Source organism: Escherichia sp. MOD1-EC6842 (assembly GCF_002965705.1).
GTDB lineage: Bacteria > Pseudomonadota > Gammaproteobacteria > Enterobacterales > Enterobacteriaceae > Escherichia > Escherichia ruysiae.
Window position 1 is genome coordinate 1 of record NZ_PTRF01000016.1, and the last position, 57671, is coordinate 57671.

At 51.2% G+C, this 57671-nt stretch carries 54 protein-coding genes and 1 pseudogene (1 of these 55 running past the window's edge); 21 read left to right on the forward strand and 34 right to left on the reverse strand.

Features of this window, described 5'->3' with window-relative positions; genetic code table 11:
• Positions 1-189 precede the first annotated feature (189 nt).
• The 4 genes from A7Z29_RS17370 to A7Z29_RS17385 all read left to right on the forward strand — a co-directional run bounded on the left by A7Z29_RS17370 (position 190) and on the right by A7Z29_RS17385 (position 5141).
• Positions 190-780 (forward strand): fimbrial protein, encoded by a 591-nt coding sequence (locus A7Z29_RS17370; protein ID WP_000644765.1) that lies wholly within the window; start codon positions 190-192, stop codon positions 778-780.
• A gap of 57 nt (positions 781-837) precedes the next feature.
• Positions 838-1542 carry a fimbrial biogenesis chaperone gene (locus A7Z29_RS17375; RefSeq protein ID WP_000760903.1) on the forward strand — a complete coding sequence of 235 codons (705 nt, stop codon included), beginning with the start codon at positions 838-840 and terminating at the stop codon, positions 1540-1542.
• 61 nt (positions 1543-1603) lie between these two features.
• The gene (locus tag A7Z29_RS17380) at positions 1604-4090 is read left to right on the forward strand and encodes a fimbria/pilus outer membrane usher protein (protein WP_001086635.1); all 2487 of its coding nucleotides are present in this window, start codon (positions 1604-1606) and stop codon (positions 4088-4090) included.
• A gap of 4 nt (positions 4091-4094) precedes the next feature.
• Entirely contained in the window at positions 4095-5141 is a 1047-nt protein-coding gene (locus A7Z29_RS17385; RefSeq protein ID WP_128568110.1) for a fimbrial protein, read from the forward strand.
• Positions 5142-5194: 53 nt separating this feature from the next.
• Here the strand turns inward: A7Z29_RS17385 and A7Z29_RS17390 are convergent, their stop codons facing one another.
• The 3 genes from A7Z29_RS17390 to A7Z29_RS17400 form a co-directional block, all read right to left on the reverse strand.
• Positions 5195-6400, reverse strand: a complete 1206-nt coding sequence (locus A7Z29_RS17390; protein ID WP_105290546.1) for a nicotinamide mononucleotide deamidase-related protein YfaY — start codon at positions 6398-6400, stop codon at positions 5195-5197.
• Positions 6401-6499: 99 nt separating this feature from the next.
• Positions 6500-7042, reverse strand: coding sequence for a YfaZ family outer membrane protein (locus A7Z29_RS17395; protein ID WP_000712688.1), 543 nt, complete (start codon positions 7040-7042; stop codon positions 6500-6502).
• Positions 7043-7068: 26 nt separating this feature from the next.
• Positions 7069-7275 carry a hypothetical protein gene (locus A7Z29_RS17400; RefSeq protein ID WP_105290547.1) on the reverse strand — a complete coding sequence of 69 codons (207 nt, stop codon included), beginning with the start codon at positions 7273-7275 and terminating at the stop codon, positions 7069-7071.
• 44 nt (positions 7276-7319) lie between these two features.
• Here A7Z29_RS17400 and nudI point away from each other — a divergent pair, with 44 nt between their 5' ends.
• Positions 7320-7745, forward strand: coding sequence for a nucleoside triphosphatase NudI (gene nudI, locus A7Z29_RS17405; protein WP_001249882.1), 426 nt, complete (start codon positions 7320-7322; stop codon positions 7743-7745).
• 38 nt (positions 7746-7783) lie between these two features.
• Here nudI and ais read toward each other — a convergent pair whose 3' ends face one another.
• Positions 7784-8386 carry a lipopolysaccharide core heptose(II)-phosphate phosphatase Ais gene (gene ais, locus A7Z29_RS17410; protein ID WP_032225759.1) on the reverse strand — a complete coding sequence of 201 codons (603 nt, stop codon included), beginning with the start codon at positions 8384-8386 and terminating at the stop codon, positions 7784-7786.
• A gap of 316 nt (positions 8387-8702) precedes the next feature.
• Here ais and arnB point away from each other — a divergent pair, with 316 nt between their 5' ends.
• The 7 genes from arnB to arnF are packed head-to-tail and all read left to right on the forward strand — an operon-like array spanning position 8703 to position 16053.
• Complete coding sequence (arnB, locus tag A7Z29_RS17415) at positions 8703-9842, forward strand: UDP-4-amino-4-deoxy-L-arabinose aminotransferase (RefSeq protein WP_105290573.1); 1140 nt, start codon at positions 8703-8705, stop codon at positions 9840-9842.
• A 3-nt stretch (positions 9843-9845) separates the two neighbouring features.
• A complete protein-coding gene (gene arnC / locus A7Z29_RS17420) occupies positions 9846-10814 on the forward strand; it encodes an undecaprenyl-phosphate 4-deoxy-4-formamido-L-arabinose transferase (RefSeq protein ID WP_000461630.1) in 969 nt (322 codons plus the stop codon).
• Positions 10814-12790: a bifunctional UDP-4-amino-4-deoxy-L-arabinose formyltransferase/UDP-glucuronic acid oxidase ArnA gene (arnA, locus tag A7Z29_RS17425; RefSeq protein ID WP_105290548.1), complete on the forward strand. Its 1977-nt coding sequence runs from the start codon at positions 10814-10816 to the stop codon at positions 12788-12790. The genes arnC and arnA overlap by 1 nt, the downstream gene beginning before the upstream one ends.
• Before the next feature lie 2 nt (positions 12791-12792).
• Positions 12793-13686 carry a 4-deoxy-4-formamido-L-arabinose-phosphoundecaprenol deformylase gene (arnD, locus tag A7Z29_RS17430; RefSeq protein ID WP_105280567.1) on the forward strand — a complete coding sequence of 298 codons (894 nt, stop codon included), beginning with the start codon at positions 12793-12795 and terminating at the stop codon, positions 13684-13686.
• A complete protein-coding gene (arnT, locus tag A7Z29_RS17435; RefSeq protein ID WP_105290549.1) occupies positions 13683-15335 on the forward strand; it encodes a lipid IV(A) 4-amino-4-deoxy-L-arabinosyltransferase in 1653 nt (550 codons plus the stop codon). The genes arnD and arnT overlap by 4 nt, the downstream gene beginning before the upstream one ends.
• Positions 15332-15667, forward strand: coding sequence for a 4-amino-4-deoxy-L-arabinose-phosphoundecaprenol flippase subunit ArnE (arnE, locus tag A7Z29_RS17440; RefSeq protein WP_000638041.1), 336 nt, complete (start codon positions 15332-15334; stop codon positions 15665-15667). The genes arnT and arnE overlap by 4 nt, the downstream gene beginning before the upstream one ends.
• Positions 15667-16053, forward strand: a complete 387-nt coding sequence (gene arnF, locus A7Z29_RS17445) for a 4-amino-4-deoxy-L-arabinose-phosphoundecaprenol flippase subunit ArnF (protein WP_105290550.1) — start codon at positions 15667-15669, stop codon at positions 16051-16053. The genes arnE and arnF overlap by 1 nt, the downstream gene beginning before the upstream one ends.
• On the opposite strand, the gene pmrD is transcribed toward arnF, so the two are convergent.
• The 9 genes from pmrD to A7Z29_RS17490 form a co-directional block, all read right to left on the reverse strand.
• Positions 16047-16313, reverse strand: coding sequence for a signal transduction protein PmrD (gene pmrD, locus A7Z29_RS17450; RefSeq protein ID WP_105290551.1), 267 nt, complete (start codon positions 16311-16313; stop codon positions 16047-16049). The genes arnF and pmrD overlap by 7 nt on opposite strands.
• 109 nt (positions 16314-16422) lie before the next feature.
• The gene (menE, locus tag A7Z29_RS17455) at positions 16423-17778 is read right to left on the reverse strand and encodes an o-succinylbenzoate--CoA ligase (protein WP_000577537.1); all 1356 of its coding nucleotides are present in this window, start codon (positions 17776-17778) and stop codon (positions 16423-16425) included.
• Entirely contained in the window at positions 17775-18737 is a 963-nt protein-coding gene (menC, locus tag A7Z29_RS17460) for an o-succinylbenzoate synthase (protein ID WP_001255575.1), read from the reverse strand. The genes menE and menC overlap by 4 nt, the downstream gene beginning before the upstream one ends.
• Entirely contained in the window at positions 18737-19594 is an 858-nt protein-coding gene (gene menB, locus A7Z29_RS17465) for a 1,4-dihydroxy-2-naphthoyl-CoA synthase (RefSeq protein WP_000640000.1), read from the reverse strand. Before menB ends, menC begins: the two co-directional genes overlap by 1 nt.
• A 14-nt stretch (positions 19595-19608) precedes the next feature.
• Positions 19609-20367: a 2-succinyl-6-hydroxy-2,4-cyclohexadiene-1-carboxylate synthase gene (gene menH / locus A7Z29_RS17470; RefSeq protein WP_032225771.1), complete on the reverse strand. Its 759-nt coding sequence runs from the start codon at positions 20365-20367 to the stop codon at positions 19609-19611.
• A complete protein-coding gene (menD, locus tag A7Z29_RS17475; protein ID WP_105290552.1) occupies positions 20364-22034 on the reverse strand; it encodes a 2-succinyl-5-enolpyruvyl-6-hydroxy-3-cyclohexene-1-carboxylic-acid synthase in 1671 nt (556 codons plus the stop codon). The genes menH and menD overlap by 4 nt, the downstream gene beginning before the upstream one ends.
• Before the next feature lie 88 nt (positions 22035-22122).
• Positions 22123-23418 (reverse strand): isochorismate synthase MenF, encoded by a 1296-nt coding sequence (menF, locus tag A7Z29_RS17480; RefSeq protein WP_105290553.1) that lies wholly within the window; start codon positions 23416-23418, stop codon positions 22123-22125.
• Positions 23419-23496: 78 nt separating this feature from the next.
• A complete protein-coding gene (elaB, locus tag A7Z29_RS17485) occupies positions 23497-23802 on the reverse strand; it encodes a stress response protein ElaB (protein ID WP_000070617.1) in 306 nt (101 codons plus the stop codon).
• A 54-nt stretch (positions 23803-23856) separates the two neighbouring features.
• Positions 23857-24318: a GNAT family N-acetyltransferase gene (locus A7Z29_RS17490; protein ID WP_000568146.1), complete on the reverse strand. Its 462-nt coding sequence runs from the start codon at positions 24316-24318 to the stop codon at positions 23857-23859.
• 64 nt (positions 24319-24382) lie between these two features.
• Between A7Z29_RS17490 and rbn the strand changes: the two genes are divergently transcribed.
• The 3 genes and pseudogenes from rbn to A7Z29_RS17505 all read left to right on the forward strand — a co-directional run bounded on the left by rbn (position 24383) and on the right by A7Z29_RS17505 (position 26251).
• Positions 24383-25300, forward strand: coding sequence for a ribonuclease BN (gene rbn / locus A7Z29_RS17495; protein ID WP_105290554.1), 918 nt, complete (start codon positions 24383-24385; stop codon positions 25298-25300).
• Positions 25301-25445: 145 nt separating this feature from the next.
• Positions 25446-25646 (forward strand): annotated as a pseudogene (locus A7Z29_RS17500) (M28 family peptidase); the annotation flags it as partial.
• Positions 25647-25747: 101 nt separating this feature from the next.
• Positions 25748-26251: a YfbM family protein gene (locus tag A7Z29_RS17505; protein ID WP_105290555.1), complete on the forward strand. Its 504-nt coding sequence runs from the start codon at positions 25748-25750 to the stop codon at positions 26249-26251.
• A gap of 68 nt (positions 26252-26319) precedes the next feature.
• Here A7Z29_RS17505 and nuoN read toward each other — a convergent pair whose 3' ends face one another.
• From nuoN to lrhA, 14 genes are all read right to left on the reverse strand, one after another.
• On the reverse strand, positions 26320-27777 hold the full coding sequence (nuoN, locus tag A7Z29_RS17510; protein WP_000156703.1) for an NADH-quinone oxidoreductase subunit NuoN: 1458 nt from the start codon (positions 27775-27777) through the stop codon (positions 26320-26322).
• Between the two features lie 6 nt (positions 27778-27783).
• On the reverse strand, positions 27784-29313 hold the full coding sequence (gene nuoM / locus A7Z29_RS17515) for an NADH-quinone oxidoreductase subunit M (protein WP_000926452.1): 1530 nt from the start codon (positions 29311-29313) through the stop codon (positions 27784-27786).
• Positions 29314-29543: 230 nt separating this feature from the next.
• A complete protein-coding gene (nuoL, locus tag A7Z29_RS17520) occupies positions 29544-31385 on the reverse strand; it encodes an NADH-quinone oxidoreductase subunit L (protein ID WP_001056602.1) in 1842 nt (613 codons plus the stop codon).
• Complete coding sequence (gene nuoK, locus A7Z29_RS17525; protein ID WP_000612644.1) at positions 31382-31684, reverse strand: NADH-quinone oxidoreductase subunit NuoK; 303 nt, start codon at positions 31682-31684, stop codon at positions 31382-31384. The genes nuoL and nuoK overlap by 4 nt, the downstream gene beginning before the upstream one ends.
• Positions 31681-32235, reverse strand: coding sequence for an NADH-quinone oxidoreductase subunit J (gene nuoJ, locus A7Z29_RS17530; RefSeq protein ID WP_000393511.1), 555 nt, complete (start codon positions 32233-32235; stop codon positions 31681-31683). Before nuoJ ends, nuoK begins: the two co-directional genes overlap by 4 nt.
• Positions 32236-32246: 11 nt before the next feature.
• Entirely contained in the window at positions 32247-32789 is a 543-nt protein-coding gene (gene nuoI / locus A7Z29_RS17535) for an NADH-quinone oxidoreductase subunit NuoI (RefSeq protein ID WP_000172749.1), read from the reverse strand.
• A 14-nt stretch (positions 32790-32803) separates the two neighbouring features.
• Positions 32804-33781: an NADH-quinone oxidoreductase subunit NuoH gene (gene nuoH, locus A7Z29_RS17540; RefSeq protein WP_000118685.1), complete on the reverse strand. Its 978-nt coding sequence runs from the start codon at positions 33779-33781 to the stop codon at positions 32804-32806.
• Positions 33778-36504 (reverse strand): NADH-quinone oxidoreductase subunit NuoG, encoded by a 2727-nt coding sequence (gene nuoG / locus A7Z29_RS17545; RefSeq protein ID WP_105290574.1) that lies wholly within the window; start codon positions 36502-36504, stop codon positions 33778-33780. The genes nuoH and nuoG overlap by 4 nt, the downstream gene beginning before the upstream one ends.
• Before the next feature lie 156 nt (positions 36505-36660).
• Positions 36661-37998 (reverse strand): NADH-quinone oxidoreductase subunit NuoF, encoded by a 1338-nt coding sequence (gene nuoF / locus A7Z29_RS17550; RefSeq protein ID WP_000789511.1) that lies wholly within the window; start codon positions 37996-37998, stop codon positions 36661-36663.
• Positions 37995-38495, reverse strand: a complete 501-nt coding sequence (gene nuoE, locus A7Z29_RS17555; protein ID WP_000545042.1) for an NADH-quinone oxidoreductase subunit NuoE — start codon at positions 38493-38495, stop codon at positions 37995-37997. Before nuoE ends, nuoF begins: the two co-directional genes overlap by 4 nt.
• A 2-nt stretch (positions 38496-38497) precedes the next feature.
• A complete protein-coding gene (nuoC, locus tag A7Z29_RS17560; RefSeq protein WP_000247878.1) occupies positions 38498-40300 on the reverse strand; it encodes an NADH-quinone oxidoreductase subunit C/D in 1803 nt (600 codons plus the stop codon).
• An 89-nt stretch (positions 40301-40389) separates the two neighbouring features.
• Positions 40390-41052 carry an NADH-quinone oxidoreductase subunit NuoB gene (gene nuoB, locus A7Z29_RS17565; protein ID WP_000386733.1) on the reverse strand — a complete coding sequence of 221 codons (663 nt, stop codon included), beginning with the start codon at positions 41050-41052 and terminating at the stop codon, positions 40390-40392.
• Between the two features lie 15 nt (positions 41053-41067).
• Positions 41068-41511: an NADH-quinone oxidoreductase subunit NuoA gene (gene nuoA / locus A7Z29_RS17570; RefSeq protein ID WP_000062994.1), complete on the reverse strand. Its 444-nt coding sequence runs from the start codon at positions 41509-41511 to the stop codon at positions 41068-41070.
• Positions 41512-42139: 628 nt separating this feature from the next.
• Entirely contained in the window at positions 42140-43078 is a 939-nt protein-coding gene (gene lrhA, locus A7Z29_RS17575) for a transcriptional regulator LrhA (RefSeq protein ID WP_000622296.1), read from the reverse strand.
• A gap of 920 nt (positions 43079-43998) precedes the next feature.
• On the opposite strand from lrhA, the gene alaA reads away from it, so the two are divergent.
• Entirely contained in the window at positions 43999-45216 is a 1218-nt protein-coding gene (gene alaA / locus A7Z29_RS17585) for an alanine transaminase AlaA (protein WP_000074519.1), read from the forward strand.
• An 83-nt stretch (positions 45217-45299) separates the two neighbouring features.
• On the forward strand, positions 45300-45899 hold the full coding sequence (yfbR, locus tag A7Z29_RS17590) for a 5'-deoxynucleotidase (protein ID WP_000813872.1): 600 nt from the start codon (positions 45300-45302) through the stop codon (positions 45897-45899).
• An 86-nt stretch (positions 45900-45985) separates the two neighbouring features.
• Here yfbR and A7Z29_RS17595 read toward each other — a convergent pair whose 3' ends face one another.
• The 4 genes from A7Z29_RS17595 to yfbV all read right to left on the reverse strand — a co-directional run bounded on the left by A7Z29_RS17595 (position 45986) and on the right by yfbV (position 49599).
• Positions 45986-47818, reverse strand: coding sequence for an SLC13 family permease (locus A7Z29_RS17595; protein ID WP_001012872.1), 1833 nt, complete (start codon positions 47816-47818; stop codon positions 45986-45988).
• A gap of 86 nt (positions 47819-47904) precedes the next feature.
• Positions 47905-48555, reverse strand: a complete 651-nt coding sequence (hxpA, locus tag A7Z29_RS17600) for a hexitol phosphatase HxpA (RefSeq protein ID WP_105290556.1) — start codon at positions 48553-48555, stop codon at positions 47905-47907.
• Positions 48556-48565: 10 nt separating this feature from the next.
• The gene (locus A7Z29_RS17605) at positions 48566-49060 is read right to left on the reverse strand and encodes a YfbU family protein (protein ID WP_000426118.1); all 495 of its coding nucleotides are present in this window, start codon (positions 49058-49060) and stop codon (positions 48566-48568) included.
• A gap of 83 nt (positions 49061-49143) precedes the next feature.
• On the reverse strand, positions 49144-49599 hold the full coding sequence (yfbV, locus tag A7Z29_RS17610; RefSeq protein ID WP_000106624.1) for a terminus macrodomain insulation protein YfbV: 456 nt from the start codon (positions 49597-49599) through the stop codon (positions 49144-49146).
• 337 nt (positions 49600-49936) lie between these two features.
• Between yfbV and ackA the strand changes: the two genes are divergently transcribed.
• From ackA to yfcC, 3 genes are all read left to right on the forward strand, one after another.
• Complete coding sequence (gene ackA / locus A7Z29_RS17615; RefSeq protein WP_000095696.1) at positions 49937-51139, forward strand: acetate kinase; 1203 nt, start codon at positions 49937-49939, stop codon at positions 51137-51139.
• A gap of 74 nt (positions 51140-51213) precedes the next feature.
• Positions 51214-53358 (forward strand): phosphate acetyltransferase, encoded by a 2145-nt coding sequence (gene pta, locus A7Z29_RS17620; protein WP_016158687.1) that lies wholly within the window; start codon positions 51214-51216, stop codon positions 53356-53358.
• Positions 53359-53547: 189 nt separating this feature from the next.
• Entirely contained in the window at positions 53548-55068 is a 1521-nt protein-coding gene (gene yfcC, locus A7Z29_RS17625; protein ID WP_001274494.1) for a putative basic amino acid antiporter YfcC, read from the forward strand.
• Between the two features lie 31 nt (positions 55069-55099).
• Here yfcC and yfcD read toward each other — a convergent pair whose 3' ends face one another.
• From yfcD to yfcF, 3 genes are read right to left on the reverse strand one after another with little or no spacing between them, the layout of a single operon-like run.
• Complete coding sequence (yfcD, locus tag A7Z29_RS17630; RefSeq protein WP_000437935.1) at positions 55100-55642, reverse strand: NUDIX hydrolase YfcD; 543 nt, start codon at positions 55640-55642, stop codon at positions 55100-55102.
• 57 nt (positions 55643-55699) lie between these two features.
• The gene (gene yfcE / locus A7Z29_RS17635; protein WP_010346680.1) at positions 55700-56251 is read right to left on the reverse strand and encodes a phosphodiesterase; all 552 of its coding nucleotides are present in this window, start codon (positions 56249-56251) and stop codon (positions 55700-55702) included.
• 55 nt (positions 56252-56306) lie between these two features.
• Positions 56307-56951, reverse strand: coding sequence for a glutathione transferase (yfcF, locus tag A7Z29_RS17640; RefSeq protein ID WP_000042423.1), 645 nt, complete (start codon positions 56949-56951; stop codon positions 56307-56309).
• A 134-nt stretch (positions 56952-57085) separates the two neighbouring features.
• Here yfcF and yfcG point away from each other — a divergent pair, with 134 nt between their 5' ends.
• On the forward strand, positions 57086-57671 hold the 5' portion of the coding sequence (yfcG, locus tag A7Z29_RS17645; RefSeq protein WP_085460972.1) for a GSH-dependent disulfide bond oxidoreductase. Its footprint extends 62 nt past the window's final position; the window shows 586 of its 648 coding nt (coding positions 1-586); the start codon lies at positions 57086-57088; its stop codon lies off the right edge, out of view.

Sequence of the window (57671 nt, forward strand, 5' to 3'; positions counted from 1 at the left end):
AACATCAAAGAATAATAATATACGATTATTAAAAATTAAACATATTCACCAGCATTATATGTTTAGAATTACTTTGATAATTCCCGCAAAAAAATTTGTTTATAAATATTTATTTGCGTATATAATCCCGCCTGTTTAATATATTAAAAATATAATATTATTCCATTCATCAATATAAAAGGAACTTAAGTGAAAGCAAAAATTCTCATTCCATCGTTATCTGTTCTCCTGATGGGTATATCGGCTTTAAGTTATGCGGACACTCCCGCCGGTAAAGTTCATTTCAATGGGCTAATTACTGCATCAACTTGTGACTTAGAGCAAGGTACAGGCAAGGGACAGAATGACCAGACCGTAACGCTTCAGACAGTGGACGTTGCTGATTTTGGCGCTGCTGTAGGTAATGAAGCAGCAAACTCTGCAACAGATTTTAATATTAATCTTACCGGTTGTACGACACAATTAGGTAGCATCAACCTTGAATTTAGCGGTAATACCACCGATGCCACCGATAATACAGCCCTGGCAATTGACACCGGTGCAGATAAAGCAACAGGCGTAGGGATTCGTATTTATCGTGAAGGTGCTTCTTCACCGATTAATTTTGCTACTGATCGTACCGATGCAGAAAGCTCTGCGGTAACACTTTCATCCATTAGCCCAACCAATGGTGATGGCAAGCATAGCTTTAATTATAAAGCGGTTTATGTCAGAACAGCAGATACAATTACTGAAGGTCAGGGTAACGCGACTGCGGATTATCGTATCGCTTACTATTAATGATATATTTCAAAGGGGTGAAATTACTACACCCCTTAATTACTAAAGTAAAAATGCATGAAAAAATACTCTTTATTACTGATTGTATTATTTGCCAACATTGCTTACGGGGGAGTGGTTATTCGGGGAACAAGAATTATTTACCCGTCCACGGCGCGGGAAATCCCTGTAGAAGTGACGAATCAAGATAAAGAGCGTTCATACCTTGTTCAGGCCTGGATGAGTGACTTTGCCAATGATGCAAATAAGAAAACGCCATTTGTACTCACTCCGCCGTTAGTTAAACTGGAAGCTCAGAAAAACACGCTTTTCCGCTTAATCTATACCGGTACGCAAAAATTGCCGGAGGATCGTGAATCCATTTTTTGGCTAAATGTAAAATCCATTCCTGGGATGTCAGAAGAGTCTTCACAGGTGCCGAATCAACTGCAATTTGCCGTTCAGAGCCAGCTCAAAGTTTTTTATCGTCCGCTGGGGCTTGCTGATGATGCCAATACCGCCTATAGCAAAATCGCTTTCCGGATACAAGGCAACAGGCTAATCGCCAAAAACCCAACACCTTACTTTGTCACCTTCCGCACTCTGGCAGTGAATGGTAAGCCCGTATCGTATAAAGGAAACGGCGTTGTGAAAATGATGCTCAATCCATTTGGCGAGCAAACATATACTCTGACCGCATCCTCTTCTGAAAACAATAGTGTTGAATGGTCAGCAATAAATGATTACGGCGGTACGACAAATACCATAAAGACCCGGTTATAAGCGCAATAGATTGTTCAGGAAAACGACAGGAATTATCTCGTACAAGGAAAGTAATAATAACATGAACTCCTTACATCTATTTTGTTTGCATGTTGTTGTAACAATAGTGCCATTGACACTGTTACAAAACAGTTACGCCCGCGAGGTGTTTAATTACAAACTTTTAGAGTCAGGGGCTTCAGAAAGCGAACTGGAAGCCATTAAAAATTTTGACAAAAATGATGGCCTGGTGCCCGGTAAATATCGGGTCGATGTTTTTATGAATAATCAACGCATTACACGTAAAGATATTGATTTTGTCGTTGATGATAAAGCGAACAAACTCTTACCTGTGTTAAGCAAAAAAGAGTATATCGCTATGGGGGTTGCCAATAGCCCCTCCGCGTCATTTGCCACGCTGGCAGATGACGATATCGTGACGAATTTAGAAAATTATATTCCCTTTTCATCAGTGCGCTTTGAGCAGAGTTCGCTGCGCCTGTATCTGTCAGTTCCACAACTGGCGATGAACAATGCCGCAAACGGGTATATTGATCCGGTTTTATGGGATAATGGATTGCCTGCGTTGTTTACAAATTACTATTTTAGCGGCTCACATAATTGGCAAGATGGTCGTTCAGATAATAGTTCATACCTTAATCTGAATAATGGTATTAATCTTGGCCCCTGGCGTTTAAGAAATAACATTAATTACAACGATGGCACCTGGCAAAATATTGATACCTATATCTGGCGAAATATCCCTGCGTTAACCAGCAAACTCATTCTTGGCGATACCTGGACAGATTCAGCCGTTTTCGATAGTTTCCAGTTTCGCGGGGTAAAACTGGAAAGTAATGAAAATATGCTTCCTTACAGCATGAGAGGTTTTGCCCCCGTTATTCGCGGCGTTGCCAAAAGCAATGCGCAAGTGACGATTCGACAAAATAATTATATTATTTACCAAAGTACGGTATCCCCAGGTCCTTTCGAATTACATGATGTCTCTCCTGTTTCTTCTGGTGGGGATATGGAAGTCACGGTAAAAGAATCTGATGGTAGCGAACAAAAATATATTCAGGCATCAGCTTCAATTCCTGTCATGCGCCGAGAAGGAGCCATGTCTTATAGTTTATCTGGCGGAGAATATCGCTCATCTGATAACTCCCATGATAAACCCGGCTTTGCTCAGGCGACGCTGATTTACGGTTTACCTGCAGGCATTACCCTCTATGGTGGCACAATTTTTGCCAGTGATTATCGTTCTGGCGCATTAGGCGCAGGTGTCGATTTACAACACTTTGGCTCGCTTTCAGCAGACATTACTCGTTCATATAGCCAGACGGTTGATGACAGTTCACAACAAGGACAATCTTACCGATTGCTTTACTCGAAAAATTTCTCCAGCACTGAAACGAATATCACGCTTGCTGGCTACCGTTATTCCACAGAGAATTTCTATACCTTTAGCGAAGCACAAAATAATAAAGAGTATGATGAGGACGACGCGTTTTCATACCGTAACAACTATAACCGCCATCGTCGGTTACAACTTACCATTAATCAGGCGATCCCCTCGTTTGGTCAGTTCAATATTTCGGGCTATCAACAAGATTATTGGGGACTCGGGGGTAAAGAGCGCAGCCTCAGCGTAGGGTATAGTCATAGTTGGGAAAATGTGAGTTTTAGCCTAAGTTATTTACTGACACGAATGCCAGACAATAATAAGAACGATCAACAACTCTCACTTTCTGTCAGCGTTCCACTAGGAAAATGGTTACCTGGTGCGCATGTTAATTACAATAACACCAGCAGTAATAGCGGTCACACTTTAAACAGTGTGGCGCTTAACGGTACTGCGCTGGAAGATAATAATCTCAGTTATAGTCTGCAACAAAGTCATGGCGATCAAGGTTATGGTGGCAATACGTCACTCAGTTATCGCTCCAGTAAAGGCGTAATTGGCGCAGGCTGGAACTATGGTCAGGATCAACGGCAATTAAATTACAATATGCAGGGCGCAATTGTTCTGCATCCGTATGGATTAACCCTTGCTCAGTCTTTAGGTGAATCATCGATTCTGGTGCGCGCCCCTGATGCCAGTGGGCTGGGCATTAACAGAGGAACGTCGGTTTATACCGACTGGCGAGGATACTCCATCATCCCTTACGCATCAGCATTTCAGCGCAACCGTATCGCCATCAATACGCAAACCTTGCCGTCAAATGTTGAAATACCGGAACCGGTACAAGAAGTTATTCCTACGGAAGGCGCATTAGTCGTAGCCAATTTTTCAACGCGATATGGTCAGAAATTACTTTTAACCTTAATGCATAAAGACAAATTTGTTCCCTTTGGAGCCGTAGTCACTGCTAAAGATGAGCAAATTTCAACCCTCGTTGGGCGAAACGGTGAAACGTATTTATCCGGCGCACAAGCTAATCAAAAATGGCAAGTCAAGTGGGGAAAATCGGCCACTGAAAGTTGCCAGGTTCGTATATTACCAGAACTACTTCAGACACCGCAAAACATGACTAATCTTATTATTGCCACCGCAGCGTGTGATTAACATCATGAAGATAAAAATCATCAGTACTTATAAAGTTACAAGTCGTGAAGCGTTATTGCTGCTGGTTATTTTGATAGCAGCCTTTGTTCCTTCTCTTAGTTTCGCTAAAACATGTAGCTACACCAGTGGTGGACCGGCATTAGTTTCATTTTCTGATATTTCGATCAATTCTGAATACAATAAAAACACAGCGCCAGGAACCATAATTTTTGATCGAAGTTACCATTCCAGTCACTCAGGACAGATCACATGCTCAGATAATTATCCTGATTACAGTGAAGGGTTTGCCACTTCTCCTTCAACTTTAGTCGGCAGTGATATCTGTTTATTCAATGTGCCTTTGACTAATGGAAAAAATTCTGGCGTCGGCATTAAAATATTTTACGATTTAAAGAATAATAATACCACCCCAAACAATTACTGCATGGAATACCCTAAACGCACCAGCACTGCAAATAAAAACAACTTTTCCGTTGAGGGTAATTTCCGCATACAATTAAAAGTCATCGGGGAATTACAGGGTGGTGAAATTGATTTATCTCGTTTTAGTAATGCTGGCATTTGGTGGAATAATATTGAGGCATTTTCTCTCGAATTTAGCAACACCATTATTAATCTTCACTCATTGAGCTGCGACCTGAACACGCCTGATGTTCCAGTTTCATTATCACCCGCCGCAGGAATTAATTCCGACACCACCTTCAAAGGGATTAACTCCACTTCGGCGCTGGTAGATTTTAATATCGGACTAACGTGTGATCCGGGAACCAATGTCGCCATACGTTTTGAAGGCGATACGGTAAGTGGAAGTAATAATTCAATCCTGAAGCTAACTCAACAGAATAATTCTGCCTCTGGGGTTGGCGTACAGATCTTAGATAAGAATAAAAATATTATCCCCCTTAATCAACCTGATTACGTTTTACAGTTAAGTAATATTCAGCAATCAGCCACGTCGTTGAATTTTAGTGCGCGATATATTCAGACAGAAAGTAATGTAACGCCAGGAAAAGCGGATGCGGATGCGACATTTTATCTTTCGTTTCCGTAATGAACAGCAATAAACCCGCGAACAGGTGCCGGAAGCATCCGGCACCTGGACTATTATTGCGGCGACAGTCTCAGCGACTCAACAACCTCAATCCAGCCATGCTCACTGGCGATGTTCTGCCCGTTCAGCCAGCGGCGCAGCATATTCAGTGCCATCATTGCGCACACTTCCTGACGGATAGCCAGGCTGTAGCGCGTAGTGCTGAAACGCACACGCAGAGCGAAAGTGCCGTCTGGTGTGGCTAGCGCAAAGTTGAGATGCTCGTTCTCGAAACCAGAAACAGCCAGTGCCAGCCCGGCAAAATGGTTGGCCCGCCGTTCTGTAATCCAGTGTGCAGTTTGCGCCAGAGTTTCTTCCTGTGAAGGAACCACTTCACATGCCAGTAATGGCGCACCTGCGCGCGCGAGTTGCAAAGCCAATAAACCACCGGTGAATTGCTCACTCAACGTCAGGCTGAACTGGCGACTTTGCAGTTCGCGACTGATTTGTGCAGGCAGTCCTTCTGTGCCTTCGAAAATCATGCTCTGCCCGGCGACGCGTTTAACGTCCAGCCACAGTTTTTCCATCGCCTGTTGCTCGCTTGCCGGTCCAGTGAGTTTCAATTCAATAATCGGCATGGAAGAGCGATAGCCCATCGTCACACCTGGCGGTAGTTGCAACGCATCCAGGCTTTGCGCCAGATCGCTTTCCGAACGACCAAAAGTTGTCAGCCGCAGACAAACCGGCGGCTGCGGCAAAGAAAAACGCTCGCGCAGGCGCGGCAGGATTTCATGCTCCACCATCACCTTAAACTCCGACGGTACGCCGGGGGTAAAGAATATCAGGCAACGGTGAAGCTGTACGGCAAAACCACAAGCGGTGCCTACCGGGTTATTGATAAATTCAGCACTGGCAGGCAGCTCCGCTTGTTTGCGATTACTCGGCGCCATTACGCGACCACGTTCGCGGAAATAGCGTTCCATCTCATTGAGCCAGGCTTCATGAAGAACCAGGCTTTCACCTTTGGCTGTCGCTGCGGCGAGTGCGCTTAAATCATCACTGGTCGGCCCCAGTCCGCCATTGACGATCAGCACATCGGCGTGCTGACTACGTTCGCGCAGAATGGTCACTAAATCATCAAGGTTATCGCCCACCGTATTGCGGCGAGATAATGGCAATCCCTGGTGAAAGAAAAAATCCGCCAGCCAGGCAGCGTTAGTGTCAACGATTTGCCCGTGTAACACTTCATCCCCGGTGGATAACATTTCCACTTTTAACATGGTTATCTCCTGCTTTTGTTATCGAATCACTATAACGCAAAGGGAGATAAGGCGTAGTAAGAAACTGAATGGCGCGGCAGAACGCCGCGCCGGAAGGCATCAGAAACTGGCGTTAACACCGACATACGGGCCGTCAGCCACGGCGTTGTCGCGGTTACCGTCTTTACCCGACAGATTCAGGTAGCGATAACCCGCCTCAATACTGACTGGACGCATAATGGTGTAACGCGCGCCAGCATTCGCTTCTTCATAACTTTTAATACCACTGGAGAGCGAATCCGGAGAGTAGTAATACTCACCAAACAGACGGAAGCTATCGCCAATTTGCCACTGCAAGCCACCGCCTACCGCTGCGGCATAACCTTCATCGCCGTCGTTCGGGTTGGTGTAAACGCCTTTACCGCCCACAGTTGCCATTAACGGTCCCAGCGGCAGATTCAATCCCAGACCAACGCCCGCGACGTCACCGTCGTCATCGTTATGTGTCCAGTTACCGCTTAATGCCAGACCGGTCGATTCAGTACCGAAACCGACGCCAATATTGGTATATTCTTTTCCCGCCTGACCGCTAATGCTTATCGCATTTGCCGATGCAGAAACCAATAGCATTCCAGCCAGAACTGGCAGTGCAAATTTTTTCATTTTTACCTTTTCCCGCAAGAAGATAATTAAAAGTCCCCAAAGCTGCGGGATTGTACTGCCTGACACAGAGGATTCAATGCGTGAAAAAAGCGATCTGCTAACTTATTGTAACTAAATACTTCTTGAATAATTAAGTGCAGAAAAAGTAGCCACCAAAAAGATGAAACCCAAAAAACAATCACCATGATTATCATCGCAAAAAAGACCAATGCCACTTTCACGCGTTGATCCATTGCCGTATTCTTTTGTTTTATTTTTGGTGGTAAGGAATATTCCCATGCGGCAACGGACTATAGTTTGTCCCTTAATTCAAAATGATGGTGCTTATCTGCTGTGTAAAATGGCCGACGATCGCGGCGTTTTCCCCGGACAATGGGCGCTGTCTGGCGGCGGCGTAGAACCCGGTGAGCGCATTGAAGAAGCATTACGTCGTGAAATCAGAGAAGAGCTGGGCGAGCAACTGATTCTTACTGACATCACGCCGTGGACGTTCAGTGATGATATTCGCATCAAGACATATGCAGATGGCCGCAAGGAAGAGATTTATATGATTTACCTGATCTTTGACTGCGTCTCTGCCAACCGTGAAGTGAAAATTAACGAAGAGTTTCAGGAATACGCATGGGTAAAACCTGAAGATCTTGCGCACTATGATTTGAATGTCGCCACTCAGAAAACATTACGTTTGAAAGGTCTGATGTAACAGTAATGACAGCCATTATTGGCTGTCATATTAACAAATCACCGATTAACAAACTCACCATCCAGTAAAACGTTGCCTTTTTCCACATGCATTACCAGCCCATCCAGATAATCTGGTTTAAATGTCACGCTACGTTTATCTTTTGCGATATAGGTCAGACAATGGTTATGGGTGAAAATAACGATATTTTTATCTGGAGCTTTGCTTTGCAACTCCTTAATTGTGCTATAAATCTCATTTCTACATTGTAAAAACCGTTTATCTACCGTCAGTTTTTTTCCAGCAGAAAACCAGGTCGCTGATTGAATAGTCCGAACGGCATTACTGGAATAAAGATCGAAATCAGGGATGTCCGCGCTAAAAGCTTTGCCCAGTTCACGGGCATTCTGAGCACCTTTCACCGTAATGCCTGTTTTGTCTGACAAGCATTGATTAGAGGAGCGATCGCAGCGTTCCGCATGGCGAAACAGAACCACAACCGGATGCTGCTGCGCTAATCTGGCCAGCGTTTTATTGTCGATACGCGGCAAACCATTACTGCTCCAGGCAGCATGTGTACCCAGCCCCACAATCGCCCCAAGCGCCAGTAAAATGTAGATATATTTTTTAGACTTCAACGAAGTCCCACTAAAAGCTAACACTTAAGCTCCACCTATAGACAAGCGTAGCCAGCTAAATGACCGCGAAAACAAACGACATTTTCACCGGTAAATAGTGGCTGGGATAGTATTAAAACATTACGATGCACGCAAAATGCCTTAAATCTTGTCAAATTAAAAGCCTGAATAAGATACAAAAACAAAAAAAATAATATTTAAGCCTTATATTCATTCCTTAAGGTTAAATTAATATTCTACCCTTAGAATTTCATTCCAAATGGCAAAATACACATAACGTTCCCTATGACAGATATTAGCGAATAACAGGGAAAGGTATTCAATGGCCGAAGGAAAAACGATGTCAGACTTTTTACCTTTTTCGCGTCCGGCAATAGGCGCGGAAGAACTCGCTGCAGTTCAAGAGGTTTTCGAATCCGGTTGGATAACCACTGGCCCGAAGAATCAAGCACTGGAAGCGGCCTTTTGCCAGTTGACAGGAAATCAACATGCCATCGCAGTCAGCTCGGCCACTGCTGGAATGCATATCACGCTGATGGCGCTGGGGATTGGCGCTGATGATGAAGTCATCACCCCCTCCATGACCTGGGTTTCAACCCTCAATATGATCTCCCTGTTGGGCGCAACGCCGGTGATGGTGGACGTTGATTGCGATACGCTGATGATCACGCCTGAAGCGATCGAAGCGGCCATTACGCCCTACACCAAAGCGATTATCCCGGTGCATTATGCCGGAGCGCCAGCAGATATTGACGCCATTCGCGCCATTGCTGAACGCCACGGTATCGCGGTCATTGAAGATGCCGCCCACGCCGTCGGTACGTATTACAAAGGTCAGCATACTGGTGCAAAGGGCACCGCTATTTTTTCGTTTCACGCCATCAAAAATATTACCTGCGCGGAAGGCGGCCTGATTGTTACCGATAATGAAAACCTCGCCCGCCAGTTACGCATGTTGAAATTTCATGGTCTGGGTGTCGATGCATACGACAGACAAACCTGGGGCCGCACACCGCAGGCTGAAGTATTAACGCCAGGCTATAAGTACAATCTGACCGATATTAACGCTGCGATAGCTCTGACGCAGTTGAATAAATTAGAGCAACTAAATACTCGCCGTCGCGACATTGCCCTGCAATATCAGCAAGCACTGGCAACTCTCCCTTTCCAGCCTTTAAGCGTTCCTGCATGGTCACACGTTCACTCCTGGCATCTGTTTATCATTCGTGTTGATGAACAACGTTGTGGTATCAGCCGCGATGCTCTGATGGAAGCGTTAAAAGAAAGAGGCATTGGAACCGGGTTACATTTCCGCGCCGCCCACACGCAAAAATATTATCGCGAGCGTTTTCCAACGCTGTCGTTGCCGAATACGGAATGGAATAGCGAACGCATCTGTTCGTTGCCGCTGTTCCCGGATATGACCACCGCCGATGCCGATCGCGTCATCACTGCCCTTCAGCAACTCGCAGGACAATAAGCCATGTTTGAAATCCACCCTGTTAAGAAAGTCTCGGTGGTTATTCCCATTTATAACGAGCAGGAAAGTTTACCGGAATTAATCAGGCGCACCACCGCAGCTTGTGAATCACTGGGCAAAGAGTATGAAATACTGTTGGTTGATGACGGCAGTAACGACAACTCCGCACAAATGCTGGTCGATGCCTCACAAGCGGAGGGCAGCCATATTGTGTCTATTTTGCTTAACCGCAATTACGGACAACATTCGGCAATTATGGCGGGATTCAGTCACGTTACCGGCGACTTAATCATTACTCTTGATGCCGATCTCCAGAATCCACCAGAAGAAATCCCCCACCTGGTGGAAAAAGCCGATGAAGGTTACGACGTGGTAGGGACTGTGCGCCAGAATCGCCAGGACAGCTGGTTTCGTAAAACCGCCTCGAAGATGATTAACCGGCTTATCCAGCGCACCACCGGCAAAGCGATGGGCGACTACGGCTGTATGCTGCGCGCTTATCGCCGGCATATTGTCGATGCGATGTTGCACTGCCATGAACGCAGCACCTTTATTCCTATTCTGGCGAATATCTTTGCCCGCCGCGCCATTGAAATTCCGGTGCATCATGCCGAGCGTGAGTTTGGTGAATCCAAATACAGCTTTATGCGCCTGATTAATTTGATGTACGACCTGGTGACCTGCCTTACCACTACGCCGCTACGTATGCTGAGTCTGCTCGGCAGCATTATTGCGATTGGCGGTTTTAGCATCGCGGTGCTGCTGGTGATTTTACGCCTGACCTTCGGACCACAATGGGCGGCTGAAGGAGTCTTTATGCTGTTTGCCGTGCTGTTTACCTTTATTGGCGCTCAGTTTATCGGCATGGGCTTGCTCGGTGAATATATCGGCAGGATCTACACCGATGTCCGCGCCCGCCCCCGCTATTTTGTTCAGCAAGTTATCCGTCCATCCAGCAAGGAAAATGAATAATGAAAACCGCCGTTTTTGCCTATCACGATATGGGATGCCTGGGCATTGAAGCCTTGCTGGCTGCCGGTTACGAAATTAGCGCCATTTTTACTCATACCGATAATCCTGGCGAAAAAGCGTTTTATGGTTCGGTGGCTCGTCTGGCGGCGGAAAGAGGCATTCCGGTTTACGCGCCGGATAACGTTAACCATCCGCTGTGGGTAGAACGCATAGCCCAACTGTCACCTGATGTGATTTTCTCTTTTTATTATCGCCATTTGATCAGCGACGAGATTTTGCAGCTTGCTCCCGCAGGCGCATTTAATCTGCATGGTTCGCTGTTACCGAAATATCGTGGTCGCGCGCCGCTGAACTGGGTGCTGGTGAACGGTGAAACGGAAACGGGCGTTACATTGCACCGAATGGTGAAACGTGCCGATGCCGGGGCCATTATTGCCCAGCTACGCGTTACCATTGCGCCGGATGATATTGCCATTACGCTACATCATAAATTGTGCCACGCCGCGCGTCAGTTACTGGAACAGACGTTACCCGCTATTAAACACGGTAATATTCTGGAAATCGCCCAGCGTGAGAACGAAGCCACCTGTTTTGGTCGCAGAACACCGGAGGACAGCCGCCTCGAATGGCATAAACCGGCTTGTGAACTCCACAACATGGTGCGTGCCGTTGCCGATCCCTGGCCTGGCGCCTTTAGCTATGTTGGCAATCAGAAATTTACAGTCTGGTCGTCCCGCGTTCATTCCCTTACTACTGCCGCACAGTCGGGCAGCGTGATTTCTGTTTCACCGCTGTTGATTGCCTGTGGTTATGGCACGCTGGAAATCGTCACCGGACAGGCGGGCGACGGCATTACCATGCAAGGCTCACAATTAGCGCAAACGCTGGGGCTGGTGCAAGGTTCACGATTAAATAGCCAATCAACCTGCGCTGCCCGACGCCGTACCCGGGTACTCATCCTCGGAGTGAATGGCTTTATTGGTAACCATCTGACAGAACGCCTGCTGCGCGAAGATCATTATGAAGTTTACGGTCTGGATATCGGCAGCGATGCGATAAGCCGTTTTCTGAATCATCCGCATTTTCACTTTGTCGAAGGCGATATCAGTATTCATTCCGAATGGATTGAGTATCACGTCAAAAAATGTGATGTCGTCTTGCCGCTGGTGGCGATAGCCACACCGATTGAATATACCCGCAACCCGCTGCGCGTATTTGAACTCGATTTTGAAGAGAATCTGCGCATTATCCGTTATTGCGTGAAGTACCGTAAGCGAATCATCTTCCCGTCGACTTCAGAAGTTTATGGGATGTGTAGCGATAAATACTTCGATGAAGACCATTCTAATTTAATCGTCGGCCCGGTGAATAAACCTCGCTGGATTTATTCGGTTTCAAAACAATTACTTGATCGGGTGCTCTGGGCGTATGGCGAAAAAGAAGGTTTACAGTTCACCCTCTTCCGTCCGTTTAACTGGATGGGGCCAAGGCTGGATAACCTGAATGCAGCGCGAATTGGCAGTTCGCGCGCTATTACGCAACTCATTCTCAACCTGGTGGAAGGTTCACCGATTAAGCTGATTGATGGCGGAAAACAAAAACGCTGCTTTACTGATATTCGGGATGGCATTGAAGCGTTATACCGCATTATCGAAAATGCGGGAAATCGCTGCGACGGCGAAATTATCAACATTGGCAATCCTGATAACGAAGCGAGCATTGAGGAACTGGGCGAGATGCTGCTGGCGAGCTTCGAAAAACATCCACTGCGCCATCACTTCCCACCGTTTGCGGGCTTTCGGGTTGTCGAAAGTAGCAGCTACTACGGCAAAGGATATCAGGACGTAGAGCATCGTAAACCGAGCATCCGCAATGCCCACCGCTGCCTGGGCTGGGAACCGAAAATTGATATGCAGGAAACCATCGACGAAACACTGAATTTCTTCCTGCGCACTGTCGATCTTACGGAAAAATGATCATGACCAAAGTGGGCTTACGCATTGATGTCGATACCTTTCGTGGCACCCGTGAAGGCGTGCCGCGCCTTCTGGAAATCTTGAGTAAGCATAATATTCAGGCCAGCATTTTTTTCAGCGTCGGCCCGGACAATATGGGTCGCCATCTCTGGCGACTAGTGAAACCACAGTTTTTGTGGAAGATGCTGCGCTCAAACGCGGCATCGCTTTATGGCTGGGATATTTTACTGGCCGGTACGGCATGGCCAGGTAAAGAGATTGGTTATGCCAACGCCGATATCATTCGCGAAGCGGCTAAATACCACGAAGTCGGCCTACACGCCTGGGATCACCATGCCTGGCAAGCCCAAAGCGGTAACTGGGATCGCCAAACGATGGTCGACGATATTGCACGTGGTCTTCGCACCCTTGAAGAGATTATCGGCCAACCGGTAACCTGTTCTGCCGCTGCGGGCTGGCGTGCCGACCAGCAGGTGATCGAAGCAAAAGAAGCGTTCCATTTGCGCTACAACAGCGATTGTCGTGGGGCGATGCCGTTTCGTCCATTGCTCGAATCAGGAAAACCCGGTACTACGCAAATTCCGGTGACCTTACCCACCTGGGATGAAGTGATTGGTCGGGATGTGAAAGCGGAAGATTTTAACGGCTGGCTACTCAACCGCATCCTGCGAGATAAAGGCACGCCGGTTTATACCATTCATGCAGAAGTTGAAGGCTGCGCTTATCAGCATAATTTTGTGGATCTCCTGAAACGTGCTGCCCAGGAAGGCGTGACATTTTGCCCTTTAAGCGAACTGTTATCAGAAACGTTGCCACTCGGACAAGTTGTTCGCGGAAGTATTGCCGGACGTGAAGGCTGGCTGGGTTGCCAACAAGCTGCGGGAATGCTTCCATGAAATCCGTTCGCTATTACGCAGCATTCTTTGCGTTTATCACCGCCTATTATCTCTTGCCGATTAATTATCGTCTGCTCTGGCAACCTGATGAAACACGTTATGCGGAAATCAGTCGGGAAATGCTGGCTTCCGGCGACTGGATTGTGCCCCATCTGTTAGGGCTACGTTATTTCGAAAAACCCATTGCCGGATACTGGATTAACAGCATTGGGCAATGGCTATTTGGTGCGAATAACGTTGGTGTGCGGGCAGGCGTTATCTTTGCGACCCTGTTAACCGCCGCGCTGGTGGCCTGGTTTACACTGCGCTTATGGCGCGATAAACGTCTGGCACTACTCGCCGCAGTGATTTATCTCTCATTGTTTATTGTCTATGCCATCGGCACTTATGCCGTGCTCGATCCGTTTATTGCATTCTGGCTGGTGGCGGGAATGTGCAGCTTCTGGCTGGCAATGCAGGCACAGACGTGGAAAGGCAAAAGCGTGGGATTTTTACTGCTGGGGATCACCTGCGGCATGGGGGTGATGACTAAAGGTTTTCTCGCCCTTGCCGTGCCGGTATTAAGCGTGCTGCCATGGGTAGCGACGCAAAAACGCTGGAAAGATCTCTTTATTTACGGCTGGCTGGCGGTTATCAGTTGCGTACTGACGGTTCTCCCCTGGGGACTGGCGATAGCGCAGCGGGAGTCTGACTTCTGGCATTATTTTTTCTGGGTTGAGCATATTCAACGCTTTGCGATGGATGATGCCCAGCATAAAGCTCCGTTCTGGTACTACTTGCCGGTCATTATTGCCGGTAGCCTGCCGTGGCTGGGGTTACTCCCCGGTGCACTGTACACAGGCTGGAAAAACCGCAAGCATTCCGCAACCGTCTATTTGTTGAGCTGGACGGTGATGCCGCTGCTGTTTTTCTCCGTCGCGAAAGGCAAATTACCTACCTATATTCTTTCCTGCTTTGCACCTCTGGCAATGCTGATGGCGCATTACGCTTTGCTGGCAGCAAAAAATAATCCTCTGGCGTTGCGGATGAATGGCTGGATTAACATCGCTTTTGGTGTCACTGGCATTATTGTCACGTTTGTAGTCTCCCCCTGGGGAGCAATGAACACTCCAGTGTGGCAAACCTTCGAGAGCTATAAAGTCTTCTGTGCATGGTCGATTTTTTCGCTATGGGCATTTTTCGGCTGGTATACCTTAACAAACGTGGATAAAACCTGGCCTTATGCCGCGCTTTGCCCGCTGGGGATGGCGTTGCTGGTAGGATTTTCAATTCCTGACAGAGTTATGGAAGGAAAACATCCGCAATTTTTTGTCGAGATGACACAAGAATCACTGCAGCCAAGCCGCTATATTCTTACCGACAGCGTCGGCGTTGCCGCTGGTCTGGCATGGAGCCTGCAACGCGATGACATCATCATGTATCGCCAGACGGGTGAATTGAAATACGGCCTTAATTATCCGGATGCGCAAGGGAGATTTGTCAGCGGTGATGAGTTCGCAAACTGGCTTAATCAACATCGTCAGGAGGGGATGATTACACTCGTGCTTTCGGTTGACCGCGATGAAGACATCAACAGTCTCGCCATTCCGCCCGCTGATGCCATCGATCATCAGGGACGTCTGGTGCTCATTCAGTATCGCCCCAAATGATCTGGATGATTTTAGTCTTTGCCAGTCTGCTTAGCGTAGCCGGGCAGTTGTGTCAGAAACAGGCAACCGGCTTTGTGGCAATAAAAAAACGGCGCAAACATATCGTACTGTGGCTGGGACTGGCGCTGGCTTGTCTTGGCCTTGCGATGGTGCTCTGGCTACTGGTCTTGCAGAGCGTTCCGGTAGGCATTGCCTACCCGATGTTGAGTCTGAATTTTGTCTGGGTGACGCTGGCGGCAGTAAAACTGTGGCACGAGCCAGTATCGCTGCGTCACTGGTGCGGGGTAGCATTCATTATTGGCGGCATTGTGATCCTGGGGAGTACGGTGTAATGGGGCTGATGTGGGGATTATTCAGCGTCATGATTGCTTCTGCAGCACAATTAAGTCTGGGTTATGCGGCAAGTCATCTGCCATCGATGACGCGGTGGCGGGATTTTATCGCGGCGTTTTTTGCTTTTGATTCCGGTGGTCAGATTCTGCTGGTCGGATTGCTTGGTTATCTGATCTCCGTTTTTTGCTGGTATAAAGCGTTACATCAACTGGCACTCAGCAAAGCCTATGCCTTACTGAGTATGAGTTATGTACTGGTATGGATTGCTTCAATGGTGCTTCCTGGTTGGGAAGGGACTTTTTCACTGAAAGCGCTGCTGGGCGTAACCTGTATTGCGAGCGGATTAATGCTGATTTTCCTTCCCACGACAAAACAACGTTACTGAATTCTCCCAGCCGATTTACACTGCCGTTCCCACTCATCGGGGCTGTAACTGCTTGCCGAGAGGACTTTCACCGTGTGCAACTTTTCACGATTAATACAGTAAAGCGCATTCTGCAAAGGCGAGAGTAAATCCCCCACTTTCACGGCGAAGTCACTCTTCACTTCAGCGATCATTTTTATCGCGCCGCCAGCATCGCAGAGCATAATTACATGTCTCTTATCTTGTTTATCGCAACACGATTTTTTGACCAGCCATTCCATTGCATTATCCTGTTAACTAAGAGTTTTCACATTAAGTTACAGATTAACAGATAAACTCTTTATCAACGGCAATGGAATGGCAAAAATGAGAAGTGAAACGGATGTTCCATTACTGCTGGCGTTGAACCCACTCTTTCAACGCCTGGCGTGAAATTTTAATGCCGCCGTTTTTCAGTTCTGATGGCAACGTCAGCCAACGCACCGGTTGCTGAAAACGGGCCAGCTTATCTTTCACCCATTCGCTAAGATCCACGCTGTCCTGGTCATACTCCACCACAGCTACCGGGCGATGACCAAACTCCTTGTCTGCAACGGGGACGATAAACACCTGCAAAACCGCAGGATGCGCAGCAATAACCCGCTCCACCTCTTCCGGCTGAATACCTTCGCCACCGCTAAAGAACAGATTATCCAAGCGCCCGACAATGGTCAGTTTACCGTTATGCATCTCGCCGCGATCGCGCGTAGCGTACCAGCCTTCATCATTGAGCAGCGACACCAGTTGCCCGTTACGCCAGTAACCTTCTGCCATACTGGCAGCGCGCAACCATACCTCATCGTTAACAACTTTCACTTCCCGACCGGGCAGCGGCGAACCGACGTCTGCCAGACCGTCGGCTTCTTTCGCACACACCGTGGAGGCAAACTCGGTCAGACCATAGCCGCAAAAGCAACGAATACCCTGCTCGCGCGCCTGTTCCGTCAACTCGATCGGGATAGCCGCGCCGCCAAGTAACACCGCTTTCAGGGAAACGGAACTACGGTTAACCAGCAAACGCCAGAGCTGCGTCGGCACCAGCGAAGCGTGCGTACAGCCTGCCAGCATTTGCTCCAATGGCTGTTTATCACGCACCGTCATCCGCGCGCCAGCGTATAACCAGCGCCACATAATTCCCTGACCGGAAACATGAAATAGCGGCAAAGAGAGCAGCCAGTCATCGTGATCGCCAAACGGAATCAGCGATAACACCCCTTCGGCGCTGGCAAGATGAGCCTGATAAGTATGAACAGCTGCTTTCGGCAACCCGGTAGAACCAGAGGTCAACGTCATTGAGCACAGGCGTGTCGGCTGCCACATAGCTGCATATGCGCCCTCTCCAGCCTGAATTTGCAGTGACGTTAACGCCGGAAAGGTGTTCTCCCCTTCCGGCACCAGCGCAAATTGCAGCGTAAGATTGGGCAGCAACTCCTCAAGCAACGGCTGCGGAAGCTGTGGGTTGACGGGAAGCACCCGCGCACCGCATTGCAACAACGCAAGCCAGGCCAGCAGCGTTTGCGGCGTATTCCACGCCCGCAGCATCACGCCGCTGCCCTCAACCACGCCCTGCGCCGCAAATCCCGACGCTAATTCATCGACGCGAGCACAAAGCTCGCGCCAGTTGAGTTGCTCGTCATTGAGACGCAAGGCGATGGCATCTCCCCGCACCTGCCGCCAGTGACGCCACGGCCAGTCAGAGAAGATCATAGCAGCCGCTCCAGTGCATCTACTTCCACTAACGGTAGCGGGCTACCCGGCCAGCGACGAACCTGCTGCGCCTGCATCAGATCCAGCGTGTCCAGACCCGGAATGGTGTCTGGCGTTAGCCAGGCCGCAATCCGCGCCAGTTGCGTTAAGCCTAAGCTCGACTCGATGGAAGAACTGATCACCGCCGTCAGCCCCAGCGCGTGCGCCGCCTGCACCTGCTCGCGTACTTTCTCCAGGCTGCCCGTGAGCGTAGGTTTGATCACCACCGCGCGCACGCCCTCTTCCGCCACAAAGGCAAAATCCGGCTCGCGCAGGCTTTCATCCCAGGCAATGGCAATGCCAGTTTCACGGGCAAAGGCGCGGGAATCATCGCGTGTTTTGCACGGTTCTTCGAGAAAAGCGATGCGGTCGCGATAATCCGGATTGACATATTTGGCAAACTGCTGGCTCTTCAGCGGCGTCCAGGCGCGATTCGCGTCAAGACGCAAATGCAGATCCGGAACCGCTTCCAGCAACAGATTCACTACCATGCCATCGCGCACGGCTTCGTACAATCCCACTTTGACCTTCGCCACTTTCTCGCCAGGCATATCGGCAAGTTTGAGGATCAGATCGTCCGGATCACCGTTACACAGCGGTGCCGCACGGTAATTGGCTGCTTGCGGCAACGTATCAGTAAGCTCTGCCAGCGCGCAGCTCACGCCAAAGGCGACGGAAGGCATTTGCGGTAATTCGCAATCGCCTGCCAGCCAGTCATTTACCCAGGCAAGCAGCACGCTTTGCGCCTCTTCCCAAGTTTCCTGACTGAAGCCCGGCAGTGGGGAGATCTCTCCCCACCCTTCGCGCCCGCCATCGCGCAGGCAAACGTACAGCCCGTCGCGGGTTTTTAACCGCCTATCGCGCAGAACCACCCCCGCGTCCATGGGGATCTGCCAGCGGTATACCTGCGCGCTACGCATTACGGATTCCGTTTAAATTTGCTGAAATCAGGCTGACGTTTCTGGTTGAAGGCGTTGCGACCTTCCTGACCTTCTTCCGTCATATAGAACAGCATGGTGGCGTTCCCCGCCAGCTCTTGCAGCCCTGCCTGACCGTCGCAGTCGGCGTTCAGCGCAGCTTTCAGGCAGCGCAGCGCCATCGGGCTGTTTTGCAGCATTTCGCGGCACCAGCGGACGGTTTCTTTTTCCAGATCCGCCAGTGGCACAACGGTGTTCACAAGGCCCATGTCCAGCGCCTGTTTTGCGTCGTACTGACGGCACAGGAACCAGATTTCACGCGCTTTTTTCTGCCCGACAATACGCGCCATATAGGAAGCGCCCCAGCCGCCGTCGAAGGAACCGACTTTCGGCCCAGTCTGACCGAAGATGGCGTTTTCTGCCGCAATGGTCAGATCGCACATCATGTGCAGAACGTGACCGCCGCCGATGGAGTAGCCAGCCACCATCGCGACAACCGGTTTTGGACAGGTACGGATCTGGCGCTGGAAGTCCAGCACGTTCAGGTGATGTACGCCGGAGTCATCTTTATAACCACCGTAGTCACCACGGACTTTTTGATCGCCGCCAGAGCAGAACGCTTTATCGCCTGCGCCAGTCAGAATGATCACGCCGATGTTATCGTCATAACGCGCATCCGCCAGCGCCTGGATCATCTCTTTTACCGTCAGAGGACGGAAGGCATTGCGCACCTGCGGACGATTAATGGTGATTTTTGCGATACCATCGGTGGATTTTTCATAACGAATGTCCTCGAAACCTTCGGAGCAGTCGTGCCATTCAACCGGTGCGTAAAGCATTGCTTCATCAGGATAAATCATATTGTGTCCTTTAGTCAGAAACGCAAGATCTGCGCCAGACTTGCGATTACGCCAGCGGGATTTTCCCGGTGCGCGTTATGTCCGGCGCGAGGAATGACATGGCAGTCAGCAGCCAGTTCCGCCGCCAGAGCGCGGAATTTGCTGTCACGTTCACCACATAAATAATAAAACGCAAATGTGCGGGCGCTAAGGTTAGCACGTAAATCAGGCTGGACGGACAATGAGGTTGCTTCCAGCATGGCGGCAAGGGTTGCGCCATTATTGTTGCTACGCAGCGTCACCAGTTCCCGGCGCTGCTCGTCGTTAAGCGAGGCAAAAACTGGTTGTTGATACCAGTCGGCAAATACTGCCGTTAATGGTTCTGTGCGAAAACGCTGCGCCCAACGGTGATCGGAACGCTGACGTTCCGTGCGTTGTTCAGCATTTTGCAGCCCCGGATGACCGCCTTCCACAACAACCCCACTCAGCCCCGGCATCCCCTGACAAGCCGCCATCATCGCCACGCGTCCACCGAGCGAGTACCCCACCAGCCAGCAGTTAAGTATGTTGTAACTAACAAGGGTTTTACGCAGTAAGTCGGTGACATCATCAAAACCATCGACGCTAATTTCCGCCGAACCGCCGTGACCTGGGAGATCAACATACAACCGCGAGTAGTCGGCAAACGCTTCGCCGACTTCCTGCCATTCGTGGCAATCACCGGAAAAACCGTGCAGAAAAACCAGCCAGGGTAAACCTGGCTTGCCGTGTTTTTCCTTCGCGTGCAGGATCATAAATGGCTTACCTGCGCCAGCAATTGCTGGAGGGTCTGTGCGCCATCGGTGTCGTTAACCACCATCTCAATCACGGTGGTGGTCGGGGTGCGCCAGGCGTCGGCAAGCGCCGCTTCAAGTTCCTGCCAGTTTTGCGGGCGATGATATTTCAGCTCAAACATCGCGGCAGCATGATCAAAATGGACGTTTTGCGGCATCAGATAGAAACGCTCGCGCTCGCTTGTCGGCGTTGGTAGCAGCGAGAAAATTTGCCCGCCGTTGTTGTTTACCACAATTAATACCAGCGGCGCGGAAACCTGACGCAGTAACGCCAGTGCGTTCAGGTCGTAAAGTGCGGAAAGATCGCCAACAATCGCCAGCGTGGGTTTACCGCTCGCCCGCTGAACGCCTGCGGCGGTAGAGAGCAGTCCGTCAATACCGCTGGCTCCACGGTTGCTATAAACCGGATAACCTGCCGGAAGTTGCGAGAGCGCATCAATCAGACGCACCACCAGGCTGTTACCGACAAACAGTTGCCCCTGTTCCGGCAGATAGTCGCTGATGCGGTGCGCCAGTTGCGCTTCACCAAATGCATCTCGGCGCGCCACAACCGCCTGCATTGCCTGTTCAGCCAGACGCGGGATTTCAACGCACCAGGGCTGGCGTTTTTCTGCCGGATGCAGTTCCAGCCAGTCGGCGATATTAGCAATCAGCCGACGTCCACGATGGTGCGCCGGGTCGAGTCGCCCTTCGATATTATCAACAATCCAGTACTCTTCCGGCTCACAACTTGCCTGCCATTGCAGTAACCGTTTGCCGGTCAGGCTGCTCCCCAGTTGCACCACAATCTGCGCCTGCTGTAACTCGCTGATCGCTTTGGCATTGCCTAACCAGAGATCGGCACACGGCAGCGGCTGCCCGGTTTGCGACAGCACGTCGCCAATCAGCGGCCAGCCAAGAGTTTGCGCCCACAGGGCGACTTTTTTGCCCTCTTCCGCACTCATGCGACCCGCAACGACCACGCCGCGCTTTTGCCGCCAGAAGAACCAGTCGCGCTGTTTTTCACTTTCCAGACGAGGCGCTTCACGCAGCCACGGTTTATCGTCCTGCCACCAGTCGCCCAGACGTTGTTGCCAGCTAAGCCCGGTGTCGTCCATCTCGCCATACAACGGTTCAGCAAACGGGCAGTTGATATGGACTCCGCCAGTATGCAAAGTACCGAGAGCATGGTCGATGGTAGATACCAGCCAGCGAGCGGGAATATCCTGGGTCGGACGCGGTAGTGAAATGCTATGCATGGGGTGAGAGGCGAACATTCCCGGCTGGCGAATCGCCTGATTCGCGCCGCAGTCAATCAGTTCTGGCGGGCGATCGGCGGTTAAGAGGATCAGTTTCTCTCCGGTTAACCCCGCTTCAATCAGTGCCGGATAGAGATTTGCTACCGCCGTGCCGGAAGTCACTATCACCGCCACCGGCTGTTTGCTGACCTTCGCCAGCCCCAGTGCCAGATGCCCCAGCCCACGCTCATCAAAATGGGTGTGGTGGATGAATGCAGAATTTTCCGCCGCCGCTAACGTTAACGGCGTAGAACGAGAGCCAGGGGCAATGCAGACGTGTCTGACGCCATGACGCGTTAATGCTTCCAGAATGACCGCCGCCCAGCGTCGGTTAAATGCGCTTACTGACATGAGTTTGTCCGGTATCAATATTGCGGCTAAGTATAAGGAGCTACAAAAATAGATTATTGATATGAATCGGTAATGATGCGACTCATTACTATTCCATTTGTAATAATGTTCGCAACCCTGCCGCTTTGTTGTCGATTTCCTGCCACTCCTGCTCGGGGTCTGAGCCTCGGACAATGCCTGCTCCGGCATATAATCGCACCACATTGTCACTGATTTTCGCCGAGCGCAGGGAAACGCAGAATTCGCTTTGTTGTAATGAGAGATAACCCGCAGAACCGGCATACCATTCACGGGTGAACGGTTCGTGCCGGGCGATGAACTGCCGCGCCAGATCGCGCGGTAAGCCAGCAACGGCTGCCGTTGGCTGTAACTGATGTAAACAGATCACATCATCCGCTTTGTTGAGTGAAGTCCAGATACAGCGGCGCAGATGCTGCACTTTACGCAGGCGCAGTACCTGCGGCGGTAACACATCCAGCGTCTGGGTATCGGCCTGCAATCGTTGGCAGATATCTTCCACCACCAGCATGTTCTCGCGCTGGTTTTTATCATCCGCCATCAGCCACTCACCCAACTGCTGCGCCTGCTTATTATCAGAATGATTTGCTACCGTTCCCGCCAGGGCTTCGGTACGCAGAGCTTTGTCTCGCCGCCGCCATAGCCGCTCAGGCGTTGAGCCAAGAAAAGCATTTTCGCCATCAAAGGCCATGTAAAAATGATAGCAGTTCAGATTGAGCCGCCGGCTGGCAGCCATCATCGCCGCTGCATTGACCGGACTTGCGAAATGCAGGTCAGTCGCCCGAGCAAGAACCACTTTGTCGAGTTCACCTTCGGCGATGGTTTTCGTTGCCAGTTCGATTAATCGCGTCCAGCCAGTTTTGTCCGGCCAGTGTTGTTCTTTCGTGGTGGTTAAATGTAACGCGGGCAAAGGTTTATTATTCGCCAGTGTGGCGATAAATTCTTTTGCCTTAACTGCATCGTGCTGAAGGGAATTTTCACTGAATAGCGTCAGCCGCAACGTGGCTTTACCGCCACAGCGCCGCCATTCCAGACGTGGTAAAAGTAGATTGCCCTGCGACGGGTCAAACGCATTCAGTCCCCAGATGCGTAAGTCGGCGTGTTCTGGATACTGACGAAGAAAACGTTGCGCCTGATCCAACGACGTAAAGCGGGTGATTGCGCCCAGCACGGCAGCTTCTTCATCGCCATTACGTTGTTGCCAGTAAAATTGCGGATACGTTTGCTGACTGGCCAGCCAGCTTAAGGCATCAAAAGCGTCATTGAGAGGGAAAGGAATGTCGAAAACCCGAATGCCGGGTGTCGCCGGAATCTCTTGCGACAAATGGCGCAGTAGATTTCCCAGCGCCGTAGTAAGTGATTGCACGCGGACCTCTCCCTGTTAAAAGCCTCACATTATACGGGGTACTACAGAAAAAATGCAGTACCCCAGTGTAGGGAGGTTTTAACGGCGTGCCAGCAATAGTCCTAATACCAGTCCAACAGCCGCGCCAACGCCAATTCCCTGCCAGGGTTTTTCGTGGACGTAGTCATCGGCGCGATAAACTGCCTGCTTCGCCCGATAGTAATAACTGTCAGAAGCCTGGCTTACCCTTTTTTTCACATCATCCAGCGCCTTTTCTGCACGCGCCTTTAGTTCAACATATTTTTGATCGGCGGGATCGCCAGAGGAACGTAGTACCTCGTCAAGTGTTTCACTCAGCAACGTCAGGTCGTCATCGATACGTGTATCACCAAACTGATTAGACATTCTCGTTCTCCATTTGCGTAAAACCTGCCACTAACTATAGACAACGGTTATCGATTACGCCTGAATAACCTCGCGCGCCATCCCGATATGCGGAATACCATCTTCCTCATAAATATCGGTCACAGGGATGAAACCAAATTGCCCATAAAAGTTTTGTAAATGCGCCTGCGCCCCCAGATAAATCGGCTTCTCCGGCCAGTGGCGAGTACACGATTCCAGCGCCTTACTCATCAATTGCTGACCAATTTTTTCGCCGCGTAAGGCTTCGCTGACAATCACCCGACCAATCACAACGGGTTGCAGTTCGTCGTCACTTTTCAGAATCCTCGCATACGCCACCAGTGTCCCGTTATGCCAACCGAGAATGTGGCGATTTTCTCCCACCAGATCGTCGCCATCGATATCCTGGTAAGGACAGTTTTGTTCCACTACAAATACCGCACAACGCAGTTGTAATAAGGCATAAAGCTGAGAAACGGATAAATCAGAATGATGCAGATCTTGCCAGTCGATCATGGAAGGCTCCTTTGTGCTGTTTGCTTTATACTAGCCGGAATATTTTCAGCAGCGTGATGAACTCATGGAATTAATTTTTTTAGGCACTTCGGCAGGTGTTCCGACCCGGACACGTAATGTCACGGCAATATTGCTTAATCTGCAACATCCGACGCAAGCCGGGCTTTGGTTATTTGACTGTGGTGAAGGTACACAACACCAGATGTTGCACACGGCATTTAACCCAGGAAAACTGGACAGGATTTTTATAAGCCATCTTCATGGCGATCACCTTTTTGGCTTGCCCGGATTGCTATGCAGTCGTTCCATGTCAGGCATTGTGCAACCATTAACAATTTATGGTCCGAAAGGTATCCGTGAATTTGTTGAGACCGCGTTACGCATTAGCGGCTCGTGGACGGATTATCCGCTGGAAATTGTTGAAATTACGGCAGGAGAAATAGTTGATGATGGACTGCGCAAAGTGACCGCTTACCCGATGGAACATCCACTGGAGTGTTACGGCTATCGTATTGAAGAACATGATAAACCAGGCGCGCTGAATGCCCAGGCGTTAAAAGATGCCGGCGTACAACCAGGTCCGCTGTTCCAGGATTTGAAAAAAGGCAAAACAGTCACGCTGGAAGACGGTCGGCAGATTAACGGCGCTGATTACTTATCCGCGCCTACACCGGGTAAATCAATCGCCATTTTCGGTGATACCGGCCCTTGCGATGCCGCAATAGATCTTGCTAAAGGTGTCGACATAATGGTTCACGAAACAACGCTGGATATGGAGATGGAAGCCAAAGCCAACAGCCGTGGGCACAGTTCAAGCCGTCAGGCGGCGACTCTGGCTCGTGAGGCGGGTGTCGGCAAATTGATCATTACTCACGTCAGCTCACGCTATGATGATAAAGGCTGTCAGCATTTATTACGCGAATGCCGGGCAATTTTCCCGGCAACAGAACTGGCGAGCGATTTCGCGGTGTTTCACGTATAATCTTTAATTAATTGATAACAGGGCAAAATCGCCCTGTTTCATCAGCCAATGACTCAGGCTACTTTTATATAAATCTATCAAGCCAACAATATATTTGAGCATGATATTTATCATTAATAGTGATAAATAACAGACTCGCCTATGTCCTGGTTTTATTCCCGGTATCGATTTCTCTGACCATCTTAATTACTGGCAGCAAGATATTCCCGCCGTCATGATTACAGACACCGCTTTTTAACGTAATAAACAATATCACCTGCCCGGTGATACCGCAGACAGACTGAACTATCAGAAAATGGCGCAGGTGGTGGATGGTGTTATAACCTTGTTGTACAACAGTAAATAATAAAATTTTCTCGAGGCGGCTCCAGAAAAAGCAGCTTGTATATTTTATTTTTCCGCGTCTGTTTTAAGATGCGCAAAAGGAAATCTGACGGGAGAAATAAGATGGGAATGATTGCGTATTTTGCAGAAATTAACTCAGAAAAGGTCAACAAGTTGATTGAGTCTAATGAAAAATCTTTAATGGACGATATTCATGAAACGATTTCAGGCTCAAGGCGACTGGATATTGATAAACGCTGGGACTTTTTACATTTTGGCCTGACGGGCACCTCTGCTTTTGATCCAGCGAAGAATGATCCGCTAAGTCGTGCGGTGCTCGGTGAACATAGTCTCGAAGATGGCATCGATGGTTTCCTGGGATTGACCTGGAATCAGGAGTTAGCCGCCACTATTGACCGTCTCGAGGCACTCGACCGAAATGAACTGCGTAAACAGTTTTCCATTAAGCGACTCAATGAAATGGATATTTATCCGGGAGTGACCTTTTCAGAGGAGTTAGAGGGGCAACTCTTTGCTTCGATCATGCTTGATATGGAAAAACTGATTAGTGCGTATCGACGTATGCTGCGGCAAGGGAATCATGCGCTGACGGTTATTGTTGGGTGATGGTGTCAGGGCACCATAAAAAAACCGCCGAACATGTCGGCGGCTTTCTCAGCTTACTGACTGACGACTCACATCATCGGCATTGCCAAACGCACAATGCTAATCAGCGGTTGCGGCCATACACCCAGCACCAGAACCAGCAGGGCAGAGATCAGCACCACGATACCACCTGCTGTGTACTGCCAGTCTGACGGCGCATCACGGTTTGGCTGTTCTGAACCATGAAGGTACAGGCTCACCGCCACGCGCAGGTAGTAGTAGAGGCCGATTGCCGAACCGACAACCACGGCGCCCACCAGCCACCACAGGTGTGCCTGGACACCGACAGCCAGCACATAGAACTTACCGATAAAGCCCAGCGTCATCGGAATACCTGCCAGCGACAGCATCATCACCGTCATCACTGCCGCGAGTATCGGGCGATGCCAGAACAGACCACGGTAAGAGAACAGGGAATCAGCATCCGGGCCACGGTACGGGCTGGACATCAGGCTGACCACACCGAACGCACCGAGGCTGCTGAACAGATAACCGGCCAGGTAAACCCCTACCGCTTCCATCGACATCTCGCCGGTTTGCAGCGCAATCAGCGCCACCAGCAGATAGCCGAGGTGAGAGATAGACGAGTAACCGAGCAGACGTTTGATGTTGGTCTGGCTCAGCGCCATCAGGTTACCGAAGATGATGGAGGCAAAGGCGATAATCGCCAGCACCACGCGAATCGCTTCGCTGTCACCCACCGGTGCGTAAAGGAACAGACGCATCACCACACCGAAGATAGCGATTTTACTCGCCGTCGCCAGGAAAGTGGAAACCGGCGCAGGCGCGCCCTGGTATACGTCTGGCGTCCACAGGTGGAACGGCACCAGAGAGAGTTTGAAGCCGAGGCCGACAATCATCAGGCCAAAACCTGCCAGCAACAGCGGCTCGTTGAGCATACCGTCGCCGAGGTTTTTACCCAGCGCGACAAACGACAGGTCACCAGACTGTGCATACACCAGCGCCATACCGAACAGCAGGAAAGAAGACGCTGCGGCAGAAAGGATGGTGTATTTGATACTGGCTTCCAGCGAACGTTTCTGACGGAAAGCGTAACCGACCAGGCCAAACAGCGGCAAAGAGATCAGTTCGATACCGAGGAACAGAGACGCCAGATGGTTGGCATTTGCCAGCAAGATCCCGCCCAGCGCGGCAATTAACACCAACAGGTAGAACTCGTCCTTGTTGTCGTTATAGCCTTCAAGCCACGGGTAGGCGAAAGTACAGGTGGCGAGGCTCGCCAACAATACCAGCCCGGTATAAAGCATGGCGAAACCATCAACGCGCATCAGCGGCGTAACGTCCATAGCGCCAGCCTGGCCGACAAACCAGAGCGAAACCAGCGCCGCGTTAAGCCCAATAACCGAGAGCGTAGCGTTGAGGAAATGATTGCGTCGCCACGCAATGGAGAGCATCACAACCACCACCGTCAAGCCGACGATCAGCAACGGTAGCAGTGCGATCAGGTTTTGTGGAGTTATTGTCATGGCGATTTACGGCCTTGTAGTAGTAACGGAATTAACAAACCACTGCTGGATATTGCCAATCGCGGAGTGCGAGGTATCCAGAATCGGCTGCGGATAGAAGCCCAGCAGTACCAGCAGCACCACCAGCAACAGGATCATAAACAGCTCACGCAGCGACATCCCTGGCAGTTCCTGGCTGGCAATCTGGCTTTTCGCTTTACCGAAGTAAGCGCGATGCAACATCGCCAGCGAATAAACAGATGCAAAGACCAGCCCAAAGGTAGAGATAACGGTAATCACCGGCACAACCTGGAAGCTGCCGAACAGAATCATAAATTCGCCGACGAAGTTACCGGTGCCTGGCATCCCAAGCGTTGCCACCGCAAAGAACAGCGACAGTGCTGGCAGCCATTTCATCTTGCTCCACAGACCGCCCATCATGCGCATGTCGCGGGTATGGATACGTTCATAGAGCTGACCGCAGAGAATAAACAGACCCGCCGCCGACAAGCCGTGCGCAATCATCTGAATTACCGCGCCCTGGTAGGCCAACTGGCTGCCGGTGTAGATAGCAATCAGCACGAAGCCCATGTGGGAAACCGAGGTGTAGGCGATCAGACGTTTGATATCGGTCTGAGCGAAGGCCATCCACGCACCGTAGAAGATGCCGATAACACCCAGCCACATAGCGATTGGCGCGAACTCTGCCGACGCGTTCGGGAACAGCGGCAGGGAGAAACGCAGCAGACCGTAAGCGGCGGTTTTCAGCAAGATCCCCGCGAGGTCAACGGAACCGGCAGTCGGTGCCTGGGAGTGCGCATCCGGCAGCCAGCCATGCAGCGGAACCACCGGCATTTTCACCGCAAAGGCGATGAAGAAGCCCAGCATCAACAGATATTCCACACCACTGGACATCGGCGTATTCAGCAGCTCTTCATAGTTGAAGGTCCAGACGCCAGTCGCATTGTAGTGAACAAAAACCAGCGCCAGGATGGCGATCAACATCACCAGACCACTCGCCTGGGTGTAAATGAAGAACTTGGTTGCCGCCGTGATACGCGTTTTACCGTCAGAGGCTTTATGCCCCCACAGTGCGATCAGGAAGTACATCGGCACCAGCATCATTTCCCAGAAGAAGAAGAACAGGAACATGTCGATGGCAAGGAACACGCCGATAACGCCGCCCAGGATCCACATCAGGTTGAGGTGGAAGAAGCCCTGATATTTTTCGATCTCATTCCACGAGCAAAGTACCGCCAGCACGCCGAGCAGACCGGTCAGGACGACCATCAGCAGCGACAGACCATCAATGGCGAGATGGATAGAGATTCCAAAACGCGGGATCCACGGCATGTCGAATTCAGACTGCCACTGCGGAATTCCGGCGGATTGCGTCAGTGAATAACCGCCCTGCAACCACAGTTGCAGCGACAGCGCCAGCGTCAATCCCATGGTGATCAGCGCGATCCAGCGCGGCACCTTGACGCCAAAGCGTTCGGTCTGCCAGCACAGGAAGCCGCCGATAAAGGGGATTAGTATTAACCAGGGTAATAACATAGCTAAGTATGTCCCTTATATTTACTCCTGCTCAGGCTATCTCACTCGCCAGCCCGAATCCCGGCAGTGCTCGCAATCCTCACGTACTTAAGTACGCTCCGGTTGCTGTGCGCTGGCGGTATCCGGTCTGACTTCGCCGATGACGCCTGTACTTCAGGAACAGTTACCTAAAATTTATTCTTAGTTCACAGACCCGGCGCAACGCCGGGTATATTCACTCAGCCAACAACTCAACGCAGTACCATCAACAGTGCCAGCACCACGACCGCACCGATGCTCATGGATGCCACATACCAGCGCAGGTAGCCGTTCTCGCTTAACAGCAGGCCTTTACCTGCAAAGCGGGAAAGGACAGCCGGGATGTTCATCATTGAGTTCAGCGGATCGCGTTTCAGCAACCAGGCGATACCCAGGAACGGCTTGACGAACACTTTGTCGTACAGCCAGTCAAAGCCCCAGGCGTTGTACCACCAGGTTCCCAGCAGGCGACCCGGCGCACTGTTGGCGATGGAGGTCACCAGAGTACGTTTACCCAGCCACAGCCAGGCAGCCAGCAGAATGCCGACGACCGCAACCACGCCAGAGGTAATTTCCAGGGTCAACATACTGCCGTGCGCCAGTTCCGTCGTTTGCGGAAGCACGCCCTGCAGCGGCGGTACAATCAGTGCGCCAACGAAGGTGGAAAGGATCAGCAGCACAATCAGCGGCAGGCTGTGAGTTACCCCTTTCACGGCGTGAGCGTGAATTTGTTCTTTTCCGTGGAAGACGATGAAAATCATACGGAAGGTGTAGAGCGAGGTCATAAACGCACCGACCAGACCTGCCACCATCAGATTGATATGACCATTCGCCATCGCACCCGCGAGGATCTCATCCTTACTGAAGAAGCCTGCAGTGACCAGCGGCAGTGCCGACAGTGCCGCGCCGCCCACCAGGAAGCAGAGATAAACCAGTGGAATAGATTTACGCAAGCCGCCCATCTTGAAGATGTTCTGTTCGTGATGACAAGCCAGAATGACGGAACCGGATGCCAGGAACAGCAGCGCTTTAAAGAACGCGTGGGTCATCAAGTGGAAAATCGCCGCATCCCATGCCTGTACGCCAAGCGCGAGGAACATGTAACCAATCTGGCTCATGGTGGAGTAAGCGAGAACACGTTTGATGTCAGTTTGTACCAGAGCGGCAAAGCCTGCCAGCAGCAGCGTAACCGCCCCGACAATACCCACCAGATGCAGGATTTCCGGGGTCATCAGGAACAGGCCGTGGGTACGAGCGATCAGGTAGACACCAGCGGTTACCATCGTTGCAGCGTGGATCAGCGCAGAAACAGGCGTCGGGCCAGCCATCGCGTCGGCAAGCCATGTCTGCAACGGCAACTGCGCAGATTTACCGACCGCACCGCCCAGCAGCATCAGCGTCGCCCACATCAGCATGTTATTGCCGTCAGCAAAGTGCGCTGGTGCCAGTTCCACCATTTCGCGGAAGTTCAGGGTGCCCAGTTCGTTGTAAAGAATGAACAGCGCGAAAGCGAGGAACACGTCCCCCACACGAGTCACGACGAACGCTTTCATTGCCGCTGCGCCATTCTTCGGATCGGTGTAGTAGAAACCGATCAGCAGATAGGAGCACAGACCCACGCCTTCCCAGCCGAGGTACATCAGCAGCAGGTTGTCGGCGAGAACCAGAACCACCATGCTGGCGATGAACAGGTTGGTGTAGGCGAAGAAGCGGGAGTATCCCTCTTCACCGCGCATATACCAGGAAGCGTACATGTGGATCAGGAAACCCACACCGGTAACCACCGAGAGCATAGTCAGCGACAGGCCGTCCAGCACCAGGTTGAAACCAATGTTAAAGTCGCCTACCGACATCCACGTCCACAGCGGCTGGCTGTAAGCCTGCTCGCCGTTAGCGAAGAAATCGACGCCGATAAAAGCGGTCACCAGCGCCGCCAGGCCCACAGAGCCAACGCCCACGATCGCAGAGACGTTTTCAGACCAGCGTCCACGGGAGAACGCCAGCAGGACGAAGCCAATCAATGGCAAAATAATGGTTAAGGCAAGCATGTTCATCCGCGCATCTCACTTACTGAATCGATGTTCAGGTTCTGGCGACGACGGTGAAGTTGCAGCAGCAGCGCAAGGCCGATACTCGCTTCTGCCGCCGCGAGGCTGATGGCGAGAATGTACATCACCTGACCGTCGGTCTGGCCCCAGTAGCTACCGGCGACCACAAAGGCCAGCGCGGAGGCGTTAATCATGATTTCCAGACCAATCAGCATAAACAGCAGATTGCGACGGATAACCAGACCGGTTAAGCCAAGAACGAATAAGATTGCCGCGAGGATCAGTCCATGTTGTAAGGGGATCATGCGTGCTCCTCCGTTTTTCTTTTCGCGCTGTCGTCTTTACGATTGCTCAGCACTTCACCCGCACGCTCTTCACGACCGACGTGGAAGGCCACAACCAGACCCGCGAGCAGCAGCATTGAAGCCAGTTCCACCGCCAGTACGTAAGGCCCAAACAGCGTAATACCCACTGCTTTAGCACTGATTGGCGTACCGTCGATACCCTGATCATTAACACCAAGGATGGCGTAAACAATCACCACCAGCATGATGGCCGACAAAATTGCCGGACCAATCCACACCTGCGGTTTCAACCACTGGCGTTCCTGTTCGATTTCTGAACCGCCCAGGTTGAGCATCATCACCACGAACACGAACAGCACCATAATGGCACCCGCGTAGACAATAATTTCCAGCGCACCAGCGAAATAAGCGCCCAGTGAGAAGAACACCCCGGAAATCGCCAGCAGCGAAATAATCAGGTACAGCAGTGCGTGTACCGGATTGGTATGGGTGATCACTCGCAAGGTCGCAAGTATGGCTATCAGGCCACAGATATAAAAAGCGAACTCCATTGCCCCTCTCCTTACGGTAACAGGCTCTTGACGTCGATAGGCTTGGCTTCGTTCTCTGCTTCGCCCTTATCTTTGCCGTCGATTGCCATACCTGCCATCCGGTAGAAGTTATATTCCGGGTATTTGCCCGGACCGGAGATCAGCAGATCCTCTTTCTCGTAAACCAGATCCTGGCGTTTGTATTCCCCCATTTCGAAATCCGGGGTTAACTGGATCGCCGTGGTCGGACAGGCTTCTTCGCACAGACCACAGAAAATGCAGCGTGAGAAGTTGATGCGGAAAAATTCCGGATACCAGCGACCGTCTTTGGTTTCTGCTTTTTGCAGCGAGATACAGCCGACCGGGCAGGCTACCGCACAGAGGTTACAGGCCACGCAACGCTCTTCGCCGTCCGGGTCGCGGGTCAGAACGATACGACCACGATAACGGGGCGGCAGATAGACCGGCTCTTCCGGGTACATTCGCGTTTCGCGTTTGGCGAACGCGTGCAGGCCGATCATCCAGATACTACGAACCTGGGTGCCGAAACCTACTAACAATTCTTTTAAGGTCATGGTCTTAGTGCCCCTTATTGCGCCTGCCAGAGAATGACAGCCGCCGTTACCAGCAAGTTGATCAGCGTCAGCGGCAGGCAGATTTTCCAGCCGAAGGACATTACCTGGTCATAACGCGGACGCGGTAACGACGCACGAATCAAAATGAACATCATCATAAAGAACGCGGTTTTCAGCGCGAACCAGATGAATGGTGGTAACAACGGGCCTTGCCAGCCACCGAAAAACAGCGTCACCATCAGTGCTGAGATGGTCACAATCCCGATGTATTCACCCACGAAGAACAGACCGAATTTCATACCGGAATATTCAATGTGGTAACCATCCGCCAGTTCCTGCTCGGCTTCCGGCTGGTCAAACGGGTGACGGTGACACACCGCCACGCCCGCGATGGCAAAGGTAATAAAACCAAAGAATTGCGGGATGACGTTCCACACATGCGCCTGGCTGTTGACGATGTCGGTCATGTTGAATGAACCGGCCTGCGCCACCACGCCCATCAGGGAAAGCCCAAGGAACACTTCGTAGCTCAGAGTCTGTGCAGAAGCACGCATCGCACCCAGCAGAGAGTATTTGTTGTTACTTGACCAGCCCGCAAACAGCACCGCGTAAACCGCCAGACCTGCCATCATCAGGAAGAACAAAATCCCGATGTTCAGGTCGGCAACCACCCAACCCGGACTGACTGGCACAATCGCAAAGGCCAGCAGCAGCGAGGTAAAGGCAATCATTGGCGCCAGAGTAAAGATGACGCGATCCGAGAATTTCGGGATCCAGTCTTCTTTAAAGAACATTTTGATCATGTCCGCGACCAGCTGGAGCGAACCGCCCCAGCCAACACGGTTAGGTCCGTAACGGTTCTGGAACAGACCCAGCAGGCGACGTTCGCCAAAGCTCATGAATGCCCCGCAGGTGACAACCACCAGCAGGATCACCACCGCTTTGAGGATGGTCAGCAGGATCTCAATCAGTTCCGGTGATAACCAACTCATTGTTGTGCCTCCTTGAGATCCTCAAGATGCGCGCCAGCCAGCACTGGAGCAATGCCGGACATCCCCATCGGCAAGCCCACCTGCCCTGCCGTCAGCCCTTCGGCGATTTCAACCGGCAACGTGACCGTGTTGCCATCGTAACTAAAGGAGACGCGTGTACCCGCGTTCACACCCAACTTCGCGGCATCTGCCGGGTTAAGTTTGATGTACGGCTGCGGCATACGGCTCTGGAAGACCGGAGCACGCTGTGACAGTTCATCGCTGCCAAACAGGTGGTAGTACGGCGCGATACGCCATTTCCCTTCCTGCGGCTGGAAGCGAGCCGGTACGCTGGTGAAGTAATCCAGACCGTTTTCGCTGGTTTCAAACAGACGCACACCCGGATCGCCAAAGCGCAGTTTGCCGCCCACTTCATCCTGGAACTTGTTCCATGCCTGCGGGGAGTTCCAGCCCGGCGCCCAGGCAAACGGCACTTGCGAACGGTGCGCGGTCGGCTGGTTGTTACCTTCCATCGAGAAGGTGAACATGGTGTCAATATCCTGCGGCTGACGCGGCTCATGAACGCTGATATTGGCGCGCATGGCGGTACGACCGCTGTAACGGTGCGGTTCACGAGCCAGTTTCTGCCCGCGAATACGGAATGTCGCATCCGGCGCAGCATCTTTGATACCCGCCAGTTCCGGGATTTTCGCCACAACAGCGTCAATTACATGGTCGAGCTGTGTCCAGTCCACTTCACGGCTCAGCAAGGTGCTGTGCAGCGAGTGCAGCCAGCGCCAGCTTTCCAGCATGACAGTTTTGCTGTCGTAATAAGCCGGATCGTAAACCTGGAAGAAACGTTGGGCGCGACCTTCGTTGTTGATAACCGTACCGTCGCTTTCAGCAAAGCTGGCGGCGGAAAGCACCAGATGGGCGTTTTCCATGATCGCTGTGCGTTGATGGTCAACCACCATCACCAGTGGCGCTTTAGCCAGCGCAGCATTTACGCGGGTTGCGGAAGCGTGACGATGCAGATCGTTTTCCAGCACCACCACCGCGTCGGCGCGTCCGGTTTCCAGTTCGGTTAACGCTTCTTCCAGCGAACCGCCACCCATAATGCCCAGCCCCATGCTGTTGACGGAACGGGCAATCATGGTGATACCTACGTCAGCGCCGCGACCTTTCAGGGCTTTCGCCACGTTAGCCGCCGCCTGAATCACTTCTGTGCTACCGGCGTTCGTCCCGGAGATAATCAACGGTTTCTTCGCACCAGCCAGTGCCTGCACGATGACGTCGATTTTGCTTTGCAGCTCAGGCTCGATACCGTCAACCGCTGGCGCGGAGTTATCCAGCGCATGGGCGATGGCAAAACCTAAACGCGCCTGATCTTCAACCGGTGCGCGGTAAGTCCACGCCGCAATATCATCCAGACGAGTGTCATCAACGTTGGTAACAAACAGCGGATGCTTCGCACGTTGACCGATGTTGAGGATTGCCGCAATCTGCCAGTCAGCCACTTTCTGTGCTGCCGCCATTTCGCGTGCTTTACCTTTCACCGCCTGACGCACCGCCAGCGCGACGCGTGCGCCGGTCTGGGTAACGTCTTCGCCCAGTACCAGTACCGCATCGTAAGATTCGATTTCGCGCAGTGCCGGCGTATAAATGCCGCCTTCACGCAGCACTTTCAGCGCCAGTTGCAGACGTTCCTGCTCACCGTGAGCGATACCGGTGTAGAAGTTTTCTTCGCCCACCAGCTCACGCAGCGCAAAGTTGCTTTCTACACTGGCTCGCGGAGAACCGATGCCGATCACTTTCTTCGACTGACGCAGAATATCTGCTGCGCCTTGCATTGCCTGTTCGGCGTTGAGGGTAATGAAATCATCGCCACGACGCTGTACTGGCTGACGCGGACGATCTTTCAGGTTGACGTAGCCGTAACCGAAACGACCACGGTCGCAGAGGAAGTAGTGGTTTACCGTACCGTTGTAACGGTTTTCGATACGACGCAGTTCGCCGTAACGTTCGCCGGGGCTGATGTTACAGCCGATGGAACATTGCTGGCAGATGCTCGGCGCAAACTGCATATCCCATTTACGGTTGTAACGCTCGGAGTGCGTTTTGTCGGTAAATACGCCAGTCGGGCAAATTTCGACCAGGTTACCGGAAAATTCGCTTTCCAGGGTGCCGTCTTCAGGGCGACCGAAGTAGACGTTGTCGTGTGCGCCATAAACGCCCAGATCCGTACCGTCAGCGTAATCTTTGTAGTAACGCACACAGCGGTAACAGGCGATGCAGCGGTTCATTTCGTGGGAGATGAACGGCCCCAGATCCTGATTGCGGTGGGTACGTTTGGTGAAACGGTAGCGACGGAAGCTGTGTCCGGTCATCACGGTCATATCCTGAAGATGGCAGTTACCGCCCTCTTCACATACCGGACAGTCGTGCGGGTGGTTAGTCATTAACCACTCGACCACACTTTCACGGAACTGTTTCGCTTCTTCGTCGTCAATGGAAATAAAGGTGCCATCGGAAGCCGGTGTCATACAGGACATCACCAGGCGACCACGCGTGTCTTCCGCGTTTTGGTACTGCTTCACCGCACACTGGCGGCAAGCACCGACGCTTCCCAGCGCCGGATGCCAGCAAAAGTAAGGAATATCAAGACCCAGAGACAGACAAGCTTCCAGCAGATTGTCCGCTCCGTTGACCTCGTATTCTTTGCCGTCTACATGAATTGTAGCCATTAGCATGCTTCCAGTTTTCTCAGTCAGAGACTGAGCGTTAATCGAAATCATTCCCCTCACCCCGGCCCTCTCCCCTAAGGGGCGAGGGAGAAAAGCGGCTCAGGATCATCCCCTCTCCCCTCCGGGGAGAGGGTTAGGGTGAGGGGTAAAAGGTCCTTACCAGCGCTCTTTCAGCAGGTTCGGCTGAATCCCATTAATCAAATGAGTATTGCTGAACGGCTGTTTGATTCCCGCTTCAAATTCTTCGCGGAAATATTTGATGGCGCTCTGTAACGGCTCCACCGCACCAGGTGCGTGGGCACAGAAGGTTTTACCCGGGCCTAAGAATCGACACAGTTGCTCAAGTGTTTCGATATCTCCCGGCTGACCTTCGCCCCGCTCCAGCGCACGCAGAATTTTCACGCTCCACGGTAGACCGTCACGGCACGGTGTACACCAGCCGCAGGATTCACGGGCGAAAAACTCTTCCAGGTTACGCACCAGCGACACCATGTTGATCTCATGGTCAACCGCCATCGCCAGCGCCGTACCCAGACGGCTGCCCGCTTTACCGATGCTTTCGAATTCCATCGGCAGGTCAAGGTGCGCTTCGGTCAGGAAGTCGGTGCCCGCGCCGCCTGGCTGCCAGGCTTTGAATTTCAGGCCGTCACGCATACCACCGGCGTAATCTTCGAGGATCTCGCGTGCGGTAGTGCCGAACGGCAGTTCCCACAGACCCGGATTTTTCACCCGACCGGAGAAGCCCATCAGCTTGGTGCCAGCATCTTTACTTTTCGAGATGTTCTGATACCACTCCACGCCGTTAGCAAGGATTGCCGGAACGTTACACAGGGTTTCGACGTTGTTGACGCAGGTCGGTTTACCCCATGCGCCGGAGGTTGCCGGGAATGGCGGTTTTGAACGCGGGTTAGCGCGACGCCCTTCCAGGGAGTTGATTAACGCTGTTTCTTCACCGCAGATGTAGCGCCCTGCCCCGGTATGGACAAACAGTTCAAAATCAAAACCTGTTCCCATAATGTTTTTGCCAAGCAGACCTGCTTCGGTCGCTTCAGCAATGGCACGGCGCAGATTCACTGCTGCTTCAATATATTCGCCACGCAGGAAGATGTAGCCACGGTAAGCTTTCAGCGCAAACGCGGAGATGAGCATACCTTCCACCAGCAGGTGCGGCAGTTGTTCCATCAGCAGGCGGTCTTTATAGGTGCCCGGCTCCATTTCATCGGCGTTACACAGCAGGTAACGGATGTTCATGGATTCGTCTTTCGGCATCAGGCTCCACTTCAGGCCAGTAGAAAAGCCTGCACCGCCGCGCCCTTTCAGGCCGGAGTCTTTTACCTGAGTAACGATTTCGTCCGGAGAAAGTCCGGTCAGCGCCTTACGCGCCCCTTCGTAACCGTTTTTGCTGCGGTATTCATCCAGCCACACTGGCTGTTTATCATCACGCAGACGCCAGGTCAGCGGATGCGTTTCGGGAGTACGGATAATGTTTTTCATTTATACCGCTCCAGCAGTTCAGGGATCGCTTCCGGGGTCAGATGCGCGTGAGTATCCTCATCGATCATCATGTTTGGCCCTTTATCACAGTTCCCCAGGCAGCAGGTTGGCAGCAGCGTAAAGCGGCCGTCAAACGTCGTTTGCCCTGGTTTGATGTTCAGTTTTTTCTCCAGCGCCGCCTGAATGCCCTGGTAACCGTTGATGTGACAGACCACGCTGTCGCAATAACGGATCACATGGCGACCAACCGGCTGGCGGAAGATCTGGCTGTAGAATGTTGCCACGCCTTCGACATCGCTCGCCGGAATACCCAGAACGTCAGCGATCGCGTGGATCGCACCGTCCGGCACCCAGCCACGCTGCTTCTGAACGATCTTCAGGGCTTCAATGGACGCCGCACGCGGGTCTTCGTAGTGGTGCATCTCGTGCTCAATCGCTTCACGCTCTGCCGCACTCAGCTCAAAAGCCTCAGTTTGTGGTTGTTGATTCTCGTGCATAATTAGCGGTCCACATCTGACATAACAAAATCGATACTGCCCAGATAAACAATCAGGTCAGACACAAGGCTGCCACGGATCGCCGCCGGAATTTGCTGCAAATGCGCATAACTCGGCGTGCGGATACGGGTGCGATAACTCATGGTGCTGCCGTCGCTGGTCAGGTAGTAACTGTTGATCCCTTTAGTCGCCTCAATCATCTGGAAGGATTCATTGGCAGGCATCACAGGCCCCCATGACACTTGCAGGAAGTGGGTGATCAGGGTTTCGATATGTTGCAGCGTGCGCTCTTTCGGCGGCGGCGTAGTCAGCGGGTGATCCGCTTTGAACGGGCCTTCCGGCATGTTGTTGAGGCACTGCTCAAGAATGCGCAGACTCTGACGCAGCTCTTCCACTTTCAGCATTACGCGGGTGTAGCAGTCAGAAACGCCACCGCCAACCGGGATTTCAAAGTCGAAGTTTTCATAGCCAGAATAAGGACGCGCCTTACGCACGTCGAAGTCGATCCCGGTGGCTCGCAGGCCAGCACCGGTGGTGCCCCACTCCAGCGCCTCTTTCGCGCCGTAGGCGGCAACGCCCTGGGAACGGCCTTTCAGAATGGTGTTTTGCAGCGCCGCTTTCTCGTAAGACGCCAGACGTTTCGGCATCCAGTCGAGGAACTCACGCAGCAGACGATCCCAGCCACGCGGCAGGTCGTGCGCTACGCCGCCAATACGGAACCACGCCGGGTGCATACGGAAACCGGTTATCGCTTCTACCAGATCGTAGATTTTCTGCCGATCCGTAAAGGCGAAGAACACAGGCGTCATCGCGCCGACGTCCTGAATAAAGGTGGAAATGTACAGCAGGTGGCTATTGATACGGAACAGTTCGGAGAGCATTACGCGAATCACGTTAACGCGATCCGGCACGGTAATTCCGGCCAGTTTCTCTACCGCCAGTACGTAAGGCATTTCGTTAACGCAGCCGCCGAGATATTCGATACGGTCGGTGTAAGGAATATAGCTGTGCCAGGACTGGCGTTCGCCCATTTTCTCAGCGCCACGGTGGTGGTAGCCGATGTCTGGTACGCAGTCGACAATCTCTTCGCCGTCGAGTTGCAAAACGATACGGAAAGCCCCGTGCGCCGACGGGTGGTTCGGGCCGAGGTTGAGGAACATGAAGTCTTCGTTTTCGGTGCCGCGCTTCATCCCCCACTCTTCCGGTTTGAAGGTCAGGGCTTCCATCTCCAGATCCTGTTTGGCTTTGGTCAGCTCAAACGGCGAGAATTCGGTAGCGCGCGCCGGGTAATCTTTACGCAGCGGGTGACCTTTCCAGGTTTGCGGCATCATGATGCGGCGCAGGTTCGGGTGACCATCGAAAGTAATGCCAAACAGATCCCAGGTTTCACGCTCATACCAGTTGGCGTTCGGGAACAATTTGGTAAAGGTCGGTACGTGCAGGTCGTTTTCAGCCAGCGCCACCTTCAGCATGATGTCGCGGTTACGATCGATGGAAATCAGATGGTAGAAAACAGAAAAATCCGCAGCAGGTAGCCCTTCGCGGTGGGTGCGTAGACGTTCGTCCATGCCGTGTAAATCAAACAGCATGACGTAAGGTTTCGGCAGTTTCTTTAAGAAATCGCCAACTTCCAGTAATTGTTCACGCTTGATCCACACAACGGGAACCCCGGTGCGAGTCGCCTGAACAGTAAAGGCATCCGGCCCAAAACGGTTGCGCAGTTCGCCTATCACCGGATCATCAAGATGATCGCGGGTCTGCCAGGCGGGTTCTTGCGCGGTTAAGTCGGTCATATTGTTCACCATTGCATATGGTCCGTGGTGACTGTCGGCGTGGCTTCGCGCAATAGATTTAGGAATAAGCGAAGAAAAATGCCTTTGCCGACAGGCGCAAATTAAATCTCGTCAGGGGTGCGCAGGTTGGTAACGGCAATGCGTTCACCGCGCTTGCGTTCGCGCTCTGATTGCATATTGGCGCGATAAACGCCCTGATCGCCAACGACCCAGGAGAGCGGGCGACGTTCTTTACCAATAGATTCCTGCAACAACATCAGTGCCTGCATATACGCTTCCGGACGCGGCGGACACCCCGGGATATACACATCAACCGGAATGAATTTATCAACGCCCTGTACAACGGAATAAATGTCGTACATACCACCGGAGTTGGCACAGGCTCCCATAGAGATAACCCATTTCGGCTCCAGCATCTGGTCATACAGACGCTGAATAACCGGTGCCATCTTGGTAAAGCAGGTTCCTGCCACCACCATCAGGTCAGCCTGACGCGGCGAAGCACGTAATACTTCTGCGCCAAAACGCGCCACGTCATGCACCGCAGTAAACGAGGTCACCATCTCAACGTAACAGCAGGAAAGACCGAAGTTATACGGCCAAATTGAGTTTTTACGACCCCAGTTAACCATGTCATTGAGCTTGCCCATAAACACGTTTTTGTTAACTTCTTGCTCCAGAGGGTCGGTTACGATCTCCTGCTTTTGCAGGGGGTAACGGTCGTTCTCACCGTTGGGATCTATGCGGGTGAGCGTATAATCCATCTTAATGCCTCGCGGTTAGCGTTGACGATTAGCGATACTGTTCGTTTCCGGGTTCATACGCTCGCGGCGAGAACGCGCGGGCGTCCAGTCCAGCGCGCCAATACGCACCAGATAAACCAGACCAGCCAGTAACACAAAAATAAAAATTGCCGCTTCTACAAAGCCAATCCAGCCGCTCTCGCGAATGGAGGTTGACCATGCGAACAGATACAGCGCCTCAACGTCGAAGATAACGAAGAACATGGCCACCAGATAAAACTTGGCAGACAGGCGTAAGCGGGCGGAGCCGACCGAGTCGATACCTGATTCAAACGGCACGTTTTTCGACCTCGCGCGTGCGCGACCGCCTAAAAACCAACCGCCTACCAGCATCAGGCAACACAGGCCAATGGCAACGATAAGAAAGATAGCGAATGCCCAGTGATGAGCGATGACTTCAGTGGATGTTGACATACTCATTGCTTACTCATCAAAAGTAGCGCCAGATTCACTGCTCTTCACGGCAGATGGACGCCACATCGATTCATGGGGAGGAATAAAAAAAACCTTACAATCACTGTAGAAACTATTTTATACAGCTAATTGATGTGGTCTTTTACTCCTTTCTATAACCTTTTGTCAACTTTAACAAAGGTTTCTTCACATTAATTTACATGATATCAACAACTTTTGCATTTAATGCCCTTTAGCCCCAGATTGTTGACAACTCCAGGAAAATTAGATGTTGTTGAATCGTGTCCGTTGTGAAGCAATGGAAAAAATACGGGTCTATTTTGACAGGAATTTGTGTCGATTCCTCCCCCCAAAAGAGAGTATTTTCTTGATCTGTGACACGCTTTTGTTAATCCATAACAAAAATACAGCAAAAATTTTACGCATTTTTTAACATCATTGTAGCAGGAGATTTTTTTCAGGCGATTTTTTGTTCGTCAGCGAGGAGAATGGCTGATGATTGAAAAATGAACGATTTTGTTCGTCGTGAGGAAAATTCTTAAGGATTTATTGTAAAAAAAGCCACTGACGTTTTATTCGTCACCAGTGGCTTATTTTTACAAACTTGTCATCAGAAATTGTTATTGCCGGACGATTATTCGTAATCCCCTTCTATCAACAGGGAATCGTCCCCCTCCTGGGTAGTCAGCGGGCTGTATTGCCATGGGTTGTGATAACTCTCCATCGCCTGGTATATCACCTGCGCCAACTCATTATTGCTGGATGGATCATAGCACAGCAAATATTCGGTATCTGGTAGTGGAGGTAAACCGTCTACCGCGCTCAAAACGCGCAGATCCGGACTCATCATCTCAACCGGTCTTGCCGTCACGCCAAGACCCGCTTTTACTGCAGCACGAACCGCCGGTAATGTGGAGGCAACATACGCCAGGCGCCATGGAATATCCGCTTTATTGAGCGTTGCCAGAACCATGTCACGGAACGGACTAGGATCATCCAAGAGCACAAGTGGGATCGGCTCGCCTTTTTGCAACACATATTCCGCAGCGCAATACCAGTGCGTAGGAGAAGTACGCAGGTTCAACGCCTTAAAGGTATCAGGACGATGAGTGGTAACCATTAAATCCACTTCCTGGGACTTCAGCATTTCTGCCATATAGGCATTGCGCTTAACGCGGACATCCAGCGCAAGTTTCGGATAAACCGAACTTACGCGATTAAGCAGGAAAGGTAAGATCGTATCAGCAGATTCATCTGAAGCACCGATAGTTAACACGCCCTGAAGATTACTGAACATCAATGATGAGCAAGCCTCATCATTAAAACGCAGGATTTTCCTGGCGTAACCAAGAAGCTGAATGCCATGTTCAGTTAACAGTTTGTTGCGACCATGCCGAGCGAACAGTTCTTTCCCAACGAGTTGTTCCAGACGTTGCATTTGCTGGCTAACAGCGGACTGAGTACGACACACAGCGGCAGCTGCAGCAGCAAAAGTGTTCAGATCGGCAACAGCAACAAATGTTCTCAGCAGATCGAGGTCGAGGTTAATTATCGGACGATTTGCACTTATCATATATTATCACTTACTGGCGGCTCATACTGAGCTGGTTAATGCTGTGCACACACAAACAAGCAATTCCATTTGTAATGTGCCTCCCTGGCAGTTTCATCCGGAACCCGGATGAAAGTAAAAATGCATATGAGTTGCACTAAAAATGTGGCTCACATTGTTCCGTTATAATGCCTGAAGTAGATCACAGAATATATCTTCAGGGATCGCATATCTATTAAGTTACTCACTCTTTTCTATTTATGACATGCGCGAGTTTATGTAAATGTAAATGTTGCTCCCTGCTCCTCTCCCTCGCAGCAGCGCGGCTAATACGTATACGCGTACAAACAGCAAGGATGAGACCGCATCAAAAGCAGGTGTTCCGTCATTAAAGCAGGCATTTTACCCTAAAACCCTTTTATTTATAAGGGTCATTGCGAATTATCTGATGCAAAGTTATGTTATGTTAGGCAAAGTAATCTTCTATTATTAATATGCACAACAAAACCTTTTTGAATATTAAATAATAATTAATTAGCATCACCCGCATTCATTAATTCCTCTTAACAATAATTACCCCCGTCATCACCTATACGACACATCGGCAATCACTACTCGTTAATTTTTCACTTATAACGAAAATATCATCAACACTTTATGTTCGTGATTTCTTAAGCCGAAGAAATTTTACGCATTTATCTGCCAGACAAAAAAACCATACAGCGAATTAATATTCAGAATAAATCACTACAAAACATCGCTTATTAAGTATATGCATCTTATTATTTTGCGATAATTAAGTTATTAACAGCACAATTCCTCTTTCTCTGCTAGCAAAATCTTGTTCTGCAGAACTTCAAAACGCAGCCCTGGGAGAGTACATTGTTCTAAGCTGACTTCCACGGCAGGGAGTGGCGATAACAGCAAAAAGGTCAAGATTCATGTCCCCCATTGAAAAATCCAGCAAATTAGAGAATGTCTGTTACGACATCCGTGGTCCGGTGCTGAAAGAAGCAAAACGCCTGGAAGAAGAAGGTAACAAAGTACTGAAACTGAACATCGGCAATCCAGCGCCGTTCGGTTTTGACGCACCCGATGAGATCCTGGTTGACGTGATACGCAACCTCCCGACAGCTCAGGGCTATTGCGATTCCAAAGGCCTTTATTCCGCGCGTAAAGCCATCATGCAGCACTACCAGGCTCGTGGTATGCGTGATGTTACCGTGGAAGATATTTACATTGGCAATGGTGTATCAGAGCTTATCGTTCAGGCAATGCAGGCATTGCTGAACAGTGGGGACGAAATGTTGGTTCCTGCGCCTGATTACCCTCTATGGACAGCGGCAGTTTCGCTCTCCGGCGGTAAAGCAGTGCACTATCTTTGCGATGAATCCTCTGACTGGTTCCCGGATCTCGATGACATTCGCGCCAAAATTACGCCACGCACGCGCGGCATTGTTATTATCAACCCGAACAACCCAACCGGCGCAGTATATTCCAAAGAGCTTTTGATGGAGATTGTGGAGATTGCGCGTCAACATAATCTCATTATCTTCGCCGATGAAATTTACGACAAAATCCTCTATGACGACGCAGAGCATCACTCGATTGCGCCGTTAGCTCCTGACCTGCTGACTATTACCTTTAACGGGCTGTCGAAAACGTATCGCGTCGCTGGCTTCCGTCAGGGCTGGATGGTGCTGAACGGGCCGAAAAAACACGCCAAAGGCTACATCGAAGGTCTGGAAATGCTGGCCTCAATGCGACTGTGCGCCAACGTTCCCGCGCAACACGCAATACAAACCGCACTCGGCGGCTATCAGAGTATCAGCGAGTTTATCATGCCGGGTGGACGTCTTTACGAGCAGCGTAATCGCGCCTGGGAATTGATTAACGACATTCCAGGCGTTTCCTGTGTGAAGCCGCGCGGCGCACTGTACATGTTCCCGAAAATCGACGCCAAACGCTTTAATATTCACGACGATCAGAAGATGGTACTGGATTTCCTGTTACAGGAAAAAGTTCTGCTTGTACAAGGAACTGCATTTAACTGGCCGTGGCCGGATCACTTCCGCATTGTCACGCTGCCGCGTGTTGATGATATCGAACTGTCCTTGAGCAAGTTCGCTCGTTTCCTTTCCGGTTATCATCAGTTGTAATCTTAAATTCACTGCCGGAGATTGCATCCGGCAGTGTTATCCCTCCACAATGACCTCAGGATGTCATCACTCGTAAGGTCACTATGAAACAGAGCCATTTTTTTGCCCACCTCTCCCGCCTGAAACTCATTAACCGCTGGCCGCTAATGCGCAACGTGCGGACGGAAAATGTGTCCGAACACAGTTTGCAGGTAGCGATGGTCGCCCATGCGCTGGCAGCCATCAAGAATCGCAAATTTGGCGGACAGGTGAATGCAGAACGCATCGCACTGCTGGCGATGTACCACGATGCCTCTGAAGTGCTCACTGGCGATCTTCCTACTCCGGTGAAATACTTCAACTCGCAAATCGCCCAGGAATATAAAGCCATTGAGAAAATCGCTCAGCAAAAACTTGTCGATATGGTTCCTGAGGAGTTGCGGGATATCTTTGCGCCTTTAATCGATGAGAATGCGTATAGCGATGAAGAAAAGTCACTGGTTAAACAGGCGGATGCGCTGTGTGCGTATCTGAAATGCCTTGAAGAACTCGCAGCCGGAAATAATGAATTTTTGCTGGCAAAAACGCGGCTGGAAGCGACGCTTGAAGCGCGCCGCAGCCAGGAGATGGACTACTTCATGGAAGTATTTGTTCCCAGCTTCCATCTTTCGCTCGATGAGATTAGCCAGGATTCACCGCTGTAAGCAGCCAGATACCAGCCGACACAGCCTGATAAGACGCGCCAGCGTCGCATCAGGCAGTAAGCGACGGATGCGACATCAGGCTCTCGTCAAAATGGAAACAGCATCGGGATCATCACCACACAAACCGCCATCACGATAATGGTGAACGGTACACCCAGCTTCACAAAGTCACTGAAGCTGTAATTCCCCGGACCTAAAACCAGTGTGTTAACGGGCGAAGAAACTGGCGTCATAAAAGCGGCGGATGCAGCCATCGCCACGACCATTGCGAACGGATAAGGTGATACGCCCATTGTTTTTGCGGCAGCCAGCGCAATCGGAGCCATCAACACCGCCGTCGCGGTATTAGAGATAAATAACCCAATAACCGCCGACAAGACAAACAAACAGACCAGCATCATATGCGGTCCGTAACCGCCGCCGATGTCCATCAGTCCTTTTACCGCCAGCGCAACACCTCCGGTTTTCTGTAATGCTACAGCAAACGGCATCATCCCAACGATCAAAATAATGCTCGGCCAGTGAATGGATTTATAGGCGCTTTCGGCATCGATACAGCGGAATTTCCCCATTAGCAGGCAGGCAATGATAGCGGCAACAGGGTTAGGAATTTCATCGGTTAGCATTAAGGCCACCATCAACACCAGACAAAAAATGGCATGGGGTGCCTGGCTGTGTGCGGGCGATGCCTCACTCACTTCTTCCGGTAAATTCAGCGCCACAAAATCGCGCCCCTGTTTTGCCAGCATACCGATCAGTTTCCAGTTACCGACCACCAGAATGATATCGCCCAGCAGCAGAGGCTCATCCGCCAGCGAACCTTCCAGCGCCACGCCATTGCGTTTCAGCCCCACGACATTCAGCCCGTAGCGAGTACGAAAGCCAATTTCGCGCACCGATTTACCAATAAGCTCTGACTCAGGAATTAATGAAATCTCCGCCATGCCGACATCAAGAGCCTGATCGGAAAAATACTCACCGCGCAAAACCATCGGCTCCAGCAATTGCTCACTGCAAAATTGCCGGAGATCGACATCAGCCGCTGACATATCGATAAGCAAAACGTCACGCGCACGAAATTCAGAAACCCCGTTCACATTCACAATAACACGACGAAAACGACGCCAGCGTTCAACACCAATGACATTTGCGCCATAGCGTTCACGCAATTTAAGGTCGTCCAGTCGTTGCCCAATCATCGGCGAACCGGGGCGAATAGCCAGACGGCGCGCACGTCCGGTAAGACGGTATTCACGAATAAGATCGCGGAAGGTGCGACGCGTCCAGCCTTCGCGCTGCGGGGTCTGGGAATCCCCTTTCAGCATAAAACGCATCACCAGCATGTATAAGATGCCGAGTACCAATACGACCAGGCCGATAGGCGTTACGCTAAAGAAACTAAACCCGTGATAACCTTCGCGTAGCAGTTCACTGTTCACCACCAGGTTAGGCGGCGTCGCCACCAGCGTCATCATGCCGCTAATCAACCCGGCAAAACTCAGCGGCATCATCAGGCGCGACGGCGACGTTTGCATACGCATGGCAACGCTTAACACCACGGGAATAAAGATAGCGACGACGCCAGTTGAACTCATAAATGCGCCAAGACCCGCAACAGTTAACATCAGTAAAACCAGCATTTTGATTTCACTGTTGCCTGCTACTTTAACCAGCCATGTCCCCATCGCGGTTGCAACGCCGGTACGGACTAAACCATCACCAATAATAAACAGGGCGGCGATCAGCACAACGTTGGGATCGGAAAAGCCGGAAAAAACTTCGGGAACCGTCAGCGTTCCGCTTAATGCAAACGCGACAATAACAAACAAAGCGACCGCATCCATACGCACTCTGCCTGTAGCGAACAGGACTATGGCAACGGCCAGTAATGAGAGAACCCAGATCAATTCACCGTTCACAACTTATCCTTGTTAATTGAGGGGGATGGCTTGATTCTGCCACAAAAAAGCCCCGACGAGACGGGGCTAAATCATGATTAGGTGTTTCACGAAATAATAACATCGCCATTTGGCTGTTTGGTCACAGTAATTTGCTCCAGACTATGGAGAACCAAATCTACCTCATTCAGACGTGGAGTGTCTGCCGGGGCATTAACCGCAATAACATGGCATCCCGCCGCCAGGCCTGAAAGCACACCTGCGGGAGCATCTTCCACCACCACGCATTCGTGTGATGCAAGCCCCAGCAGTTGCGCGCCTAACAGATATGCATCAGGCTCTGGTTTTCCACGTTTCACCCGCTCCGCAGTAACAAATACTTCCGGTGCGGGAAGTCCGGCTATTTTGTGGCGGGCTCGTGCAACTGGCATAGAACCAGAAGTGACAATTGCCCATGGAATACCCGCTTTATTCAAATGATTGAGCAAAGCTATCGCCCCAGGTAGTGCGGAGATCCCTTCGGTTTCCGTAGCCTCGATTTGCTCCAGACGCGTAAACTCTGCAGCAATTTCCGCCTCCGATTTCCCCACCATAAAATGGCGCAGAGACGTTATTGCCTGTTTACCGTGAATAAAAGCCAGCACTTCTTCCGGCGTTAATCCATGGCGTCTCGCCCAGTTGCTCCACGCCCGCTCTACCGCAGGCAGGGAGTCCACCAGCGTACCATCAAGATCAAACAGAAAACCTTTGCACCGCACGCTAGCCTCCTCAGGCATTAATGATTTGATTAATTTCGTTAGTGCTCAGATGATACTGACGCGGGCAAGAATGCCAGACGTTCAACATGCGTTGATATTTCTCCCACATTGGCGTCTGAGCATTAAAGCCGTGAGTCCCGGCATCAAAATGGGTGTAACGCCCTTCAACATTAACCATAAAGCGTACATAACCGAGATAACGCGCTTCAGTAGCGGCGTCGAAGCCGAGGAAGGTGACACGGCGTTCATCGATAGCTTGTTGATCCTGCAAATTAGACCAGGAAACATGCAGTGCGTGATACATCTCCATAATGTCGATGATAGTGCGGCAAGTTTCTTCTTTCAGCTCGCCAAACTCACGATCCAGTTCGCGCATCTGCAATCCATAACCACGCTCAATGATTGTTTGCAGGCGACGGTAACGTTCAGCATTTGCCGGATCGAGCATTGTCATCATTTTGTACTGGTTAGACAAAATAAGACGTTGCGCGTTGGTCATTTCCATTGTTGACTCCTGTATCACTTTACTACGGTGAAAAAAAAGAAGGCCGATGTCTGCCTTCTTTTATATGCGTAATCAGGGGTCAATTACAAATCATCAAGGAAAGTTTTATCCAGTTGTTTGAAGGCGCGCTTAAGCGTGTCAGCTAATGCCTGATAGTCAGGCTTGCCTTCTACGGGTGCTAATGCTTGCCCGGCCTCCTGCAATTTACCACGAACCTCATAAAACCAACTCAGGATCGCCGGCGGTAATGGCGTAATAGAACGTTTGCCCAGCCACCACAGCCCCTGCATCGGCAAACTCAGGGCGAACAGTGCAGTAGCAACAGCCGGCCCAAGCTGACCGCCTAGTGCAATTTGCCAGCAGAGAGTGAACACAGCAATCGGCGGCATAAAACGAATCGCATAGCGCGTCATCTTGATGACGCGATTTTCAACAAAGACCGGGGCAAGGCGTTTTTCCAGCGGCCACGTCTTTGAGTAATGCTGTCCCCGGCGAAACAAGCTAAAAAAATTAACAGAACGATTATCCGGCGTTGACATGCTTCACCTCAACTTCACATATAAAGATTCAAAAATTTGTGCAAATTCACAACTCAGCGGGACAACGTTCAAAACATTTTGTCTTCCATACCCACTATCAGGTATCCTTTAGCAGCCTGAAGGCCTAAGTAGTACATATTCATTGAGTCGTCAAATTCATATACATTATGCCATTGGCTGAAAATTACGCAAAATGGCATAGACTCAAGATATTTATTCCATCATGCAAAAAAAATTTGCAGTGCATGATGTTAATCATAAATGTCGGTGTCATCATGCGCTACGCTCTATGGCTCCCTGACGTTTTTTTAGCCACGTATCAATTATAGGTACTTCCATGTCGAGTAAGTTAGTACTGGTTCTGAACTGCGGTAGTTCTTCACTGAAATTTGCAATCATCGATGCTGTAAATGGTGAAGAGTACCTTTCTGGTTTAGCCGAATGTTTCCACCTGCCCGAAGCACGCATCAAATGGAAAATGGACGGCAATAAACAAGAAGCGGCTTTAGGTGCAGGCGCCGCTCACAGCGAAGCGCTCAACTTTATCGTTAATAATATTCTGGCACAAAAACCAGAACTTTCTGCGCAGCTAACCGCTATCGGTCACCGTATCGTACACGGCGGCGAGAAGTATACCAGCTCCGTAGTGATCGATGAGTCTGTTATTCAGGGTATCAAAGATGCGGCTTCTTTTGCACCGCTGCACAACCCGGCTCACCTGATCGGTATCGAAGAAGCTCTGAAATCTTTCCCGCAGCTGAAAGACAAAAACGTTGCTGTATTTGACACTGCGTTCCACCAGACTATGCCGGAAGAGTCTTACCTCTACGCCCTGCCGTACAACCTGTACAAAGAGCACGGCATCCGTCGTTACGGCGCGCACGGCACCAGCCACTTCTATGTAACCCAGGAAGCGGCAAAAATGCTGAACAAACCGGTAGAAGAGCTGAACATCATCACCTGCCACCTGGGCAACGGTGGTTCCGTTTCTGCTATCCGCAACGGTAAATGCGTTGACACCTCTATGGGTCTGACCCCGCTGGAAGGTCTGGTAATGGGTACTCGCTCTGGCGATATCGACCCGGCTATCATCTTCCACCTGCACGACACCCTGGGCATGAGCGTTGACGCAATCAACAAAATGCTGACCAAAGAGTCTGGCCTGCTGGGTCTGACTGAAGTCACCAGCGACTGCCGCTATGTTGAAGACAACTACGCGACTAAAGAAGACGCGAAGCGCGCAATGGACGTTTACTGCCACCGTCTGGCGAAATACATCGGTGCATACACTGCACTGATGGATGGCCGTCTGGACGCTGTTGTATTCACCGGTGGTATCGGTGAAAATGCCGCGATGGTTCGTGAACTGTCTCTGGGCAAACTGGGCGTGCTGGGCTTTGAAGTTGATCATGAACGCAACCTGGCTGCACGTTTCGGCAAATCTGGTTTCATCAACAAAGAAGGCACCCGCCCTGCTGTTGTGATCCCAACCAACGAAGAGCTGGTTATCGCGCAAGACGCCTGCCGCCTGACCGCCTAATTCCACACCGCCAGCCCTGCTGGCGGTGCTGTTTTGTAACCCGCCAAACCGGCGGTAACGAAAGAGGATAAACCGTGTCCCGTATTATTATGCTGATCCCTACCGGAACCAGCGTCGGTCTGACCAGCGTCAGTCTTGGCGTGATCCGTGCAATGGAACGCAAAGGCGTTCGTCTGAGCGTTTTCAAACCTATCGCTCAGCCGCGTACCGGTGGCGATGCGCCCGATCAGACAACGACTATTGTGCGTGCGAATTCTTCCACCACGACAGCCGCTGAACCGCTGAAAATGAGTTACGTTGAAGGTCTGCTTTCCAGCAATAAAAAAGATGTGCTGATGGAAGAGATCGTCGCGAACTACCACGCTAACACCAAAGACGCTGAAGTGGTTCTGGTTGAAGGTCTGGTCCCGACACGTAAGCACCAATTTGCCCAGTCTCTGAACTACGAAATCGCTAAAACGCTGAACGCGGAAATCGTCTTCGTCATGTCTCAGGGCACTGACACCCCGGAACAGCTGAAAGAGCGTATCGAACTGACCCGCAACAGCTTCGGCGGTGCCAAAAACACCAACATCACCGGCGTTATCGTTAACAAACTGAATGCACCGGTTGATGAACAGGGTCGTACTCGCCCGGATCTGTCCGAGATTTTCGACGACTCTTCCAAAGCTAAAGTCAACAATGTTGATCCGGCGAAGCTGCAAGAATCCAGCCCGCTGCCGGTTCTCGGCGCTGTGCCGTGGAGCTTTGATCTGATCGCAACCCGTGCGATCGATATGGCGCGTCACCTGAATGCGACCATCATCAACGAAGGCGACATCAACACTCGCCGCGTTAAATCCGTCACTTTCTGCGCACGCAGCATTCCGCACATGCTGGAGCACTTCCGTGCTGGTTCTCTGCTGGTGACTTCCGCAGACCGTCCTGACGTGCTGGTTGCCGCTTGCCTGGCTGCAATGAACGGCGTAGAGATCGGTGCCCTGCTGCTGACTGGCGGCTACGAAATGGACGCGCGCATTTCTAAACTGTGCGAACGTGCTTTCGCTACCGGCCTGCCGGTATTTATGGTGAACACCAACACCTGGCAGACTTCTCTGAGCCTGCAGAGCTTCAACCTGGAAGTTCCGGTTGACGATCACGAGCGTATCGAGAAAGTTCAGGAATATGTTGCTAACTACATCAACGCTGACTGGATCGATTCTCTGACTGCCACTTCCGAGCGCAGCCGTCGTCTGTCTCCGCCGGCGTTCCGTTATCAGCTGACCGAACTGGCGCGCAAAGCGGGCAAACGTATCGTTCTGCCGGAAGGCGACGAACCGCGTACCGTTAAAGCAGCCGCTATCTGTGCTGAACGTGGTATCGCAACTTGCGTACTGCTGGGTAACCCGGCAGAGATCAACCGCGTTGCCGCGTCTCAGGGCGTAGAACTGGGCGCAGGCATTGAAATCGTTGATCCAGAAGTGGTTCGCGAAAGCTATGTTGCTCGTCTGGTCGAGCTGCGTAAGAACAAAGGCATGACCGAAACCGTTGCCCGCGAACAGCTGGAAGACAACGTGGTTCTCGGTACGCTGATGCTGGAACAGGATGAAGTTGATGGTCTGGTTTCCGGTGCTGTCCACACCACCGCAAACACCATCCGTCCGCCGCTGCAGCTGATCAAAACTGCACCGGGCAGCTCTCTGGTATCTTCCGTGTTCTTCATGCTGCTGCCGGAACAGGTTTACGTTTACGGTGACTGTGCGATCAACCCGGATCCGACCGCAGAACAACTGGCAGAAATTGCGATTCAGTCCGCAGATTCCGCCGCAGCCTTCGGTATCGAACCGCGTGTTGCTATGCTCTCCTACTCCACCGGTACTTCTGGTGCAGGTAGCGACGTAGAAAAAGTTCGCGAAGCAACTCGTCTGGCGCAGGAAAAACGTCCTGACCTGATGATCGACGGTCCGCTGCAGTACGACGCTGCGGTAATGGCTGACGTTGCGAAATCTAAAGCACCGAACTCTCCGGTTGCAGGTCGCGCTACCGTGTTCATCTTCCCGGATCTGAACACCGGTAACACCACCTACAAAGCGGTACAGCGTTCTGCCGACCTGATCTCCATCGGGCCGATGCTGCAGGGTATGCGCAAGCCAGTTAACGACCTGTCCCGTGGCGCTCTGGTTGACGACATCGTCTATACCATCGCGCTGACTGCGATTCAGTCTGCACAGCAGCAGTAATCTCGTCATCATCCGCAGCCTTACGCTGCGGATATCTGAACCGGAAATAGTCACTATTTCCGGTTTTTTATTCTCTTAATTTGCATTACTCCTTTCTGATTATCTTGCTTAACTGCGCTGCATCAATGAATTGCGCCATATCACTTTGCATACTTACCACTTTGTCTTGTGCAAGGGAAAATTTGCGCTATGTCCGCAATAACTGAATCCAAACCAACCAGAAGATGGGCAATGCCCGATACGCTGGTGATTATCTTTTTTGTCGCTATTTTAACCAGCCTCGCCACATGGGTTGTTCCGGTGGGGATGTTTGACAGTCAGGAAGTGCAGTACCAGGTTGATGGTCAGACGAAAACACGCAAAGTCGTAGACCCTCACTCATTTCGCATTCTGACCAACGAGGCCGGCGAACCTGAGTATCATCGCGTACAACTGTTCACGACCGGAGATGAACGTCCAGGCCTGATGAACTTCCCGTTTGAAGGGTTAACCTCCGGATCGAAATACGGGACAGCCGTTGGCATCATCATGTTTATGCTGGTGATTGGCGGTGCATTTGGCATCGTGATGCGTACAGGAACCATCGATAACGGCATCCTGGCGCTTATCCGCCATACACGAGGGAATGAAATACTCTTTATTCCGGCGCTGTTTATTCTCTTTTCGCTCGGTGGTGCGGTGTTCGGCATGGGAGAAGAGGCTGTCGCCTTTGCCATCATCATTGCCCCGCTAATGGTACGACTGGGTTATGACAGTATTACTACCGTCCTGGTGACCTATATCGCCACGCAAATCGGTTTTGCCAGCTCGTGGATGAACCCGTTCTGCGTGGTTGTCGCCCAGGGGATTGCTGGCGTTCCGGTGCTTTCCGGCTCCGGCCTGCGCATTGTGGTGTGGGTTATCGCGACTCTGATTGGCCTGATCTTTACCATGGTTTATGCCTCACGAGTGAAAAAGAATCCTCTTCTGTCACGCGTGCATGAGTCCGACCGCTTCTTTCGTGAAAAGCAGGCTGATGTTGAACAACGTCCGTTTACCTTTGGTGACTGGCTGGTATTGATTGTCCTGACCGCCGTGATGGTCTGGGTAATTTGGGGCGTGATCGTTAATGCATGGTTTATTCCAGAAATCGCCAGCCAGTTCTTCACTATGGGGCTGGTGATTGGCATCATCGGCGTTGTCTTCCGTCTTAACGGCATGACGGTAAATACCATGGCTTCATCCTTTACCGAAGGCGCGCGAATGATGATCGCCCCTGCCCTGCTGGTAGGTTTCGCCAAAGGGATTTTGCTGCTGGTGGGTAACGGTGAAGCCGGTGAGGCCAGCGTGCTGAATACTATCCTCAACAGCATTGCCAATGCCATTAGCGGTCTGGATAACGCGGTCGCGGCCTGGTTTATGTTGCTCTTCCAGGCGGTATTTAATTTCTTCGTGACATCCGGTTCTGGTCAGGCTGCGCTAACCATGCCATTACTGGCACCGCTTGGCGATCTGGTCGGTGTTAACCGCCAGGTTACCGTGCTGGCATTCCAGTTCGGCGATGGCTTCAGTCACATCATTTACCCGACCTCGGCGTCGTTAATGGCCACGCTCGGTGTTTGCCGGGTGGACTTCCGTAACTGGGTGAAAGTTGGTGCGACACTGCTTGGACTGCTGTTTATTATGTCCAGCGTGGTGGTGATAGGCGCTCAGTTAATGGGCTACCATTAAAAATGTTAAGAGCCGCAATTGCGGCTCTTTTTTATTCTGCCGTTTCAGTCTCTACGGCTTCATTTTTGGCATTGCGCTTCATCCACAACGCCAGTGCTTTCAGCGAGTCTGGAGTAAACTCATCGCAACGTGCGGTGATTTCTTCCGGCGTTAGCCAGCAAACTTCACTGACTTCATCTTCCTGGAGGGCGAATGGACCGTGAGAGACACAACTGAACAGCGCGCCCCAGACACGGCAATTTTTATCTTCGAAATAGAACTGCCCGTGCTCGGCAAAGGGGACACCGGCAATGCCCAACTCTTCTTCCGCTTCGCGACGTGCGGATTCCAGCAGTTGCTCATCGGCCTGGACCACACCACCAGCGGTCGCATCTAACATGCCGGGTAAAAAGTCTTTTGTCTCGGTACGACGCTGCACAAGAATTTTGCCCATGCCATCATGCACGACAATATAAGTTGCACGATGACGCAGACACTGTGCCCGCATTTGTTCCCGGCTGGCTTGTGCAATGACTTCGTTCTCTTCATTGACAATATCCACCCATTCAGTACTTGCCAAACGACGCTGTTCCATTATCAGGAAACCTTCTTTTTCTGGCGCTCTTACGGCGCATTTTGAGTTGTGGGTAAATTACGGATTAATCGCGATCTGCGCAATGATACTTTGATCATTGAGTGCGATTACGCTTAGTACGTCATCATCCAACATGCCATAGCTCGCCGGATAACCGCCTTTCGGGATGCTTACCGAACCGGGGTTAAAGTGGAAGATTTCACCCCGCTGTTCCGCCACTGGTAGATGGGTATGACCGTACACCAACACGTCGTTCTGGTTTAAAGTCGGCAGATTATCTGGGCCAAACAGATGACCATGCGTCAGAAACAGACGTTGTTTTTCCAGTAATACCTGTTGCCACGGTGCGGTTATCGGGAAGTGCAGCAGCATCTGATCCACTTCGCTATCGCAGTTGCCGCGCACGGCGATAACTTTATGCGCCACCTCATTCAGCCGTTCGGCTACTTTGGCTGGCGCATACCCTTCAGGCAGGGCGTTTCTCGGGCCATGATTCAGCACGTCGCCAAGAATCACCAGCCACTGAGCTCCGCTCTGGGCAAACAAATCCAGAACACGTTCCGTCGCCGGTAACGACCCATGAATGTCCGATGCAAACATCAGTTTCATCACTCACTCCTCGTCGAAAAAACGTAAGCTATGATACTGGATTCTATCGCCTCTATCAGCCAGATTGCTTCGCCGAAAGTGCAATAAAACGCTGAACTGAAGCCCTCTGCCACTGGAATGCTGCATAATCCACCAGACGTTCCGGCACCTCATCACCCTGTAATACCAGGCGGTTAATCATTAACGCCAAATCAGTATCCGCAATACACCACTCACCAAACAGATTCGGCTGGTTATGTGCCAGTAAATGTTCTGCCATCGCGAACAGTTTCTCTACACTGGCTTTTCCCTCCGCCGTTAGTGGCGCTTTTTTCGCACCAGCAAAGACAACATCCGTCGAACGTTCTTCGCGGATGGGCATCAGATCGCTGCGTAACCAGGCCTGAATCTGCCGTGCTCGCGCCCGATTTTGTAAATCAAGCGGATAAATGCGCTCCCAGGTCGGCGGCGCAAAACGATCCTCCAGATATTCTGCAATGGCAGAGGATTCACTCAACTCAAAATCATCAATTTGTAACAACGGCACGCGCCGTGTCTGTCCGTAACCTTGCCACGTCGGCCGCAAATGTTCACCGCTGTCGAGGTTGATGGTTTTTATATGAAAAGGCAGGCCTTTCTCCTGCAACGCCACCCAGGCGGATAACACATAAGGGGAGAAAAAATGGGCATCTGACCACAGCGTGATAGCAGGTTTACTCATTATGTCCTCAGCGATAAATGGGCTTGCTATCAAACTATAGAGCCTTTTTGTCACGGTGACTTGATGAAAACTTACACAAGTCGCTGCGCTTTCTATACTTGATGTGTTCAGATTATTAGATAACCGGAGCTGCAATGATCGATCTCTATTTCGCCCCAACGCCGAATGGTCACAAAATTACGTTGTTTCTCGAAGAGGCGGGACTGGATTATCGCTTAATCAAAGTTGACCTCGGTAAAGGTGGTCAGTTTCGCCCGGAGTTTTTGCTCATTTCGCCCAACAATAAAATTCCGGCGATTGTTGATCATGCCCCGACTGACGGCGGAGAACCATTAAGCCTCTTTGAATCAGGTGCGATTTTGTTGTATCTGGCGGAAAAAACAGGGCTATTTTTAGGTCATCAACCGCGTGAGCGCGCCACTACATTACAGTGGTTATTCTGGCAGGTTGGAGGCCTGGGGCCGATGCTCGGGCAAAATCACCATTTTAATCATGCAGCGCCACAGACTATTCCCTATGCAATTGAGCGTTATCAGGTTGAAACTCAGCGTCTGTATCATGTATTGAATAAGCGCCTGGAAAACTCGCCCTGGCTGGGCGGTGAAAACTACAGCATTGCAGATATTGCCTGTTGGCCGTGGGTTAATGCCTGGACTCGCCAGCGAATTGAACTCGCAATGTATCCGGCAGTAAAAAACTGGTATGAACGAATCCGCTCAC

What these genes read in the sequence shown, in the direction of transcription:
- A7Z29_RS17375 (WP_000760903.1), top strand. Translation starts at nt 838, where the DNA reads ATGAAAAAATACTCTTTATTACTGATTGTATTATTTGCCAACATTGCT.
- A7Z29_RS17380 (WP_001086635.1), top strand. Translation starts at nt 1,604, where the DNA reads ATGAACTCCTTACATCTATTTTGTTTGCATGTTGTTGTAACAATAGTG.
- A7Z29_RS17385 (WP_128568110.1), top strand. Translation starts at nt 4,095, where the DNA reads ATGAAGATAAAAATCATCAGTACTTATAAAGTTACAAGTCGTGAAGCG.
- A7Z29_RS17390 (WP_105290546.1), bottom strand. Translation starts at nt 6,400, where the DNA reads ATGTTAAAAGTGGAAATGTTATCCACCGGGGATGAAGTGTTACACGGG.
- A7Z29_RS17395 (WP_000712688.1), bottom strand. Translation starts at nt 7,042, where the DNA reads ATGAAAAAATTTGCACTGCCAGTTCTGGCTGGAATGCTATTGGTTTCT.
- A7Z29_RS17400 (WP_105290547.1), bottom strand. Translation starts at nt 7,275, where the DNA reads ATGGATCAACGCGTGAAAGTGGCATTGGTCTTTTTTGCGATGATAATC.
- nudI (WP_001249882.1), top strand. Translation starts at nt 7,320, where the DNA reads ATGCGGCAACGGACTATAGTTTGTCCCTTAATTCAAAATGATGGTGCT.
- arnB (WP_105290573.1), top strand. Translation starts at nt 8,703, where the DNA reads ATGTCAGACTTTTTACCTTTTTCGCGTCCGGCAATAGGCGCGGAAGAA.
- arnC (WP_000461630.1), top strand. Translation starts at nt 9,846, where the DNA reads ATGTTTGAAATCCACCCTGTTAAGAAAGTCTCGGTGGTTATTCCCATT.
- arnA (WP_105290548.1), top strand. Translation starts at nt 10,814, where the DNA reads ATGAAAACCGCCGTTTTTGCCTATCACGATATGGGATGCCTGGGCATT.
- arnD (WP_105280567.1), top strand. Translation starts at nt 12,793, where the DNA reads ATGACCAAAGTGGGCTTACGCATTGATGTCGATACCTTTCGTGGCACC.
- arnT (WP_105290549.1), top strand. Translation starts at nt 13,683, where the DNA reads ATGAAATCCGTTCGCTATTACGCAGCATTCTTTGCGTTTATCACCGCC.
- arnE (WP_000638041.1), top strand. Translation starts at nt 15,332, where the DNA reads ATGATCTGGATGATTTTAGTCTTTGCCAGTCTGCTTAGCGTAGCCGGG.
- arnF (WP_105290550.1), top strand. Translation starts at nt 15,667, where the DNA reads ATGGGGCTGATGTGGGGATTATTCAGCGTCATGATTGCTTCTGCAGCA.
- pmrD (WP_105290551.1), bottom strand. Translation starts at nt 16,313, where the DNA reads ATGGAATGGCTGGTCAAAAAATCGTGTTGCGATAAACAAGATAAGAGA.
- menE (WP_000577537.1), bottom strand. Translation starts at nt 17,778, where the DNA reads ATGATCTTCTCTGACTGGCCGTGGCGTCACTGGCGGCAGGTGCGGGGA.
- menC (WP_001255575.1), bottom strand. Translation starts at nt 18,737, where the DNA reads ATGCGTAGCGCGCAGGTATACCGCTGGCAGATCCCCATGGACGCGGGG.
- menB (WP_000640000.1), bottom strand. Translation starts at nt 19,594, where the DNA reads ATGATTTATCCTGATGAAGCAATGCTTTACGCACCGGTTGAATGGCAC.
- menH (WP_032225771.1), bottom strand. Translation starts at nt 20,367, where the DNA reads ATGATCCTGCACGCGAAGGAAAAACACGGCAAGCCAGGTTTACCCTGG.
- menD (WP_105290552.1), bottom strand. Translation starts at nt 22,034, where the DNA reads ATGTCAGTAAGCGCATTTAACCGACGCTGGGCGGCGGTCATTCTGGAA.
- elaB (WP_000070617.1), bottom strand. Translation starts at nt 23,802, where the DNA reads ATGTCTAATCAGTTTGGTGATACACGTATCGATGACGACCTGACGTTG.
- A7Z29_RS17490 (WP_000568146.1), bottom strand. Translation starts at nt 24,318, where the DNA reads ATGATCGACTGGCAAGATCTGCATCATTCTGATTTATCCGTTTCTCAG.
- rbn (WP_105290554.1), top strand. Translation starts at nt 24,383, where the DNA reads ATGGAATTAATTTTTTTAGGCACTTCGGCAGGTGTTCCGACCCGGACA.
- A7Z29_RS17505 (WP_105290555.1), top strand. Translation starts at nt 25,748, where the DNA reads ATGGGAATGATTGCGTATTTTGCAGAAATTAACTCAGAAAAGGTCAAC.
- nuoN (WP_000156703.1), bottom strand. Translation starts at nt 27,777, where the DNA reads ATGACAATAACTCCACAAAACCTGATCGCACTGCTACCGTTGCTGATC.
- nuoM (WP_000926452.1), bottom strand. Translation starts at nt 29,313, where the DNA reads ATGTTATTACCCTGGTTAATACTAATCCCCTTTATCGGCGGCTTCCTG.
- nuoL (WP_001056602.1), bottom strand. Translation starts at nt 31,385, where the DNA reads ATGAACATGCTTGCCTTAACCATTATTTTGCCATTGATTGGCTTCGTC.
- nuoK (WP_000612644.1), bottom strand. Translation starts at nt 31,684, where the DNA reads ATGATCCCCTTACAACATGGACTGATCCTCGCGGCAATCTTATTCGTT.
- nuoJ (WP_000393511.1), bottom strand. Translation starts at nt 32,235, where the DNA reads ATGGAGTTCGCTTTTTATATCTGTGGCCTGATAGCCATACTTGCGACC.
- nuoI (WP_000172749.1), bottom strand. Translation starts at nt 32,789, where the DNA reads ATGACCTTAAAAGAATTGTTAGTAGGTTTCGGCACCCAGGTTCGTAGT.
- nuoH (WP_000118685.1), bottom strand. Translation starts at nt 33,781, where the DNA reads ATGAGTTGGTTATCACCGGAACTGATTGAGATCCTGCTGACCATCCTC.
- nuoG (WP_105290574.1), bottom strand. Translation starts at nt 36,504, where the DNA reads ATGGCTACAATTCATGTAGACGGCAAAGAATACGAGGTCAACGGAGCG.
- nuoF (WP_000789511.1), bottom strand. Translation starts at nt 37,998, where the DNA reads ATGAAAAACATTATCCGTACTCCCGAAACGCATCCGCTGACCTGGCGT.
- nuoE (WP_000545042.1), bottom strand. Translation starts at nt 38,495, where the DNA reads ATGCACGAGAATCAACAACCACAAACTGAGGCTTTTGAGCTGAGTGCG.
- nuoC (WP_000247878.1), bottom strand. Translation starts at nt 40,300, where the DNA reads ATGGTGAACAATATGACCGACTTAACCGCGCAAGAACCCGCCTGGCAG.
- nuoB (WP_000386733.1), bottom strand. Translation starts at nt 41,052, where the DNA reads ATGGATTATACGCTCACCCGCATAGATCCCAACGGTGAGAACGACCGT.
- nuoA (WP_000062994.1), bottom strand. Translation starts at nt 41,511, where the DNA reads ATGAGTATGTCAACATCCACTGAAGTCATCGCTCATCACTGGGCATTC.
- lrhA (WP_000622296.1), bottom strand. Translation starts at nt 43,078, where the DNA reads ATGATAAGTGCAAATCGTCCGATAATTAACCTCGACCTCGATCTGCTG.
- alaA (WP_000074519.1), top strand. Translation starts at nt 43,999, where the DNA reads ATGTCCCCCATTGAAAAATCCAGCAAATTAGAGAATGTCTGTTACGAC.
- yfbR (WP_000813872.1), top strand. Translation starts at nt 45,300, where the DNA reads ATGAAACAGAGCCATTTTTTTGCCCACCTCTCCCGCCTGAAACTCATT.
- A7Z29_RS17605 (WP_000426118.1), bottom strand. Translation starts at nt 49,060, where the DNA reads ATGGAAATGACCAACGCGCAACGTCTTATTTTGTCTAACCAGTACAAA.
- yfbV (WP_000106624.1), bottom strand. Translation starts at nt 49,599, where the DNA reads ATGTCAACGCCGGATAATCGTTCTGTTAATTTTTTTAGCTTGTTTCGC.
- ackA (WP_000095696.1), top strand. Translation starts at nt 49,937, where the DNA reads ATGTCGAGTAAGTTAGTACTGGTTCTGAACTGCGGTAGTTCTTCACTG.
- yfcC (WP_001274494.1), top strand. Translation starts at nt 53,548, where the DNA reads ATGTCCGCAATAACTGAATCCAAACCAACCAGAAGATGGGCAATGCCC.
- yfcD (WP_000437935.1), bottom strand. Translation starts at nt 55,642, where the DNA reads ATGGAACAGCGTCGTTTGGCAAGTACTGAATGGGTGGATATTGTCAAT.
- yfcE (WP_010346680.1), bottom strand. Translation starts at nt 56,251, where the DNA reads ATGAAACTGATGTTTGCATCGGACATTCATGGGTCGTTACCGGCGACG.
- yfcF (WP_000042423.1), bottom strand. Translation starts at nt 56,951, where the DNA reads ATGAGTAAACCTGCTATCACGCTGTGGTCAGATGCCCATTTTTTCTCC.